Origin of the sequence: Sphingomonas sp. ID1715 (assembly GCF_013044515.1) — a bacterium.
GTDB lineage: Bacteria > Pseudomonadota > Alphaproteobacteria > Sphingomonadales > Sphingomonadaceae > Sphingomonas_B.
Genome location: NZ_JABEPR010000007.1, coordinates 54,968 through 108,053, shown reverse-complemented (window position 1 = coordinate 108,053; position 53,086 = coordinate 54,968). Strand labels below are relative to the sequence as shown.

At 67.3% G+C, this 53,086-nt stretch carries 61 protein-coding genes (2 of these 61 cut by a window edge); 33 read left to right on the top strand and 28 right to left on the bottom strand.

Going from position 1 to position 53,086, the window contains the following annotated elements:
* Positions 1–297, top strand: partial view of a triacylglycerol lipase gene (locus tag HJG53_RS15385; protein WP_171132129.1) — the final stretch only. 498 nt of this gene lie to the left of the window's left edge; 297 of the gene's 795 nt are visible here — the last part of the coding sequence; its start codon lies off the left edge, out of view; it ends in the stop codon at positions 295–297.
* A 43-nt stretch (positions 298–340) separates the two neighbouring features.
* Here the strand turns inward: HJG53_RS15385 and HJG53_RS19205 are convergent, their stop codons facing one another.
* The 4 genes from HJG53_RS19205 to recF all read right to left on the bottom strand — a co-directional run bounded on the left by HJG53_RS19205 (position 341) and on the right by recF (position 3,254).
* Positions 341–502 carry an EF-hand domain-containing protein gene (locus HJG53_RS19205; protein WP_368039593.1) on the bottom strand — a complete coding sequence of 54 codons (162 nt, stop codon included), beginning with the start codon at positions 500–502 and terminating at the stop codon, positions 341–343.
* Between the two features lie 369 nt (positions 503–871).
* The gene (locus tag HJG53_RS15375) at positions 872–1,369 is read right to left on the bottom strand and encodes a glycine zipper 2TM domain-containing protein (protein WP_171132127.1); all 498 of its coding nucleotides are present in this window, start codon (positions 1,367–1,369) and stop codon (positions 872–874) included.
* Between the two features lie 113 nt (positions 1,370–1,482).
* Complete coding sequence (locus HJG53_RS15370; protein ID WP_171132125.1) at positions 1,483–2,121, bottom strand: hypothetical protein; 639 nt, start codon at positions 2,119–2,121, stop codon at positions 1,483–1,485.
* Between the two features lie 74 nt (positions 2,122–2,195).
* Positions 2,196–3,254, bottom strand: coding sequence for a DNA replication/repair protein RecF (gene recF, locus HJG53_RS15365; protein WP_171132123.1), 1,059 nt, complete (start codon positions 3,252–3,254; stop codon positions 2,196–2,198).
* An 80-nt stretch (positions 3,255–3,334) separates the two neighbouring features.
* On the opposite strand from recF, the gene zapE reads away from it, so the two are divergent.
* From zapE to HJG53_RS15350, 3 genes are all read left to right on the top strand, one after another.
* Positions 3,335–4,447 carry a cell division protein ZapE gene (gene zapE, locus HJG53_RS15360; RefSeq protein ID WP_171132121.1) on the top strand — a complete coding sequence of 371 codons (1,113 nt, stop codon included), beginning with the start codon at positions 3,335–3,337 and terminating at the stop codon, positions 4,445–4,447.
* A gap of 123 nt (positions 4,448–4,570) precedes the next feature.
* Positions 4,571–5,971 carry a M20/M25/M40 family metallo-hydrolase gene (locus HJG53_RS15355; RefSeq protein ID WP_217352882.1) on the top strand — a complete coding sequence of 467 codons (1,401 nt, stop codon included), beginning with the start codon at positions 4,571–4,573 and terminating at the stop codon, positions 5,969–5,971.
* 83 nt (positions 5,972–6,054) lie between these two features.
* Positions 6,055–6,351, top strand: a complete 297-nt coding sequence (locus HJG53_RS15350; protein WP_171132119.1) for a hypothetical protein — start codon at positions 6,055–6,057, stop codon at positions 6,349–6,351.
* Positions 6,352–6,488: 137 nt separating this feature from the next.
* Here HJG53_RS15350 and HJG53_RS15345 read toward each other — a convergent pair whose 3' ends face one another.
* From HJG53_RS15345 to HJG53_RS15320, 6 genes are all read right to left on the bottom strand, one after another.
* Positions 6,489–7,364 (bottom strand): hypothetical protein, encoded by an 876-nt coding sequence (locus HJG53_RS15345; RefSeq protein ID WP_171132117.1) that lies wholly within the window; start codon positions 7,362–7,364, stop codon positions 6,489–6,491.
* An 11-nt stretch (positions 7,365–7,375) separates the two neighbouring features.
* Positions 7,376–7,546 (bottom strand): hypothetical protein, encoded by a 171-nt coding sequence (locus HJG53_RS15340; RefSeq protein ID WP_171132115.1) that lies wholly within the window; start codon positions 7,544–7,546, stop codon positions 7,376–7,378.
* A 12-nt stretch (positions 7,547–7,558) separates the two neighbouring features.
* Positions 7,559–8,449 (bottom strand): CDF family Co(II)/Ni(II) efflux transporter DmeF, encoded by an 891-nt coding sequence (gene dmeF / locus HJG53_RS15335; RefSeq protein ID WP_171132113.1) that lies wholly within the window; start codon positions 8,447–8,449, stop codon positions 7,559–7,561.
* Between the two features lie 95 nt (positions 8,450–8,544).
* Complete coding sequence (locus HJG53_RS15330) at positions 8,545–10,668, bottom strand: S46 family peptidase (RefSeq protein WP_171132111.1); 2,124 nt, start codon at positions 10,666–10,668, stop codon at positions 8,545–8,547.
* Positions 10,665–11,150, bottom strand: a complete 486-nt coding sequence (locus HJG53_RS15325; RefSeq protein ID WP_171132109.1) for an NUDIX domain-containing protein — start codon at positions 11,148–11,150, stop codon at positions 10,665–10,667. Before HJG53_RS15325 ends, HJG53_RS15330 begins: the two co-directional genes overlap by 4 nt.
* Before the next feature lies 1 nt (position 11,151).
* On the bottom strand, positions 11,152–11,976 hold the full coding sequence (locus HJG53_RS15320) for a tol-pal system YbgF family protein (RefSeq protein ID WP_171132107.1): 825 nt from the start codon (positions 11,974–11,976) through the stop codon (positions 11,152–11,154).
* 214 nt (positions 11,977–12,190) lie between these two features.
* Between HJG53_RS15320 and creD the strand changes: the two genes are divergently transcribed.
* Positions 12,191–13,579, top strand: a complete 1,389-nt coding sequence (gene creD, locus HJG53_RS15315) for a cell envelope integrity protein CreD (RefSeq protein ID WP_171132105.1) — start codon at positions 12,191–12,193, stop codon at positions 13,577–13,579.
* On the top strand, positions 13,576–14,451 hold the full coding sequence (locus HJG53_RS15310) for a PhzF family phenazine biosynthesis protein (RefSeq protein ID WP_171132103.1): 876 nt from the start codon (positions 13,576–13,578) through the stop codon (positions 14,449–14,451). Before creD ends, HJG53_RS15310 begins: the two co-directional genes overlap by 4 nt.
* A gap of 123 nt (positions 14,452–14,574) precedes the next feature.
* Here HJG53_RS15310 and HJG53_RS15305 read toward each other — a convergent pair whose 3' ends face one another.
* From HJG53_RS15305 to HJG53_RS15295, 3 genes are all read right to left on the bottom strand, one after another.
* Entirely contained in the window at positions 14,575–15,390 is an 816-nt protein-coding gene (locus HJG53_RS15305; protein WP_171132102.1) for an outer membrane protein, read from the bottom strand.
* Positions 15,391–15,648: 258 nt separating this feature from the next.
* Positions 15,649–16,797: an alpha-hydroxy acid oxidase gene (locus tag HJG53_RS15300; RefSeq protein WP_171132100.1), complete on the bottom strand. Its 1,149-nt coding sequence runs from the start codon at positions 16,795–16,797 to the stop codon at positions 15,649–15,651.
* Positions 16,788–18,209, bottom strand: coding sequence for a hypothetical protein (locus HJG53_RS15295; protein WP_171132098.1), 1,422 nt, complete (start codon positions 18,207–18,209; stop codon positions 16,788–16,790). Before HJG53_RS15295 ends, HJG53_RS15300 begins: the two co-directional genes overlap by 10 nt.
* Positions 18,210–18,245: 36 nt before the next feature.
* Here HJG53_RS15295 and HJG53_RS15290 point away from each other — a divergent pair, with 36 nt between their 5' ends.
* The 8 genes from HJG53_RS15290 (at position 18,246) to HJG53_RS15255 (ending at position 24,278) form a co-directional block, all read left to right on the top strand.
* Positions 18,246–18,695, top strand: coding sequence for a response regulator transcription factor (locus HJG53_RS15290; protein WP_171132096.1), 450 nt, complete (start codon positions 18,246–18,248; stop codon positions 18,693–18,695).
* Between the two features lie 108 nt (positions 18,696–18,803).
* Positions 18,804–19,337, top strand: a complete 534-nt coding sequence (locus HJG53_RS15285) for a DUF4199 domain-containing protein (RefSeq protein WP_171132094.1) — start codon at positions 18,804–18,806, stop codon at positions 19,335–19,337.
* 60 nt (positions 19,338–19,397) lie between these two features.
* A complete protein-coding gene (locus HJG53_RS15280) occupies positions 19,398–20,402 on the top strand; it encodes a phosphoribosylglycinamide synthetase (RefSeq protein ID WP_171132092.1) in 1,005 nt (334 codons plus the stop codon).
* A 2-nt stretch (positions 20,403–20,404) separates the two neighbouring features.
* A complete protein-coding gene (locus HJG53_RS15275; RefSeq protein WP_171132090.1) occupies positions 20,405–21,208 on the top strand; it encodes an NTP transferase domain-containing protein in 804 nt (267 codons plus the stop codon).
* Positions 21,209–21,211: 3 nt separating this feature from the next.
* Complete coding sequence (locus HJG53_RS15270; protein WP_171132088.1) at positions 21,212–22,525, top strand: lipopolysaccharide biosynthesis protein; 1,314 nt, start codon at positions 21,212–21,214, stop codon at positions 22,523–22,525.
* 47 nt (positions 22,526–22,572) lie between these two features.
* A complete protein-coding gene (locus HJG53_RS15265) occupies positions 22,573–23,358 on the top strand; it encodes a succinate dehydrogenase iron-sulfur subunit (RefSeq protein ID WP_171132086.1) in 786 nt (261 codons plus the stop codon).
* 77 nt (positions 23,359–23,435) lie between these two features.
* Positions 23,436–23,726 carry a GIY-YIG nuclease family protein gene (locus HJG53_RS15260; RefSeq protein WP_171132084.1) on the top strand — a complete coding sequence of 97 codons (291 nt, stop codon included), beginning with the start codon at positions 23,436–23,438 and terminating at the stop codon, positions 23,724–23,726.
* Positions 23,727–23,825: 99 nt separating this feature from the next.
* Positions 23,826–24,278, top strand: coding sequence for a PaaI family thioesterase (locus HJG53_RS15255; RefSeq protein ID WP_171132082.1), 453 nt, complete (start codon positions 23,826–23,828; stop codon positions 24,276–24,278).
* Here HJG53_RS15255 and HJG53_RS15250 read toward each other — a convergent pair whose 3' ends face one another.
* The gene (locus tag HJG53_RS15250) at positions 24,279–25,049 is read right to left on the bottom strand and encodes a Coq4 family protein (protein WP_171132080.1); all 771 of its coding nucleotides are present in this window, start codon (positions 25,047–25,049) and stop codon (positions 24,279–24,281) included.
* Between the two features lie 95 nt (positions 25,050–25,144).
* On the opposite strand from HJG53_RS15250, the gene HJG53_RS15245 reads away from it, so the two are divergent.
* Positions 25,145–25,621: a hypothetical protein gene (locus tag HJG53_RS15245; RefSeq protein ID WP_171132078.1), complete on the top strand. Its 477-nt coding sequence runs from the start codon at positions 25,145–25,147 to the stop codon at positions 25,619–25,621.
* Between the two features lie 42 nt (positions 25,622–25,663).
* Here the strand turns inward: HJG53_RS15245 and HJG53_RS15240 are convergent, their stop codons facing one another.
* Positions 25,664–26,290 carry a helix-turn-helix transcriptional regulator gene (locus HJG53_RS15240; RefSeq protein WP_171132075.1) on the bottom strand — a complete coding sequence of 209 codons (627 nt, stop codon included), beginning with the start codon at positions 26,288–26,290 and terminating at the stop codon, positions 25,664–25,666.
* 135 nt (positions 26,291–26,425) lie between these two features.
* Here HJG53_RS15240 and HJG53_RS19020 point away from each other — a divergent pair, with 135 nt between their 5' ends.
* The 4 genes from HJG53_RS19020 to HJG53_RS15225 all read left to right on the top strand — a co-directional run bounded on the left by HJG53_RS19020 (position 26,426) and on the right by HJG53_RS15225 (position 29,222).
* Positions 26,426–26,554 (top strand): hypothetical protein, encoded by a 129-nt coding sequence (locus HJG53_RS19020; protein WP_302477397.1) that lies wholly within the window; start codon positions 26,426–26,428, stop codon positions 26,552–26,554.
* Entirely contained in the window at positions 26,551–26,817 is a 267-nt protein-coding gene (locus HJG53_RS15235) for a hypothetical protein (RefSeq protein WP_171132073.1), read from the top strand. Before HJG53_RS19020 ends, HJG53_RS15235 begins: the two co-directional genes overlap by 4 nt.
* A 228-nt stretch (positions 26,818–27,045) precedes the next feature.
* Entirely contained in the window at positions 27,046–28,023 is a 978-nt protein-coding gene (locus HJG53_RS15230; protein WP_171132293.1) for a DNA topoisomerase IB, read from the top strand.
* 29 nt (positions 28,024–28,052) lie between these two features.
* Positions 28,053–29,222: a mechanosensitive ion channel family protein gene (locus HJG53_RS15225; RefSeq protein WP_171132071.1), complete on the top strand. Its 1,170-nt coding sequence runs from the start codon at positions 28,053–28,055 to the stop codon at positions 29,220–29,222.
* Between the two features lie 98 nt (positions 29,223–29,320).
* Here the strand turns inward: HJG53_RS15225 and HJG53_RS15220 are convergent, their stop codons facing one another.
* From HJG53_RS15220 to HJG53_RS15210, 3 genes are all read right to left on the bottom strand, one after another.
* A complete protein-coding gene (locus tag HJG53_RS15220) occupies positions 29,321–29,800 on the bottom strand; it encodes a hypothetical protein (protein WP_171132069.1) in 480 nt (159 codons plus the stop codon).
* Between the two features lie 196 nt (positions 29,801–29,996).
* Positions 29,997–30,542: a hypothetical protein gene (locus tag HJG53_RS15215; RefSeq protein WP_171132067.1), complete on the bottom strand. Its 546-nt coding sequence runs from the start codon at positions 30,540–30,542 to the stop codon at positions 29,997–29,999.
* Positions 30,543–30,707: 165 nt separating this feature from the next.
* Positions 30,708–30,950, bottom strand: coding sequence for a hypothetical protein (locus tag HJG53_RS15210; protein WP_171132065.1), 243 nt, complete (start codon positions 30,948–30,950; stop codon positions 30,708–30,710).
* A gap of 151 nt (positions 30,951–31,101) precedes the next feature.
* Here HJG53_RS15210 and HJG53_RS15205 point away from each other — a divergent pair, with 151 nt between their 5' ends.
* Both HJG53_RS15205 and HJG53_RS15200 read left to right on the top strand, forming a co-directional pair.
* The gene (locus tag HJG53_RS15205; protein WP_171132291.1) at positions 31,102–32,220 is read left to right on the top strand and encodes a sensor histidine kinase; all 1,119 of its coding nucleotides are present in this window, start codon (positions 31,102–31,104) and stop codon (positions 32,218–32,220) included.
* A 46-nt stretch (positions 32,221–32,266) separates the two neighbouring features.
* Positions 32,267–33,004 carry a LytTR family DNA-binding domain-containing protein gene (locus HJG53_RS15200; RefSeq protein ID WP_171132063.1) on the top strand — a complete coding sequence of 246 codons (738 nt, stop codon included), beginning with the start codon at positions 32,267–32,269 and terminating at the stop codon, positions 33,002–33,004.
* A 256-nt stretch (positions 33,005–33,260) separates the two neighbouring features.
* On the opposite strand, the gene HJG53_RS15195 is transcribed toward HJG53_RS15200, so the two are convergent.
* From HJG53_RS15195 to HJG53_RS15185, 3 genes are all read right to left on the bottom strand, one after another.
* Entirely contained in the window at positions 33,261–33,596 is a 336-nt protein-coding gene (locus tag HJG53_RS15195) for a UrcA family protein (protein WP_171132061.1), read from the bottom strand.
* Between the two features lie 306 nt (positions 33,597–33,902).
* Complete coding sequence (locus HJG53_RS15190) at positions 33,903–35,216, bottom strand: APC family permease (protein WP_171132059.1); 1,314 nt, start codon at positions 35,214–35,216, stop codon at positions 33,903–33,905.
* 71 nt (positions 35,217–35,287) lie between these two features.
* Complete coding sequence (locus HJG53_RS15185; RefSeq protein WP_217352881.1) at positions 35,288–36,571, bottom strand: dicarboxylate/amino acid:cation symporter; 1,284 nt, start codon at positions 36,569–36,571, stop codon at positions 35,288–35,290.
* Between the two features lie 44 nt (positions 36,572–36,615).
* Here HJG53_RS15185 and HJG53_RS15180 point away from each other — a divergent pair, with 44 nt between their 5' ends.
* Positions 36,616–36,909, top strand: coding sequence for a GCN5-related N-acetyltransferase (locus HJG53_RS15180; protein WP_171132057.1), 294 nt, complete (start codon positions 36,616–36,618; stop codon positions 36,907–36,909).
* Positions 36,910–36,965: 56 nt separating this feature from the next.
* Here HJG53_RS15180 and HJG53_RS15175 read toward each other — a convergent pair whose 3' ends face one another.
* Together HJG53_RS15175 and HJG53_RS15170 are read right to left on the bottom strand one after the other, a co-directional pair.
* Entirely contained in the window at positions 36,966–37,625 is a 660-nt protein-coding gene (locus HJG53_RS15175; RefSeq protein ID WP_171132055.1) for a hypothetical protein, read from the bottom strand.
* A gap of 68 nt (positions 37,626–37,693) precedes the next feature.
* Positions 37,694–39,373, bottom strand: coding sequence for an amidohydrolase family protein (locus HJG53_RS15170; protein WP_254447821.1), 1,680 nt, complete (start codon positions 39,371–39,373; stop codon positions 37,694–37,696).
* A gap of 131 nt (positions 39,374–39,504) precedes the next feature.
* Here HJG53_RS15170 and HJG53_RS15165 point away from each other — a divergent pair, with 131 nt between their 5' ends.
* Complete coding sequence (locus HJG53_RS15165; RefSeq protein WP_171132051.1) at positions 39,505–40,617, top strand: FAD-binding oxidoreductase; 1,113 nt, start codon at positions 39,505–39,507, stop codon at positions 40,615–40,617.
* 65 nt (positions 40,618–40,682) lie between these two features.
* Here HJG53_RS15165 and HJG53_RS15160 read toward each other — a convergent pair whose 3' ends face one another.
* On the bottom strand, positions 40,683–41,540 hold the full coding sequence (locus HJG53_RS15160; RefSeq protein WP_171132049.1) for an alpha/beta hydrolase: 858 nt from the start codon (positions 41,538–41,540) through the stop codon (positions 40,683–40,685).
* Positions 41,537–42,202, bottom strand: a complete 666-nt coding sequence (locus HJG53_RS15155; RefSeq protein WP_171132047.1) for a TetR/AcrR family transcriptional regulator — start codon at positions 42,200–42,202, stop codon at positions 41,537–41,539. Before HJG53_RS15155 ends, HJG53_RS15160 begins: the two co-directional genes overlap by 4 nt.
* 152 nt (positions 42,203–42,354) lie before the next feature.
* On the opposite strand from HJG53_RS15155, the gene HJG53_RS15150 reads away from it, so the two are divergent.
* From HJG53_RS15150 to HJG53_RS15115, 8 genes are all read left to right on the top strand, one after another.
* On the top strand, positions 42,355–43,077 hold the full coding sequence (locus HJG53_RS15150; protein ID WP_171132045.1) for a sterol desaturase family protein: 723 nt from the start codon (positions 42,355–42,357) through the stop codon (positions 43,075–43,077).
* Between the two features lie 151 nt (positions 43,078–43,228).
* Positions 43,229–43,768 carry a glycoside hydrolase family 108 protein gene (locus HJG53_RS15145; RefSeq protein WP_171132043.1) on the top strand — a complete coding sequence of 180 codons (540 nt, stop codon included), beginning with the start codon at positions 43,229–43,231 and terminating at the stop codon, positions 43,766–43,768.
* Positions 43,769–43,811: 43 nt separating this feature from the next.
* Positions 43,812–44,225: a holin family protein gene (locus HJG53_RS15140; RefSeq protein ID WP_171132041.1), complete on the top strand. Its 414-nt coding sequence runs from the start codon at positions 43,812–43,814 to the stop codon at positions 44,223–44,225.
* Between the two features lie 130 nt (positions 44,226–44,355).
* On the top strand, positions 44,356–45,003 hold the full coding sequence (locus HJG53_RS15135; RefSeq protein ID WP_171132039.1) for a queuosine precursor transporter: 648 nt from the start codon (positions 44,356–44,358) through the stop codon (positions 45,001–45,003).
* 71 nt (positions 45,004–45,074) lie between these two features.
* Positions 45,075–45,905, top strand: coding sequence for an acetylglutamate kinase (gene argB, locus HJG53_RS15130; protein WP_171132287.1), 831 nt, complete (start codon positions 45,075–45,077; stop codon positions 45,903–45,905).
* A 22-nt stretch (positions 45,906–45,927) separates the two neighbouring features.
* Positions 45,928–46,233, top strand: coding sequence for a YggT family protein (locus HJG53_RS15125; protein WP_171132037.1), 306 nt, complete (start codon positions 45,928–45,930; stop codon positions 46,231–46,233).
* Complete coding sequence (gene folD, locus HJG53_RS15120) at positions 46,230–47,123, top strand: bifunctional methylenetetrahydrofolate dehydrogenase/methenyltetrahydrofolate cyclohydrolase FolD (protein ID WP_171132034.1); 894 nt, start codon at positions 46,230–46,232, stop codon at positions 47,121–47,123. Before HJG53_RS15125 ends, folD begins: the two co-directional genes overlap by 4 nt.
* 99 nt (positions 47,124–47,222) lie before the next feature.
* Entirely contained in the window at positions 47,223–47,843 is a 621-nt protein-coding gene (locus HJG53_RS15115; RefSeq protein ID WP_171132032.1) for a MarC family protein, read from the top strand.
* On the opposite strand, the gene HJG53_RS15110 is transcribed toward HJG53_RS15115, so the two are convergent.
* Positions 47,836–49,608 carry an AcrB/AcrD/AcrF family protein gene (locus tag HJG53_RS15110; RefSeq protein WP_171132030.1) on the bottom strand — a complete coding sequence of 591 codons (1,773 nt, stop codon included), beginning with the start codon at positions 49,606–49,608 and terminating at the stop codon, positions 47,836–47,838. The two genes, HJG53_RS15115 and HJG53_RS15110, sit on opposite strands and share 8 nt — an antisense overlap.
* A 58-nt stretch (positions 49,609–49,666) precedes the next feature.
* Here HJG53_RS15110 and HJG53_RS15105 point away from each other — a divergent pair, with 58 nt between their 5' ends.
* Together HJG53_RS15105 and HJG53_RS15100 are read left to right on the top strand one after the other, a co-directional pair.
* Entirely contained in the window at positions 49,667–50,410 is a 744-nt protein-coding gene (locus tag HJG53_RS15105; protein ID WP_171132028.1) for a methyltransferase domain-containing protein, read from the top strand.
* A 106-nt stretch (positions 50,411–50,516) separates the two neighbouring features.
* The gene (locus tag HJG53_RS15100) at positions 50,517–50,921 is read left to right on the top strand and encodes a GtrA family protein (RefSeq protein WP_171132026.1); all 405 of its coding nucleotides are present in this window, start codon (positions 50,517–50,519) and stop codon (positions 50,919–50,921) included.
* Here the strand turns inward: HJG53_RS15100 and HJG53_RS15095 are convergent.
* Positions 50,814–51,890 carry a glycosyltransferase family 2 protein gene (locus tag HJG53_RS15095; RefSeq protein WP_171132024.1) on the bottom strand — a complete coding sequence of 359 codons (1,077 nt, stop codon included), beginning with the start codon at positions 51,888–51,890 and terminating at the stop codon, positions 50,814–50,816. The two genes, HJG53_RS15100 and HJG53_RS15095, sit on opposite strands and share 108 nt — an antisense overlap.
* Positions 51,887–53,086, bottom strand: the 3' portion of a protein-coding gene (locus HJG53_RS15090; RefSeq protein ID WP_171132022.1) for a hypothetical protein. 273 nt of this gene lie beyond the right edge of the window; 1,200 of the gene's 1,473 nt are visible here — the last part of the coding sequence; its start codon lies beyond the right edge, outside the window; the stop codon is at positions 51,887–51,889. The genes HJG53_RS15095 and HJG53_RS15090 overlap by 4 nt, the downstream gene beginning before the upstream one ends.

Here is a 53,086-nt window from a genome sequence, read left to right as displayed (position 1 = left end):
ATGGCCGACGAACACACCCAGGCGCAGCTGCGGGAAAGCCGGCAGACCCCGCCGGTGCCTTCAACAGCGATCTACACCAAGGCGGACGGCATCGTCGCCTGGCAGAATTGCTGCGAGCCGGAAGACTCCACGACCGACAATATCGAAGTCTATGGCAGCCATTGCGGCCTGGGCGTCAATGCGTCGGTCCTCTACGCCGTCGCCGATCGTCTGGCTCAGGCGGAAGGGGAATGGGCTCCCTTTGAGCGCAAGGGGCTGCGGGCGCTGATTTACCCCTCGTCGGGTCACGTGCACTGAAGACAAGGCCGGAGGGGCGACCCTCCGGCCTTTCGACACTCGCCTATTTGGCCGCGGGCGATTGCAGCAGGCCCACGAATTCGTCGCGATTGACCTTGCCGTCCTTGTCGGTGTCGGCAGTCACAAAGGCTGCCGCGGCGGCGCGGCCGGCTTCTTCAGTGGTGCGCGGTCCTTCCAGCGCGACCCTCTGGAACTTGTAAAGCATCTGGCCGAACTCGGCTTGGTCGAGACCGCCTGAGCGGTCCTTGTCGAACTTCCACCATTCGGATCCACGGCGAGCTTGATCTCGCCCTTGGTCGCGATGGTGGTCGGCACAGCCTTGTCGGCAAGCGCAGCCCGCTCCGGGCTGTTCTCGACCACAATGGCAGGATCGGTGCTGGGCGGCGGCGTCATGCCGGCCGTGTCGGAGACCGTCTGGGCGGCCGCAGGCAGCGCCGCCGCAATAAGACCGATCACCAGAATCGAGCGTAGCATGGGAAAGCTCCTTCTATCGTGCGCCGCTGGGGCGCCCTGAAGGAGCGCATGGCCCGCCGCGCCGTTCCGAAAGGCGCGGCGGGCCGTGGGCTGACGTCGGTCAGCGGCACTCCGCCGGGGTGCTGCCCTGCTCGACCGCGCGGCCAGCGAGCGCGCCCGCACCGCCGCCCAGGATCGTGCCGACGGCGCTGCGCCGCCCGCCGTCGATCGCACGGCCCAACAAGGCCCCCGCGACACCGCCGACGATGGTGCCGACCGTGCCGTCACGGCGGCGGCAATAGGTGCGTCCGTCCGAGCCGCGCCAGGTCTCGCCGCGATAGGCAAGCCGCTCACGATCCGCTTCGTAACGGGCGCGGGCGTCCTCATAGGCGCGGCGTTCGCGCTCATAGATGTCCCGCTCGCGGTCGAACCGCGCCTGCGCCGCATCGAAGCGACGCTGGGCCGCATCGATATCGGCAACCGAACGGTCGTCATAGCGGTCGTCGTAACGGCGATCGTCGTAACGATCGTCATAGCGTGGCGGCGGCGTCTGCGCCGTGGCCGTCGCCTGAACGAACAGCCCCGCGCTCAGTGCGGACGCGAGAAGAACAACACGCATAACCCCTCCATCTGAACCTGATCGCAGCAACTTAGCGCAACGCTGCTGAACCGCAGGCAACGAAAAGGCGAGGCCCGTAGGCCCCGCCTCTCCTTGCCTCATCGCTGAAGCCGTTAGCGGCAGTCGCTCTGACTGCGCTGGATCTCGCGGCCGCCCAGCGCGCCGCCGGCGCCGCCGATCAGCGCGCCCGCCGTGCCGCCGATCGCCTTGCCGATCAGCGCGCCGGCGACGCCGCCGACGATCGTGCCCACGGTGCCGTCGCTGCGACGGCAATAGGTGCGGCCATCGTCGCCGACCCAGGTGCGGCCGTCGTTGTAAGCCGTCTGCTCGGTCACGCGGTTGCCGTTGCGATCGCGCAGCACGCCGTAACGGTCGCGATAATAGCCGTTCTGGGCATAGGCGGCGTCGCCGCGCACCCAATAGCCGCTGCGGTCGCGGAACCAGCCGTTGCGCTCGGCGCGGGCGGCGGTCACGAGCCGGCCCCGACGGTCGCGCAGCGTGCCGCGATTGTCGACATAGAAGCCGCTGGCGTCGACATTGTAGTTGGCAGCGGCCGATTCACTGACGCGGTTGCCATAACGATCGCGCATCACGCCATAGCGGTCCCGATAATAGCCATTCGCGTAGTAACCACTGGTGTTGGTGCCAACTTGGCTCGAACCATAGGTGCCGCGATATTGGGCGGCGGCAGGCGCCGAGAAGCCGGTCGCGACAGTCGCCGTCAAGGCGAACGCGGTGAGCAACTTACGCATAACTGTTCCTCCTCTTGACCTGCGCTTCAACGGAGGGCCGCGCAAACGGTTTCATGAACCGAAAACAACAAGGGTTAATCGCTGACGACCTGGCCTTGGGCAACCACATAGCGGGTGGCGTGACTGGGTGCGGCAGCGAACAGCTCCGGCTCCGTTCCCGTCATCCACACCTGCCCGCCTTGAACGACCAGCCGGTCGATCAAAGCGGCGCGACGGCCGGGATCGAGATGTGCCGCCACTTCATCCAGCAGCAGCACTGGCGGCTGGCCGGCGCGCTCGGCGACCAATTCGGCATGGGCGAGGATGAGGCCGATTAGCAACGCCTTCTGCTCGCCCGTCGAACACAGCGCCGCCGCCTGCCCTTTTGCCAGGTGCATGACGATGAGGTCCTGACGGTGGGGCCCTTCGGTCGCGCGGCCAGCCGCCCCATCCCGTGAGCGGTTCGCGGCGAACGGCCAAGGACCGGCGTCCGTACCTTCGAGCGATATGCCGGCGCGTGCGAACAGGCTTTCGGGTGCGGCCTCGATCCGCGCGCGCAATGCCTGCACGGTACGTGTCCGCGCTTGTGCCAGGGCGGCGCCATGCTCCTGCATCTGCGCCTCGAGCGCGCTCAGCCAGGAAGGGTCGGCCGCCGCATCGCCGGTCAGCAGCCGCGTCCGCGCCCGCATCGCCGCTTCGTAGCGTGCGGCATGATGCGCATGAGTGGGCTCCAGCGCCAGCACCAGCCGGTCGAGGAAGCGCCGCCGCGCGCCCGCACTGTCAGTGAACAGCCGATCCATCGCGGGCGTGAGCCACAGCACCGCGATCCGTTCCGCCAGCGCATTGGCGGCCGCCGCGACGCCGTTGATCCGCACGACCCGACGTTCGGCAGCGGAGGGCAATGTGCCGCAGCCAATGTCCACACCATCGTCCAGCCGCGCGGCAACGGTGAACCCGCCGGCGCCGTCCTGCCGGGCCATGTCCGACAGCGGCGCCCCGCGCAGCCCCCGCCCCGGCGCAAGCATCGACACTGCTTCAAGAAGGTTCGTCTTCCCCGCCCCATTTTCACCCGTCAGGATGACGAGACCCGGCCCAGGCTCCACCACGGCATCGGCATAGGAACGAAAGTCGGTCAGCGAGAGACGGGAGATCACCACTTTGCCCTAGCGTCGCTCGACCTCCAGAACCACCGCAGTTCTTTTCACGAGCGGTCTGCGCCTCTATCGGCCGCCCGGTGGGACATGTCATCGATCGATATCAGGCGCTGGTCCGCGCCGGCGAGCTGCGCACCGACCCGGCCCAGGCCGACGCCGCCGCCCTGCTCGACCGCCTGGCCGGCGAACTGGAGGCCGTGCCGAAACGCGGCAGCATATTGTGGCGGCTGACGGCGAAGCCGGCGCCGCAGCCGCGCGGCGTTTACCTCTGGGGCGGCGTCGGGCGCGGCAAGTCGATGCTGATGGACCTGTTCTTCTCCGAGGTCCGGATCGAGCGGAAGCGCCGGGTCCATTTCCACGAGTTCATGCTGGAGGTGCACGACCGCCTGCGCATCGAGCGGCAGAAGGAAGCGGGCGATCCCATCCCCGCCGTGGTCGAAGCGCTGAAAGGGGAGGCGCGGCTGATCGCCTTTGACGAGATGGTCGTCAACAACTCGCCCGACGCGATGATCCTGTCGCGGCTGTTCACCCAGCTGATCAACGCCGGCACGGTGGTGGTCGCCACCTCCAACCGCCCGCCTCGCGACCTCTACAAGGACGGGCTGAACCGGGAGCATTTCCTGCCCTTCATCGACCTGATCCAGGATCGGCTCGACGTGCTGCCGCTGAACGGCCCGACCGATTACCGGATGCAGCGCCTGTCGGGCCTCAAGACCTGGCATGTGCCGAACGGCCCCGAGGCGACCAAGGCTCTGTCCGACGCATTCTTCCGCCTGACCGATTACCCGCCCGAGGATCGCGCCCATGTGCCGAGCGAGGACATTCCGGTCCCAGGCGGGCGGACGCTGCACGTCCCGAAAAGCCTGAAGGGTGTCGCCGTCTTCTCGTTCAAGCGGCTCTGCGGCGAGGCACGCGGCGCGGCGGATTACCTGGCCATTGCCCGCCGCTTTCACACCGTCATCATCGTCGGCATCCCACGGCTCGGCCCGGAGAACCGCAACGAGGCGGCGCGGTTCGTGACCCTGATCGACGCGCTTTACGAGCAGAAGGTCAAGCTGCTGGCCGCCGCCGATGCCGAGCCCGCGGAACTCTACGAGACCGGCGACGGTCGCTTCGAGTTCGAGCGCACCGTGAGCCGCCTGATGGAAATGCGCTCGGACGATTACCTCGCCGAGGGGCATGGGTTCGCCTGACTTCACGCTCGTCATTCCCGCGAAAGCGGGAACCCAGCTTTCTGCTTGTTGGGCAGGCCGATCCCGGCAAGAAAGAAGATCTGGGTTCCCGCGTCCGCGGGAATGACGAAATCGGGGATGCTGATGCGCGCACTGATCCTGGCTGGCCTGTTCCTCTCCACCTCCGCCGTCGCGACGCCCGCCGACAATCAATGGCATGCCAAGGCGCGCGCATTGCTCGACAAGGCGATCGCCTATCCCACCGTCGCCGGCCGCAACCAAGTGCCGGCCTATGCCGAGTATCTCGCCGGCGAGTATAAGGCAGCCGGCTTCAGCGATGTACGCGTGGTGCCCCATGAAGGGCAGAAGGGGGACGGCACTGCCGCGCTGATCGTGCGCTGGCCGGCGGCGGGCAAGGCCAAGGCCAAGCCCATCCTGCTGATGTCCCATATGGACGTGGTGGAGGCAAAGCCCACCGACTGGACGCTCGATCCGTTCAAGCTGATCGAGAAGGACGGCTATTATTATGGCCGCGGCACCACCGACATCAAATCCGGGAATGTCGCGGTCACTGCCGCGCTGCTGAAGCTCAAGGCCGAAGGGTTCAAGCCCAATCGCGACCTGATCGTCTTCTTCACCGGCGACGAGGAAACCGAGATGAACGGCGCCCGGCTGGGCGCGACCGACTGGCGCAAGCAGGGCTGGACCGACGCCGAGTTCGGCCTCAACTCCGACGGCGGCGGTGGCGCCTTCACGAAGGAAGGCCGGGCGCTCGGCTTCGGCCTGCAGACGGCCGAGAAAACCTATCAGAGCTATGACCTGACCGTCCGCAACCGCGGCGGCCACAGCTCCCGCCCGCGCCCGGACAATGCGATCTACGAGCTCGCCACCGCGCTCAAGAAGCTCGAAGCCTATCGCTTCACTCCCGCGCTGAACGAGACCACGCGCGCCTATTTCGTCGAGCGCGCGAAACAGGAAAGCGGCCCACTCGGCGACGCGATGCGGCGCTGGATCGCCAATCCGAACGACGGCGCGGCCGCCGATACGATCGAGGCGAACGAACTGGAAGTCGGCACCACGCGCACGCGGTGCGTCGCGACGATGCTGTCGGGCGGCCATGCCGACAATGCGCTGCCTCAGCTTGCGCAGGCGCGCGTCAATTGCCGCATCCTGCCCGGCGTCGAGCCCAAGGCGATCGAGGCGGAGCTGAAGCAGGTGGTCGGCCCGGATGTCGAGGTCACCGCCTTCGGCACCCCCAATGTGCCGACGCCGGTCTCACCGCTGCGGCCCGATGTGGTCGGCGCCTATACCCGCTCCGTGAGGGCGATGTTCCCGAACGCGCAGGTGATCCCGCAAATGTCGACTGGCGCGACGGACGGCAAGGAGTTCCGCGCCGTCGGCATTCCCGTCTACGGCGTCGATGGCAGCTGGATCGTCTCCCCCGACGACGAGCGGGCCCATGGCCGCGACGAGCGGCTGCCGGTCAAGGCGCTGGACGACGATGTCGACCACTGGGTGCGAATGATCCGCTCGCTTGCGGGGTGACCGGATTCGGCGCCGCCGGCGTTAACCATTCTTAAAAACACTCGTCCCAATCTGGTGCATGCAGCAGAAGGGGAATTGCTGACATGGGCAGCAGCTACAAGAGTGCCGCATTCCTGATCGAGTCCCGCCTGGCCGAAGCGGCGCGCGGCGATGCGGACGCCTGTTTCGATCTGGGCATCGCTTATTCGTCAGGTGCCGGGGGTTTGGACGTCGACCTGATCGAAGCGCATAAATGGTTCAACCTGTCGGCCCTGTCGGGCTCGTCCCGCGCCGCCGAGTGCCGCGCGGAAGTCGCCGAAGACATGACCGCGCGCGAGATCGCCGAAGCGCAGCGCCAGGCCCGCGCCTGGCTCAACGCCACCCAGCGCCGGGCGGCGTAGTTCCTCTCTTCGTCATTCCCGCGGAAGCGGGAACCCAGAAGAGAAGTGAAGAAGGCTGGGCCCCCGCCTGCGCGGGGATGACGATCATGAGTGGCGCATTGCTAGAAAGACCCCCCCCACAGGGAGGGCAGGCATTCTTAATTCGCCGTATCGGCCTCCCCCGCCTCGAGCGCCGCGAGCGCTTCGCGCAGCGCCCTCGCGGCTTCCCGCACCGCCTGGACCCGGTCCGGCTTGCTCACGTCCAACGCCGCGACCTTGACCGGCTCGGCTGCCGGTTCCGCCGGCGGCGGCGCCGCTTCGGCCAACCGCACCTGATCGGGATCCACCGCCCGTGCCGGCCCTTCCGGCTCGACGGGCGCGAGGTCCGGCCATTCGTTCTGCGCGGTCTGCACCGGCTCGGCCGCCTTTTCCGCCATCGGAGCAGGCGGTGGCGGCGCAGCGACCGCGAGTTCCGGTGCCGGGGCGGCCGCCGGTTCGGCGTAGATGGGCGGCTGCGGCGGCGCCCATTCGCGGCGGGCGACATAGCGCGGCTCGGCGGCACAGACGGCAAGCCGGTCCTCGTCCGGCACCGACTGGATCAGGTCCATCAGTTCGCCTTCGGAGACATAACCCGCAAAGCGCGCGTCCTGCGCCATGCCGGCGCAGCGCTGTTCGTCGAAGTCCGCATCCGAATAGCGGTTGCCCAGCGACGTCTCGAACGCGGAATAGGCGTTCAGGCCAGCCGACGGCCCCATGGTGCGGATGAAATGCTCCCGCACCACCGACTGTTTGCGCGCGATCAGGTCGCGATTGGCGCGGACGAAGCGGTTGTAATCGGCCGCCATCGCCGGCTCCAGATCGCGGCAGTTGAGCATCGCGACCAGCAGCATCGTCTTGAACCGCTGAACCTTCAGCGCGTCGAGTTCGACACCGTTCCAGCAATCGCGCCCATAGCCCTGATCGACACTGGCCTGGAGCGGCGCGGACGCGCACGACAAGAGGAGCGCCAAAGCGCTCAAACGGCGACCAATCATGTGACTTCCCCTTACAGACCGACGCGGGCTGCCCGCTTGATGCTCTTCTTGGGAGTCGCGTCGTTGAAGAAGCTATCACGACCATGGTTACCGGCAACGGCAAGCCGTTCAGAAAAGACGCTATTCGGGGGCCGTTTCTGTTCAGGAACGATCAGCCGAAGCTCCAACGCGATATTGCGCACGCGTAACGATGCTCAGTGCTGATGTGTCTGCACGGTAAGATGGACGACATTCTTGAGCGGCCTGAGCTTCGCGCGGGCGCCGTCGAGGTCGGCGGGCGCGGCAAGGTCGACGATCACCGCCAGCGCTCCGGGGCCGAGCCGCCACACATGCAGGTCGATGATGCGCTCTCCGGCGAGCAGCGTGCGCACCTGTTCGGCCGTGCGCATATCGGTGCGGTCGAGCAATATGCCCGCCGTCTCCTTCATCAGCCCCCAGGACCAGCGCGCGATCACCAGCGCGCCGACGATGCCGATCACGGGATCGAGCCAGACCAGCCCCAGATAGCGACCGGCGAGCAATGCGCCGATCGCCAGCACCGAAGTCAGCGCGTCGGCCAGCACATGGATATAGGCGGCGCGTAGATTATTGTCGTGATGATGATGGTGGTGCCCTTGTTCGTCGGGTCCGTGATGATGGTGCCGGTCGAACAGCAGCACTGCGCTCACCAGGTTCACGATCAACCCGATCACCGCGACCAAGGTCGCGTCGGCGAAGTCGACGCGCATCGGCTCGAACAGCCGCGCGATCGACTCGCCGGCAATGCCGATCGCGAACACGGCCAGGATCAGCGCGGACGCGAATCCCGCCAGGTCGCCCACCTTGCCGGTCCCGAAACTGTAGCGCGGATCATGAGCATGGCGCCGCGCATAGCGATAGGCGAAGGCCGCGACCGTCAGCGCACCGGCATGCGTCGCCATGTGGAAGCCGTCGGCGAGCAGCGCCATCGACCCGGTCAGGTATCCGGCCACGATCTCGCCGACCATCATCACCGCCGTCAGCGCCACCACCCATTGGGTACGCCGCGCATTGCGGTCGTGATGCTCGTGCAGATAGTCGTGGGAGACGGTTTCCCGGTTCATCATCTAAATCCGTTCGCTTCGAGCTTAGTCGAGAAGCGCAGGCACAGAGGCAAGCCGTTTCTCGACTACGCTCGAAACGAACGGATAATGGGTGTTCCTCAGCGCCCCACCCCCATCTCGTCGAGCAGCCGCTGCGCGCCGTCGACCTTGTCCATCGTCCACAACATGAAGCGGCTGTCGACATGGATGGTGCGATTGACCTCCGGGTTGAACATCCAGTCACTGACCACGCCTTCCAGCGTCCCGTCGAACGCCAGGCCGACGAACTCGCCGTGCGCGTTAAGCGTCGAGGATCCGGAGTTGCCGTTCGTGATGTCGACCGTGGACAGGAAATCGATCGGCAGCGTGCCGAGGCTCGGCGACGCATAGCGGCCATAATCCTTGGCCTGGATCAGCTGGATCGCCTTGTCGGGCGCGTCGAACTCGCCCTTGCCAGTCTGCTTGGCGGCGAGGCCCTCGGCAGTCGTGAACGGCGTCCAGACCTGCCCGTCCTTGGCCTTGCCGGTCACCTTGCCATAGGTGAAGCGCAGCGAGCCGTTCGCGTCCGGGTAGAGCGGTTTGCCTTGGCTCTGGCCATAGGCGAGCCGCCCCGCCATATAGGCCGAACGCGCGCGCTGGATGTCGCCGGCGCGTGCCTTGGCCTCGCTCTCCCGGCGCATATCCTCGTCATAGCTGGCCACCGCCAGCTTCACGAACGGATCGGCCGAGGCCTGAAAGGCCGACACGGGCTGGTCGAGCAGCGCCAGCCGCCCCTTGGTGTCGCCGAGCCGCGTGCCCGCATAGAGGCTGTCCAGCGACGCCGGCAGCGCCGCGTCGAAGCTCGCCACCCGCTCTGCCGTCGGCAGCTTGCGATATTCGGCGAGCGAATGTTCGAGCAGCAGCCGATCGATCGCGGGATCATAGCGGCGCTCGATCGCTGTCAGCCTTTGCTCCAGGAAAGCGCGGTCGCGATCTTGATAGCCGGGCTCCCGCTGCGCATCGGGCTTGCCCCGCTCCTGCGCCCAGCGATAGGCGAGGCGCGCCGCGGAGAAGAGCTGCGCGCGGTTGAGCAGGCCGCGCCGTGCCTCGGCCAGCTCATAGGCATTCTGCGCCTCGATCAACCGGTCGAGCTCAGCGATCGCCGCGCCAAATTGCGCCTGCCGCTTCGGATCGGCGGCGACCCAGGCGCGGTACGCGGCTTCCTCCGCTTCCTTCTTCTCGACCAGGCCGAGCGCCTCTCCCCCGGCCAGCTCACCGATATATTTCTTCTTGTAATTGTCGGCGCCCTTCAGGATCGACGCATAGGTGATCGACGCGGCCTCGTTGCCCGCGACGGCGCTTACGATCCGGTCCGAATATTCGTTGAGCAGGCGCTGCTGCAGCGGCGTCAGCGTCTCGAAGGCGAACTTGGCCTCCGCCGCCGTCTTGTGACGGAAGGTGATGCCCGGAAAGCCCGCGACCATCACGAAGTCGCCTTCCTCGACGCCCTTGTCGGCGATCTTCAGCCAGGCCTTGGGCTTGAACGGCACATTCTCCTTCGCGAACGCCGCCGACGAGCGGTCAGGCGCGACATAGGCACGGTAGAAGCCGAAATCGCCGGTGTGGCGCGGCCACATCCAATTGTCGGTCTCGCCGCCGAAATTGCCGATGCCCGCCGCCGGCGCATAGACCAGCCGCACATCTTTGATCTCCAGCTGCTGCTGCAGATAATAGGTCTCGCCGCCGAAATAGGGCCGCACGTCGCAGCGGCGCGACGGCAGCTTCTCGCACGCGGCGATCAGCGCCTTGCGGTTCGCTTCCAGCCGGTCATAGCGCGCGCGACCGCTGAGCTTCGCGGCGCCTTTCAGCATCGCCGGCGTGACGTTGCGCAGGTCCTCGATCACATAGATGCGGCTGCCGGGCGCGGCGGGCAGCTCATCCGCCAGGGCGGCGGCGAGAAAGCCGTTGGTGATGTAATCCTGCCCCGGCTTGGAGTTGTACTGGATCGAGCCATAGACGCAGTGATGATTGGTCGCGATCAGCCCCTGCGGGCTAAGGAACGCCGCCGAACAGCCGCCGAGCGAAGCGATCGCGGTCAGCGGCGGCTGCTTCAGATTGCCGAGTGCGACCGGATCGAGCTGCAGGCCGGCGGCGCGCAGCTGCTCGGCAATGGCGCCAGTCTGACTCGGCAGCCACATGCCTTCCTCGGCCAGCGCCGTGCCCGAAGCGGTGGCGAGCAGCATGGCGGCAAATGTCTTTATCATCCTGATTTCTCTCCCTGATCCGCGACGCGTTCGCACAGCCGGTCGAGAAACGGAAGCTGGCTTGGCAGCATCATCTGCCTTGCTTCGGCGACACTGAACCAGCGCGCCTCGTCCACCTCCGGAAACCGCTCGCGCCGCCCGCTGCGGGGCGGCCATTCAAGCTCGAACTCGATGCTGACGAGCGCGGCCGGGTCGAACGCCGCCGCGATCGCAAAGGCTTCGACCAGCTTGCCGCCCGCCTGGCGCAGCTGGCCGAGCGGCATGGCTTCCCCGTCCGGCCGAAAGCCCAATTCCTCCTGCACTTCGCGCAGCGCGGCGGCGAGCGGCGTCTCTCCCGCCTCGATCGCTCCTTTCGGGATCTGCCAGGCGCCCGCATCCTTGTTGCGCCAATAAGGGCCGCCCGGATGGACGAGCAGGATTTCGATTCCGTTGTCGGCACCGCGGAAGAGCAGCACGCCGGCGCTGCTGCCGCCTTTGCTCACCTCAGGCGCACTTGGCCTGTTTGCGGCCGGCGGCGACCTGCGCCTTCAGGCTGGCAGCGGCGGTCGCCTCGTAATCGTCGCCGAACTGCGCATAGACCTTGCACGCGTCTGCCGGCTTCTCCAGTCGGGTGAGCGCCTGACCGAGCCAGTACAGGCTCTCGCCCGCACGCTCGCCTTGGGGCCATTTCTTGTAGCTGTCGTAGAGCGCCACCGCCGCCAGCGCCGGCTTGCCCTCGTCGAGGTAGGCGCGACCGAGCAGGTTCTGCGCAAAGGATGCGCGCCGATGGTTCGGATATTTGTCGGCAACCCGCTTCAGCTCGGTTTCTGCCTCGGCATATTGCTTCGCCTGCCAGAGCCGGAAGCCATAGACATAGCCGTCTTCGGCGGCATCGCCGGTGGACGGACGCTCGATGCCACCCGAAGCCGCAGGCTCGGCTGCAACCGGCGTCGGCTCCGCGGCGGAGGCCGGCGCGGGCGCGGCGGCGCGCGCGGCAGCTTCGTCGGTCAACCGCTTCACCTGCTCTTCGAGCTGTCGCAGCTTGAAGCCATTCTGTTCGGTCTGCCCGGTGAGCGCGCGGATCTGCCCCTCCAGCGCGTCGACCCGCGCCGTCAGGTCCGCGATCGGCGATGTGGTCGGCGCGATCGGCGTCGGCGCCGGGGCCGGCGCGACGATTTCCGGCTCGAGCGGCTGGCCGTTCGGGAAGACCTTCCGCTGCACGGCCCGCAACTCCTTCTCGATGCGGTTCACGCGCGTGTTCAGGTCGGGCGCAGTCTGCGCCGTCGCGGCGGTCGTCAGCAGCAGAGAGACGATAAGCGATCGGTACATAATGGTGATAACCCCGGTGAAGCAGCTTCCATGGTCGGTTGCCCCTGTCTCTAACCTGAAGTTGCGAAGGGCAATAGTTCCCCAGCGAAGGCCGGGGCCCAGAGTGCCGTAGCTGGACCCCGGCCTTCGCCGGGGAACATACAGTTTGCGACACTTCGTGACTGGCCAGCATCAGCTCGTCGCTGATATGCAACGGCTGAACGGAGGAAACCCTATGGACGATGCCGCTCCTGCCCGCCGCGACCGCACGCCCGGCGCCAAATTCCTGTTCGCCGGGTTGATCGGCCTGCTGCTCGCGATCCCGCTCTTCTCGGTCTATCTGCTCGTCTATGATAAGCAATCGCAGTCGGAGACGGCGCGCGCTTCCATCGCGGAAGGCTGGGGCGGGCCGCAGACGATGGCAGGTCCCTTCCTCGTCATTCCCTATCTCGACCAGGCGAACGAGACGGTAACCGAGGCCGGACGCCAGGTGACGCGCAGCCGCGACGTCTGGCGCGAACTGGTCCTGTCGCCGCAGGTGGCGGAGATCGGCACGCAGCTGAAGCCGGAACGGCGGCAGCGCTCGATCTACGAAGCTGTCGTCTACGAGGCCGATGTGAACGGCCGCGCGCGTTTCGCGCTGCCCGCCGATCTCGCCCGTTACGGCGTGTCCGCCGACCGGCTTGCCTTCGACCGCGCCGAGCTGCGCTTTGGCCTCTCCGACGCGCGCGGCCTGTTCGGCGCACCGCCGCGGGTGAGCGTCGGCGGTGCGGCCCTGTTGCTGCAGCCGGGCAAGGGCCCCGTCGAGACCGGCGGTTCGGGCTTCTACGCCCCGCTCGACGCCTCGCCGATCCGCGCGGCGCCGCTCGTCAGCGACTTTGCCTATGCCATGCGCGGCAATGCGCATCTGACGCTCGCGCCCCAGGCCGGCGACACACGCTGGACGCTCACCTCCGCCTGGCCCCACCCGAGCTTTCAGGGCGGTTTCCTGCCGGCGACGCGCAAAGTGGACGACAAGGGTTTCACCGCCACCTACCGCCTCGGCAATCTCGCGCTCGGCAAGTCTCTGGTCGAGGTACGCGATCCTGCCGCAGGCGGTGCCGTCGAGGTGCGTCCGCGCGGACTGATCCTGGAGCCGGCGGGCGAGCAGCAGGCGCGCGTCACGCTCGTGCAGCCGGTCGATCTCTACAGCCAGGTCAATCGCGCGGTGAAATACGGCTTCCTGTTCATCGGCTTCACCTTCCTGACCTTCCTGATGTTCGACGTGATCGGCGGCGTGACGGTCGCGAGCGTCGAATATCTGCTGGTCGGCGTCGGCCTGGTGCTGTTCTTCGTGCTGCTGCTCGCCTTTGCCGAAGTGATCGGCTTCACCGCCGCCTATCTGCTCGCCAGCGCGGCGATCATCGGCCAGATCGCGGCCTATTCGGCAGCGGTGCTGAAGAGCTGGCGGCGTGCGGCCTGGGTCGGCGGGCTGCTCGCGGCGCTCTATGCCGTGCTCTACATCCTGCTCAGCCTCGAAGCCTATTCGCTGCTGATCGGATCGGTGATGCTGTTCGTGGCCTTGGGCGTGGTCATGTACGTGACGCGCCGGGTGGACTGGACCGGAAAGAGGGGCTTGGCATGACACGGCGCTATGCGTTCAGGACCGTGGACGTGTTCACCGACACGCGCTTCGGTGGCAACCAGCTCGCGGTGTTCACGGATGCGGCGGGGCTCTCGGACGGAGAGATGCAGGCCCTCGCCGCCGAGATGAACCTGAGCGAGACCAGCTTCGTCCTGCCGCCGGACGATCCGGCGAACGACGCCAGGGTCCGCATCTTCAACCGCACGGCCGAGATGCCCTTTGCCGGTCACCCCAATGTCGGCACGGCCTATGTGCTCGCGCAGCTGCGGCCCGGGAAGGACCGGTTCCGGTTCGAGGAACTGGCCGGCCTCGTCGAGGTACGGCTGGACGCGGCCGGCGGTGCCGAGATCGACGCGCCGCAGCCATTGTCGTTGCTCGGCGAAGTGTCTCCAGCGGCGATCGCCCGGGCGCTCAGCCTCGACGAGAGTGACGTGCTGACTTCCGCCCACAAGCCTGTCCGCGCCAGTGTCGGGGTCGAGTTCGTGCTGGCGGAGGTGAGCGAAGACGCGCTCGCCGGCGCGGCGCCCGATCTGGCCGGCTTCCGCCACGGCATGGCCCAGGTAGCCTCCGATGCCGACCGCTTCTCGATCTTCTTCTATTGCCGACCTGCCGCCGGGCCGCTCCGGGCGCGGATGTTCGCGCCGCTGTCCGGCACCTGGGAAGACCCGGCGACCGGCAGCGCCAATGCGACGCTCGCGGCCTTGCTGCTGTCGCTGAGCGGAGATCGCGAGCTCAGCTACGAAGCTATCCAGGGCGTGGAGATGGGGCGACCCAGCCGCTTGCGGCTGAAGGCCTGGCGCGACGAATCGGACATTCGCGCCTCGGTCGGCGGACGCTGCGTGCCGGTGCTGGAAGGTTTCGCGACGCTCTGAAGAGCTGTTCCCCGGCGCAGGCCGGGGCCCAGTCTTCGGCATCGCTGGACCCCGGCTTTCGCCGGGGAACAGTGGCGGGGAGCCCCGGTTGCGGACCGGAAATGAGGCTCCCCGCCCCGCTCGTCAGAAGCGGTAGCTCGCCGTCAGCGCGATGCCATGCATTCCGAACGACTTGTCCGAACGGCGGAAATCGGTGCCGTTGGCGTTGGTCAGGATGAACGGATTGGTCGCCGGGGCCGGGCCGGCCGCGCGGACGCGGTAGCTGTTATCGTCGAGGCTTTGATAGGTGTAGAGCAGGCCGACCGTCATGTTCGGCGTCAGCTTGTGCTCGATGCCGGCACCCAGGCGATAGCCCCACGCATCGTCATTGCCATTGGTCGTGAAGCTGTTCACCGAGTTGGTCGTCGTGAAGCGGTTCTTGACCTTGCCCCAGGCGAGGCCGCCGGTGCCGTAGACCAGCGTGTTGCCGAACGCATAGCCGGCACGCAGGCGCAGGCTCGCCGTGTCCTTCAGGCGGCGGGTCAGCGTGTATGACGCCGGCGTGGTGCTGAACGCCGTCACGCTGTCGCGGACATTGGTGCGGTTATAGTCGGCGACCACGCCCAGCACGACATTGCCGAACTGCTTGTCATAGCCGGCGTGGATGCCGCCGAAGACCTGGTCCTTGTCGCCGCGGCAGCCGCCCGCCGCCGAGTTGCCAAGCGCGGCGCCGCCGCAGAAGCCGGGCGAGAAGGCGTTGGCGCCGGCCGCCGTGGTCACCGTGTCGCCGAAACTGCCGTCCAGGTTCTTGTCGAACAGCACGGACTCGTTCTTGTTGTTCTGGGTGAAGTTGTAGCCGAGCTGGATGCCGACATAGGGGCCGGTCCAGGTCTCGTCCTGCGCCAGGGCCGGAGCCGCGGCGGTGGTGGCGAGAAGCGCGAAAGCAACAAAGGTCTTCATAGTCTTATTTCCCCGAAGGTATCTTGATTTGGCGCCGCGAAGTGCGGCCGCGGGGCGAGCTACGAGCCGATCCCAGGCTTGGATGCACCGCAGCATCGACGGGAACGAAACGTTCCGCGACGAGCATTTTCGTCGCGCGGAATGTCGCGATCGTCCTTTCTGAGGCCGTCTGTTCCCCGGCGGAGGCCGGGGTCCATTGCTCGCGCTACTCCGCGGCGGCGATGCTGGGCCCTGGCCTCCGCCGGGGAACAGGACCTGTCACCGCCAGCGCAGATTCTCCGGGCCCAAATCCGCGAGGCTGCGCGCCCCCATCAGCTTCATGCCGCGCTCCATCTCGTCGCGGAGCTTTCCCATCGCCCGCTCGACGCCCGGCTGCCCGGCAGCGGCGAGCGCATAGAGGTACATGCGCCCGCCCGAACACGCCTTCGCGCCGACCGAGAGCGCCTTCAGCACATGGCTCCCGCGCCGGATGCCGCCGTCGCAGATCACTTCAATCCGGTCGCCGACCGCATCGACGATCTCGGCGAGTTGGTCGAACGGCGCGCGGGCACCGTCGAGCTGGCGGCCGCCATGGTTGGAGACCATGATCGCGGTTGCGCCGATATCGACTGCCCGTCGCGCATCCTCCGCCGACATGACGCCCTTCAGGCAAAAGGCGCCGCCCCATTCCGCACGGATACGCTCCGCCGCCTTCCAGTCCATCGACTGGTCCAGCATCGTGTTGAAATAGTCGGCGACGGACAGCGCCACCGTCGTGCCCTGCGACACATGCGTCTGCAGATTGGGCAAGGCGAAGCGCTCGCGGAACAGATAGTCGAGCGTCCAGCGCGGGTGCGCGGCGAAGCTGACCGCGGAGCGGGGCGTCAGCCGCGGCGGCGAGGTGAAGCCGGTGCGCAGGCACCGCTCGCGATTGCCGCCGACGATCGTGTCCACCGTCAGCGCGATCGCGTCGAAGTTCGCGGCCTTGCAGCGGTCGATCATCGACCGGTTCAGCCCTTCATCCTTGTGGACATAGAGCTGGAACAGCTTGGGCGCGCGCACGGTCGCGCCGACTTCCTCGATGCTGACCGTGGCGAGGCTCGAAATGCCGAACCAGGTGCCGAACTTCTCGGCCGCCGCGCCGACCGCGCGCTCGCCCTGCCAGTGGAACAGCCGCTGCAAGGCGGTGGGCGAGAAGAAGAGCGGCAGCGCGACCTCCCTGCCCATCACGGTCGTCCGCATGTCCACCTGCGCCACACCCGCGAGCACGCGCGGCACCAGGTCGCAGTCGTCGAACGCGGCGGTGTTGCGCGCCTTGGTCAACTCGTCGTCGGCGGCGCCGTCGATATAGTGGAAGACGGGGGAAGGCAGGCGCCGGCGCGCCAGCTCACGGAAATCCTCGACATTGTGGCAGTCGGTCAGGCGCATGCGATGGCGTCGGCGATGCGGTCCATGTCGGCTGCCAGGCGGGCATGCAACTCGGCATCGTCGAGCGCGTCGAAACCGACCAGCTGCGGCATGGAGAGGCCGAGGCGGAGGGTCGCGCCCCAGCGGCCATCCTCCAGCTTCACGCACTTGACCGGCTGGCCGAGCCGGATGCCGCGGTCCACCAGCGCCTTGTGCAACCGCACCGCTTCATCGAAGTCGGGCCGGCCCGGCCGTCCGGAAAAGTCGATCGTGGACAGCGTACGCATTTCGATCGGGTGGGCGTCGCCTTCGGTGCGGTGGCCGGGCGGATAGGGCGCCATCCGGCGTCCGCCGAGCCGCTCCACCATCGCCGTCCGCACTGCGGCGTGGAAGGCGAGGATCACGCGCGTGACCCGGTCCAGCGACAGGCGCTGGAACCGCTCCAGCTCGAATACCGAAGCGGACAGCCGCAGCAGCAGACCCGGATTGGCCCCATCCTCGAGCGCGTCGGCACCCGGCCAACCAGCCGGCCACTCGGCACGGCGAAAGATCGACGCGAACCCCTCCGGCAGCGCCGGCGCCTTGTGCGCCAAGGAAGGCGGCACCAGTGCGAAGCCGCTGAACGGCGGACCGCCCATGAACTTCGAACCGGTGATGAAGACGATCGCGTCGCGCGCGAGATAGTCGCCGATGGCCGGGCTGGTGATCCGCGCCTGGCAGGCATCCACGACCAAGGTCGCCTGCCCCTGATGCCGGGCGAGGAGATCGTCGATATCCTCGAGCAGCGGCAGGATCAGCCCGGTCTTCGAGCCATGGACGACATGGACCAGCGCATGCGCATCGGCATGGCCGTCGAGCGCCTGCTCGATCCGGTCGCGGATAGACGCGCTGGTGAAGGCGTGGCCCAGCGCATCCCGGACGGCGATGTCCTCGATCGTCACGCGCTCGCCCAGGCCGGGCACCGGCTCCCCGGGCGTCACTGCCTGCCCGAGCGCGGTTTCCTTGGCGAAATAGCGGCCATGGGCGGAATGGATGCAGCCGCTGCCGACCTCGTCGGCGCCGAGCAGGATATTGTGCAGCCGCTCGGCACGGTCGGCGACGCAGGCGAGCGCGACATATTCCAGGTCCGTGCCCGACGGCGCGAACACGACCGCGACATCATCGGCCACGCCATAGGCGGCACGAATGCGGCGGCGCAGGCTCTCCAGCCCGGCCGCATAGTCCTGCTCCCCCAGCGACACGATATGGGCGAAGGCGTCGCCCGATATGTCGTTCGCGGTCGAGGACGCATAAGCGAGCACGTCCTGCGGATAGGGTGCGGAGTAATAGCGATTCTGCCAGCGATCTGGCGTCAGCACGATCCGGGCATCGCCGCCCTGGGTCATCAGTTCGGCGGCCCGGCGCTGATCCGGCGTCAAATCCTCAAAACGCATTGACGCGCTTTAGGAGCCCGGCGCACCACTGCCAACATGGGGATTGGGGGCAAGCGAAGGCGGCGGCCGCCGCCATGGACGCCGGTTCTGATCTACGGCGCCGCGCTCGCCGCCGGCGCGGTGCTGCTGCAATGGCTGGATTACCGTCACCTGGTGCGCGCGCAGACGAGCGGCTGGCATCTGGCCCTGGTGGCGGCAGGCTTTCTTGCGCTGGGCGTGTTCGTCGGCGTCCGCGTCGTCGGTGCGCGACGACCTCACGAGGCGACCGGAAACACAGCCGCTCAAGCTTCCCTCGGCATCAGCGATCGCGAGCTGGCGGTGCTTCGGGAACTCGCCGCCGGTCGCTCCAACAAGGAAGTGGCGCTGCGACTCGGCGTATCGCCGAACACCATCAAGACGCACGTCGCTCGCCTCCACGAAAAGCTCGGCGCCCGCCGGCGCACCGATGCGATCGCCCGGGCGCGCGAACTTGGCCTGATCCGATGATTCGGAGCGAGGAAGAGGGGTGATTTCGTCACAATCACCCTTTCGGGCGATTGCGTGGCCGCGGCCCGGCTGGCCCCATGAGGCGGTCTGTTTGAAGGGAGCCCGACTATGACTGCCCGCATCTTCTCCTATGGCGCGATCGCCGGTCTGATCGTCGGCGTGCCGATGTTCGTCATGATGGTCGCCCTGGATGGTCCGCCGCTCGCATACGGCATGCTCATCGGCTATACGACGATGCTGCTGGCGCTCAGCACCATCTTCGTGGCGGTGAAGCGCTATCGCGATGTCGAGCTGGGCGGCGTGATCCGCTTCTGGACGGCGTTCGGCATCGGCCTCGGCATCAGCGCGGTGGCGGGCCTCATCTACTGTCTCGCCTGGGAAGCGGCGCTCGCGGTCAGCGGCGTCGACTTCGCCGGCGACTATGCCCGGCTGATGATCGAGCAGCAGCGCGCCGCGGGAATGAGCGGTGAGAAGCTCGCCCGCTACGTCGCCGAGATGGACCGGTTCCGCGCGCAATATGCCAATCCGCTCTTCCGCGTGCCGATGACCTTTTCGGAGATTTTTCCGGTCGGCCTGATCGTCTCGCTGGTCGCCGCCGCGCTCCTCCGCAACAGCCGCTTCCTGCCCGCTCGTGCGGGTTGAGGAGGCGCCAACGCCGTCCGGCCTTTCGTTCGGGCCGGGCGGCGACTATTTGCACGCCTGATGACCCAGCCGCTCACCATTCCACAGGAGGCAAAGGACCGCCTCCGCATCATGTTCATTGCCAAGCATGCCAAATGGGGCGGCGGGCTGCATCCGGAAGACGGCAACCACGCCCTCTACCATGTCGAGGTGCGCACCATTCTCCAGGAGCTCGGTCTGAAGCTGGAACTCGCCGACCGCTACGAGGCGTTGTTCGACAATCCCGGCGTCGACTTCGTGTTTCCGCTGCTCAACCGCGGCGGCTTCCTCAACTCCGAAATGATGCTGCCCTTGCTCTGCACGCGGCTGGGCATTCCCTATCTCGGCGCCTCGCCGATCCTGCGCGGCCTGTCCGACGACAAGCATCTGACCAAGCTCTGCGCCGCCGCGCGCGGCGTGCCGACCGCGCCGTGGAAGATCTTCCGCCGCGGCGCGCCCGTCACCGAAGCCGGCGCGCCCATGGCCGAGCGCATGGTGATCAAGCCCAATGCCTCCTCGGCTTCCTGGGGCGTGATGGATGCATCGGACTGGGCCGGCGTCGCCCATGCCGTCGCCGAGATCCACGACATGGGTCATGACGCGATCATGGAGCCGTTCCTGAGAGGTTCGGATGTCGAGGTGCCGGTCGTAACCGTGCGCGGCGACCCGTTCGTCATGCCGATGATGCTGTTCGAACAGGCCGATCCGAGCCATCTGCGCACCTATTACGAAAAGCGCGACCTGGTCGAACGGGCCCAGAAATATCAGCTCGTCGATTATGACGACGCTCACTTCCAGCCCATCATCGACGATCTCACCCGCAAGATGCTGGGTGAGTTCTTCCCCTTCGATTACGGCCGCTATGAATTCCGACTCGATCTCGATCGCGGCGAAGTGAACTTCCTCGAGGTCAATCTGAACTGCAATCTCTGGTCGGAAAAGGTGTTCGGCCGCTCGGCCCGGCGTGCCGGCTGGACGCAAGCCCAGCTGATCGAGACGATCCTTGCCGAGAGCCTGTACCGGCACGGCCTGATCGCGCAGGACTGATCATGGGCTTCACCGCAGTCGTCCTGAGCGCCCAGCGCGACGGCAAGCTCGATCCGCTCGCCGCAGCGCATGGCGTTTCGCACAAGGGGCTGATCCCGATTTGTGGCCGGCCGCTGATCGACTGGGTGATGGACGCGCTCACCGCCACCCCCGGGCTCGATCGCGTGCGCATCTCGCTCGAAGAAGGCGCAGCCGAGCTGTTCCGCGCGCATCTGGGCACACGCTGGGCGGTGCCGATCGACTTCGTGACATCGGCTTCAAACCTGGCCGACAGCGTCTATCGCGCGGCCGAAGGCGTCGACGGCCCGATCGTCTTCACGACCGCCGACAATATCAACCTCACCTCGGGCGCGGTGACCGCGATGCTGGCGCCGTTCGCCGCCGGCGCAGATGTGACGGTGGCGGTCGCGACCAAGGCCGCCGTGCTCGCGGCTCATCCGGAAGGGCAGCGGCGGTTCTACGAGTTTTCGGACGACGCCTATTCCAACTGCAACCTCTATGCGACCGGCTCGGCCAAGGCGCTGAAGGCGGCGGAGACCTTCCGCGAAGGCGGGCAGTTCGCCAAGAACCCGCGTCGGCTGATCACCGCCTTCGGCCTGATCAACGTGCTGATGCTGCGCTACCGGCTGGTCTCGCTTGCCTCCGCATTCCGCCGCATCTCGCGCCGGCTGAAGATCCGCATCGAGCCGGTGGTGCTCGCCGATGGCGGCCATGCGATCGACGTGGACAACGAACGGACCTATCGCTGCGCAGAAGTGGTGCTGCGCCGCCGGCTCGGCGACACCGCGCCTGCCGCAGCCGAATAGCAGGTGACCGCCCCGCAGCTACCCGGCGGACGCGCAGCGAGCGGGCGCGCGGTGTTCGTCAACCTGGCGTGGCTGCTCAGCGGACGCGGCGTCGCGGCAGTGCTCAGCCTCGTCTATCTCGGTATCGTCACCCGCATGCTCGGGCCGGCGGGGTTCGGCACCTTCGCGCTGATCCTGGGGGTCGCCCAGACGATCGCCGCCTTCGTCAGCTTTCAGGTCTGGCAGGTGGTGGTGCGCTACGGCATGGGCCATTTGCGTGAGGGACGGCATGCTGCTTTGGCAAGGCTGCTCAAGGCCTGTTTCGCGCTCGATTACGGCGCGGCCGCGTTCGGGTGCCTGATCGCCGCCATCGGCATGCCTTTCGCCGCCGACGCGTTCGGCTGGGCACCGGAGCTGCACTGGCAGGCGCTCGGCGTCGCCTGCGGCATCCTGCTCTCCGCGCGCTCCGCCTTGCTCGGCCTGTTCCGCTTGCACGACCGGTTCGCGCAGGCGACGGCGATCGATCTCGTCGTGCCGGTCGTACGGCTGGTCGGCACCGGCGTCGCAGCCCTCGTCGCGCCGACCTTGACGGTCTTTCTCTATGTCTGGGTCGCGTCCGAGCTGCTCGCCTCCGTCACTTACTGGGTGAAGGCGCGGCCGCTGCTGCACGGGCTCGGCTGGCGCGACGCACCGCTCCGCTCCGGGCTGCTGCGCGAAGAGAATCCCGGCTTCTGGCGAATGGCGCTGGTCACCAATGCCAGCCAGACCTTCGCGCTCGCGAGCCGGCAGGGCGCCGTGCTGCTGGTCGGTCTGGTCGCGGGGACGCTGGCGGCCGGCCGCTTCCGGGTCGCGCACCAGCTCGGGCAGGCGCTCGCCAAGGTCGGACAGATGCTGTCGCGCGCCCTGTTCCCGGAACTGGTTCGCGCCCATGCCACGATCGAGCCGCACGCCTTTCGTCGCCTGGTGCTGCGCACCGCGGGCGCGTCGGCGCTGGCGGGCGTCGTGATCGTCCTGCTGCTGCTCGTCATCGGCCGGCCGGCGCTGGCGCTGATCGCGGGTCCCGGCTTTGCCGCCGCCTATCCTTTGCTGGTGATTCTCGGCGCCGCCGCAGTGGTCGACCTGGTCGCGGTCGCGTTCGAGCCCGCGCTCTATGCGGTGGGGCGCGAGAATGTCGCCCTGACCATCCAGGCCAGCGTCGCTGTTACGATGGTTTGCCTGATGCTGCTGCTGCTCCACCTCTACGGCACGATCGGCGGCGCCGTGGCGATGCTGTGCGGTTCGCTCCTCAATGTCTGCGTGATGGGCCTCGCCGTCAGCCGCACGCTCCGCCGCCATTGAGATCGGCGTCCGGCCACGCTATCGCCCTTCCGCAAACGGAGACTTTCATGGCCGAATTCGCGCTGCCCAAGAACAGTGTCGTCAGGAAGAACGGCAAGCAATTCCCGGCCGCGCCCGGTGCGACCCGCGTTAAGAAGTTCAAGATCTACCGCTACGATCCCGATAGCGGCGAGAATCCGCGCTACGACCTGTTCGAAGTCGATCTCGACAGCTGCGGGCCGATGATCCTGGACGCGCTGATCAAGATCAAGTCGGAGCAGGACCCGTCGCTCACCTTCCGCCGCTCCTGCCGCGAGGGCATCTGCGGCAGCTGCTCGATGAACATCGATGGCCGCAACACGCTCGCCTGCACCAAGGCGATTTCCGACGTGAAGGGCGACGTGCAGATCACGCCGCTGCCGCACATGGACGTGATCAAGGACCTCGTCCCCGATTTCAGCCGCTTCTATGCGCAATATGCGACGATCCAGCCCTGGCTGAAGACAGTGACGCCGCCGCCCTCGGGCAAGGAGCGGCTGCAGACGCCGGAGGACAGCGCCAAGCTCGACGGCCTCTACGAGTGCATCCTCTGCGCCTGCTGCTCGACCAGCTGCCCCAGCTATTGGTGGAACTCCGACAAGTTTCTCGGCCCTGCCATCCTCCTCCAGGCCTATCGCTGGCTCGCCGACAGCCGCGACGAAGAGACGGGCGAGCGGCTGGACGAGCTGGAAGATCCGTTCCGCCTCTATCGCTGCCACACCATCATGAACTGCGCGAACGTCTGCCCCAAGGGTCTCAACCCCGCCAAGGCGATCGCCGAGATCAAGAAGATGGAAGTCGAACGCGCGATTTGATTTGCAACTGTTCCCCGGCGAAGGCCGGGGTCCATTAGCACCAAATCACGGGCCCCGGTCTGCGCGGGGGAACTGATATGACGAGGCCTGGCTTCGTCTACATCATGACGAACAAGCGAAACGGCACGCTTTACATCGGCGTGACGAGTGACCTCTGCCAACGCGTTTGGCAGCATCGTGAAGGGTTGATCGACGGTTTCACGAAGAAATACGGCTTGAAACGCCTGGTGTGGTTCGAGGCTTATGACGACATTCAGGACGCCCGCGCCCGCGAGTTGCAGATGAAGGAGTGGCAGCGGGCCTGGAAGATCAAGCGCATCGAGGAGATGAATCCGACTTGGGACGATCTCTACGAAACCTTGACCTAGCTGCTCCACCGCGAAGGCCCAAACCCAGTTGAACGACGGATGGACCCCGGCCTTCGCCGGGGAACTGGACGGCGTAGCTCCACCCGCTACAGGGTCAGCATGACCGATCTCTCACCCGGCTTTCTCCACGAACCCGATCCGGCGAATCCCGGCTGGATGCGCTGGGGGTTCAAGGATCCGACGCGCTTCAACGCCCTGCTCGGCGACATGATCGTGCGGACGGAGCCGGACGGGCGCGTGCGCATGCGGGCGTTTCCGCAGCGGCAGCATTCGAACCTCGGCGACAATATCCATGGCGGCGCGCTGCTCGGCTGGATCGACGTGGCGCTGTTCGCCACCTGCCGCAGCCACGGCATCATCGAAGCCGGGACGGCGGTCACGCTCGACCTTGCGACGCAGTTCATCGGCGCCGGCCGCTTGGATCAGCCGCTCGATTGCGTCAGCGAGGTGCTGCGCACCACCCGGCGGCTGGTCTTCATCCGCGGCCTGGTCGAGCAGGGCGACGCGATCGTCGCCTCCTATTCGGGAACGGTGCGCAAGCCGTCGAGTTGATCAGAGCCCCGTAAAGCCCCGCGCCGCGAGCCAGGCCTGCGCCTCGCGGTAGCGCACCGGATCGCCGATCTTCAGGCGCCGGCGCACCTGAGCGATCGGCTCGTGCATCAGCTGCTCATAATCCTGGCCGGACAGCCATTCGGCGCGCTTGCCGTGGCGATAGCCTTCGATCACCGCCTTCGCGAAGATCCAGCTGCCGGTGATCTTTCTGGCCTTGAGCGATGCGCCGAGCGCAATCGCGGCCCAGCCCAGGCCCTTGGTCTGGGCGAAGGAGAAGGCGACCAGGCAGGCTTCGCCGAGCGGCTCGTCGGCCTGATAGCCGGTCAGCACGTGCCAGATATCGTGGATGTCGCGCTCGCGCCGCCCGAACCAGGCATAGGGATGTTCGGCCTCGTGCGGGATGTTGTCGGAGTTGGCGACTTCGGCCAGGCCCATCGCCGAATAGCCGGTGCGGTTCAGGAAATCGCGATAGGCGGCGCCGACCGTGCCCGGCTTGAAACTGGCGATAAAGGCGGGATCGCTGAACAGCTCGGCCAGTTCCGTCCGCCTATAGGCGATGCGGCCGCCACCCGGCGCTTCGAGCAGCTTGTGGTAGTTGCGTGCCCCGTTGCCGGCATTGAGCGCACGCATGATGCGGAACACCTGTACCGTGTCGTTGCCGTCCGCGAGCAGCTTGCGCAGCGCGACCAGCGCCGCCTTCCAGTCGCGGCGCGTGTTCATGAACGGTACCGGCAGTTCGGCAGGTTTGGGCGGGGCGAACTCTGCTGACATGCATGTCAGTATAGCGATTCGCTACCGGCTGTGCAACCTGGGCCTATGCTTGTTCGTTTCGGAGGCATAAGGATTGGTAAACAGGGAACATCGACATGCGCCTTCTTCTCTGCACGGCGTTGCTGGCATGGGCCGCTCCGGCGCTTGCCCAATCAGCCGACAAGGTGGCGCAGGACGCGGCAATGACGCCCGCCGAGGATGTGAACCTGAAGAAGCGTGACATTCCCCCGGTGCTGCTCTCCGCCGCGGACGATCCCTATTCGCGGGAGGCGACGCGCAATTGCGGCCAGCTGAACACGGCGCTGGCCGAACTCGACGCGGTGCTCGGTCCCGACTTCGACTCCGGGACAGAACGGAAGAACGGCCTCACCACGACGTCGGTCGCGAAGAGCATCGTCGGCAGCTTCATCCCTTTCCGCGGCGTCATCCGCGAGGTCAGTGGCGCAGCCGGGGCCCAGCGCCGCTATGACGCGGCCGTGGACGCGGGCATTGCCCGCCGCGGCTATCTGCGCGGTGTCGCCCGGATGCGCGGCTGCAAGCCGGCTCCGGTCAAGGTCGCGGCGAACGACTGAGCGTTCCCGCTGCTCCCCGGCGAAGGCCGGGGAACAAGCACCTTAGACCAGCCGCCGCCCGGCCCAGACCACCCGCCCGATCACGTCCAGCGCGCTCCGCTCAAGTGACGGCCAGCTCGGATAGGCAGGGTTGTCGCTGCGGACCGTGACCCTTCGGCCGGGCTCCAGCAGCAGCCGCTTGACGTTCAACGCGCCGTCCATCCGCAGGACATAGATGCCGTCGCGCAGGCGCCGATCGCCGCGGTCGACCAGAATATCGTCCCCGTCATTCAGCGTCGGATGCATTGAATCGCCGGTGACCTGGATGACCGAGAGCTGGCGCGGGTCGAGCGTCAGCCCGCGCAGCCAACTGGGGTCGAAGCGCATCCGCGCCTTGGCCCGCTCCGATTCCGCGAAGGCGCCCGCGCCCGCCGAGGCCTGCACGTCCAGCACCGGTACCGCGATCAGATCGTCGGCGGCAGCGTCGCGCCCGCCCAACAGGGTCTCGCTGACGCCGAAATAGCGGGCGAGCTTGCTGCGATCCTCTTCGTCCAGCTTCTTCGGCACGCCGCGCTTGATGAACTGCTGGATATAGGCCGGATTGCGCCCGAGCATCCGCGACAGCGACGCATAATCCTCCCGCCGCTCCTGGATCAGCGCGTCGAGCGCGGCACGAGCGTCCCGGTCCATTTCGGAGTCATAGCATAGGAAATTGCATAGACAAATAGGAAAACGCCTATGAAATAGGAAAACTCCTATCGGGCGAGTCGCGGGAGTGAGGACATGATCTTGAGGCAAGTGGAACGCTATCTACGGAGCAGCGGCATGTCCGCGACTCGCTTCGGCAGGACCGTGGCGCGCGACCCCCGGCTGGTCCACGATCTGCGCCGCGGCCGAGAGCCCGGTGCCCGGCTGCGTGCCCGCATCACTGCGTTCATCGGCGACCAGCAATGAGGCGCGCCGACCCGCACCGCGGCCTGATCCGCGCACTGATCGCACGCTATCCGGGCTTGCTCGTACTCACCTCCTCGTCCGAGCCTTGGGCCAGCGTCACGTTCAGCGGCATGCGCCACCGCCTGCTCTGCGGGGCGGGCATCGACCTGACCGGCGCGGAGGAAGCCGACCTGCCGCTCGCCGGCCACATCGTCGCCGATCTCAGCTGGCGCGAGGACGCAGGCGGACTGGTGATCGAAGCGCTGACGATCGAAACGGATTAGCAAGCACAATCGTCATCCCGAACTTGTTTCGGGACAAGGTGTCCGCCAGGCATGATGTTCGGCGGCGATAAAGCAGCATTTCCGCCTCGAGCCTCGATGCAGCTCAAGCCTTGTCCCGAAACAAGTTCGGGATGACGCAGGTACGATAAGGAACGCCCCTTCCCCTTCGCGCATTCCGCGCATGTGACCGATCTCAGCGACTCGCATCTCAACTTCGTCGATGATGAAATGCCGGGCATCACCCGCCGCCGCTTCGGCCGCGCCTGGGGCTATTTCTCGCCGGACGGCAAACGCATCACCGATCGCGACGAGATCGACCGGCTCAACCGGATCGGCCTGCCGCCCGCCTATGGCAATGCCTGGTTCTGTCCCGACCCCAACGGTCATATCCAGGCGATCGGCTGGGACGAGCGCGGGCGGAAACAATATCGCTACCACGCCGATTTCCGCGCCGCGCAGGAGGCGGCGAAATATGACCGCTGCTCCGCCTTCGGCCAGATGCTGCCGGCGCTGCGCGCCCGGGTGGAAGCGGATCTGGCAAAGCGCGGCCTCGGCCGGGACAAGGCGTGCGCCGCCGTGGTCCGTCTGCTCGACCTGTCCAAGGTGCGCATCGGCAACGAAGCCTATGCGCAGGAGAATAAGAGCTTCGGCGCCACCACCCTGCGCAAACGCCATGCCGAGGTGCGCGCGGGCACGCTGAAGCTCGAATTCCGCGCCAAGTCCGGCAAGATGCGCAAGCTGACGATCAGCGATCGCTCGCTGCTCCGGTTCGTCAAGACGATGCAGGACCTGCGCGGCCAGCACCTGTTCCGCTGGCTGGACGACGACGGCCAGACCCATCCGGTCACCTCGACCGACGTCAACCAGTATATCAAGGAAGCCATGCAGGCGGATTTCACCGCCAAGCATTTCCGCACCTGGGGCGCCAGCGTCATCGCCTATCGCGTGCTGTTCGACACCAAGGGCAAGGTGACGCTCAAGCAGATGCTCGAGGTCGTGTCGGACGAGCTCGGCAACACGCCGTCCATCGCCCGGAAATCCTACGTTCATCCCGCGCTGATAGACCTCGCCAAGAGCGGGGCGACATGGGACGAGTCTATGCGCCTGCCGCGCTCCATGCGCTATCTGGATCGTTACGAACGCGGTCTGATTGCATTTCTCGACCAGTTGGCAGAGGCACGCGAGAAACTTCGCGCCGCCGCCTGATCGATGGAGGAAGAACGATCGCCACCAATATGACCCCTGGGGAACGGCCGTCCGTTCGCCAGCAGATGACCGACATGTGGGACGGCACGTCCCTCTGGTTCCAGCAGCATTTCCTCGAGATACTGGTCGGCGTCGCCGCTGGCGCGGTGATCGTCATCGTGATGCACGCCCTGCGGCGGCTCGGTAGCAGGCTGTGCGAGCGCGATCGCAGCGGCACCGGCTGGGCGACGGTCTTCGGCCGCGCGATCGACAAGACCAGCAACCTGTTCATCCTCGCCGCCGCCGCCAAGCTGGTCGATGGCTATGCCCAGCCGCCCGAGATGGTGCAGCAGACGATCGATTTCGTCTTCACCGTCGCTGCCGTCATCCAGGTGGCGATCTGGGCCCGCGAGATCGTCATCGGCTTCGTCGAGCACCGCACGACCATGGGCGAGCACGAAGCGCTCGGCTCGGCGATGAACATCATTCGCCTGCTCGTCTCGATCGTCCTCTTCGTTCTCGCCGGGGTAGTCATCCTCGACAATCTCGGCGTGAACGTCACCGGGCTGGTGGCCGGACTCGGCATCGGCGGCATCGCGATCGGCCTCGCCGCGCAGGGTATTTTCGCGGACCTGTTCGCGGCGCTGTCGATCCTGTTCGACCGGCCGTTCCGGCGCGGCGATTCGATCGCCTATGACCAGACCAGCGGCACGGTCGAGGCGATCGGGCTTAAATCGACGCGTTTGCGCTCGATCAGCGGCGAACAGCGGGTGATCTCCAACAAGAACCTGCTCGACAAGGAGATCCGCAACAATACGCGCCTCGATCACCGCCGCGGCAAGTTCGCGCTCGGGCTGGTCAGCCAGCTCTCGCCGGACCAGGCGGCGCGGGTGCCGGCCTTGCTCAAGGAGATCGTCGAAGGTCAGGGCCTGCATTTCGTCCGCGCCGGCTTTGTCGGGTTCGGGGCGAGTTCGCTCGACTATGAGCTGGAATATGACGTGCCCAGCGCCGACTATCAGGTCTTCTACGACGCGCGCACCGCACTCGGCATGGCGATCATGGCGCGCTTCGCCGCGGAGCGGCTGGACTTCGCCTTCCCGACGCAGGTGAGCCTGACCGGCGCACCCGACGGGCGGCTGATCATGCCTTATCCCGATGTGCAGCGAGTGTCGGAGATCCACTCCGAAGGCGACACGGCCCCGTCATCGCCCCGCACCTGAATCCGGGGTAAGATCAGGCTGCGGGGCCCACCTCCTTTTGGGGTCGGGGAGAGGGGAGGTGGATGCCCGAGGGGAGTCAGGCATGATGTTCGGTCAGGTCAGGCGGCGAGCTTCTGCGCCTCCAGCGCATCGATCATCCGCGTCCAATTGGCGATGGTGACATTGTCCAGATATTCGCGCTGCATCTCGGGCGTCAGCACCTCGATCATCTGACAGCCGTCGATCCAGACCTCGATCACGCCAAAGGCGCCGCCGCGGCTGAAATATTGCGCATGCCAGCCTTCGCGTTCGGCGATCGCATAAATCTCTTCGATGCTCTTGTCGGTCGACATGGCGAAGTGGGTCGCGCTGGCGCGGCGATCGCTGCTGGCCAGCCCGAGCGCACCCTTGTCGCCGATCGCGAGGTCGGTGCCGCGCGGATAGACTTCGATCATCGTGCCGTTGTCGGCCGGGTGGAAGGCCATCCACGACCCTTCGGCCACGGCCGCGAACGGCATGGCGACGCCGTTCCAGATCTCGGCGAGCACCTCGGCGGTGCGCTTGGGATCATCGGCTTCGATCGACAGGTGAAACAGCATTCTTCGTCTCCATTGCGTCTGACAACGGTGTCTAGACGGTCGCTGGAGGCGTGCTGTGACGACCTTCACTGGTCCTGTAATTATGTGTTCGACGGAGACGCGGGTGGGTGCGTCGAGTGCTGCCGGAGGCGCCGAAAGAGCGTCGTGACGCGATGAAAACGCTAAGTGCTCCGGCGAAGGCCGGAGCACTAGCAACTCAGTTCGCCGCGACTTCCACCTTGTCCACCCATTGCGGATAGAACGCAGGCGCACGGCTCGACCAGCCCGGGGCGGTCGCCGCCGCTTCGCTGATCGACTGGAGCAGTTTGCGGCGCTTGTCCGGGTGCAGGTGCGGCAGCGCGGCAGCGGCGCAGAAGGCGCTCGGCAGCCAGGGCCGCACGCTCGGCCCGACCAGCCGCTCGTAAAGGAAGCGATACGCCGAGAAGCTCTCCAGCCGCCCCTGGCCCAGGTCGAATGCCGACAGCGTGACCAGCGGCATCATGAACGGCTCGACCGCGTCGAGGCCGCTGTCGTCAGGAACGAGAACACGAATCTCTTCCAACCGCTCATACATCTTGGCCTGCGCCTTGATGCTGGCGGCTTCGACCACGTCGCGCGACCAGAGCTTGACGGCATCGTGGCGCTCGAGGCCGATGTCGAGGGCGCGGCGGATGTAGCGCTGCGTTCCCGCGGGGAAGCTCGCAAACTCCTTCATTTCGACCAGCGACATTGCGCCCGCAGCGGGGCCGACCTTGCTCGCCATGCTCTCTACTCCGACCTTTTGCCCTGCCGTTATGCAGCCCCGGTGCTTTACGCGCCGTTAACTGCATCACAGCCCCGGAAGGAATCGAACCAGAAAGCTTGCTGCAACGCAACACAGGTTGCGACGAGCGGCCTGTGCGCGCAATAAAATCAGTGGATAAGCAAATTACTGTTGCGCGTTTGCACGCTCTTTCGCCTCGTCATAGCCGGACGAGGGCGCCGGTTCCTGGCTGCCGGGCGCGGCGGCTGCCGGCGGGTCGGATGCGTCCATAGACTCGTCGGAGCCGGCGTCCACCTTGGCATCCGCATCGAACGGGTCCCGCTCCAGCCGCCGCTGGATCGACTTGTCCTGATGCGCATCCTGGCGCGGATCGCGCAGGGCGGCGTCTTGAGTTCCGGCCTCGGCCATGGGATCACTCCGTTCGATGTCTGTTGACACCTCCGTAACGAACCAGGCCGACGCAGGTTTCCTGCTGCCCTTCGATGAACCCAATCTGCGGTTCGACCGAGGACGCGAGGGCAAGTCGCGCGCGAGCCCGTGGAGCGTTAGACTGGGCGCAATGACGGAAGAATCGAGCGACCGCCGGCGCAATGCGCGCGTCGGCCTGGAAGTCGCGATCTACTCCATTCTCGGCTTCTGGCTGTTCTACGTCCTGATCGCGACTGCCCAGTCGTTCATCACGGGCTGGGGCAACCAGGGCGAGCTGGCCCAGCGGCGGCTGGCGGTGACGGTCGCCGGCATCGGCATCACCTTCCTGCTCTACGTCATCCTGCGCCGGGCGGACGACCGCTCGTTCGGCACCCGCATCGCCGTCGCCTTCGTCGCCGCGGTGCCCGCGGCCATCGCGATCGCGATGATCAACTACTATTTCTTCAACGTCTACAAGCCGGAAGAGATCTACGCCGACCAGGCGATGATCCGCGAAATGGCGACGCATCCGAAAATCTGGAAGAGCGTCGCCGAGATCGCCGTCTCACGCTATTTCTTCCTCGCTGCCTGGGCCGCGCTCTACCTCGCCATTTCCTACGCGACCGAGACGCGCGAGGCGGAACGGCGCATCGCCGGCTTCGCGCAGGCGGCGAAGGAAGCGGAGATCCGCGCGCTCCGCTACCAGGTCAATCCGCATTTCCTGTTCAACACGCTGAACTCGCTGTCGTCTTTGGTCATGACCGATCGCAACGTCGAAGCCGAATCGATGATCATGAACCTGTCGACCTTCTATCGGACCAGCCTGTCGGGCGACCCGATGGACGACGTACCCCTGTCCGAAGAGGTGCGGCTCCAGCGCCTGTATCTCGACATCGAAGCGGTGCGCTTTCCCGAGCGGCTGAAGACGCGCATCGACGTCCCGGAAGAGCTGATGAACCTCTGCGTGCCTGGACTCATCCTGCAGCCGCTGGTCGAGAACGCGATCAAATATGGCGTCTCGGGCGTCAATCGGCCCGTCACCATCGCGATCACCGCCCGCAGCGAGCGAGGCAAATTGGTGCTGACCGTCGCCGATGACGGCAAGGGCCCGGCCAATGCCGACGAGCATGGCACCGGGGTCGGCCTCGCCAATGTCCGCGACCGGCTCCAGGCTCGCTTCGGCAGCCGCGCCGGCGTCGTGTCCCACGCGCCCAAGGAAGGCGGCTTCGTCGTCACCCTCGCCATGCCGGAAGTGCGCGGCAGCTGCTAGCGGCGGGGCTTGCGGACCGCGTACCATCGCCTAAACCTCTGCGCCGATGACCGATACCAAGCCCGTGCGCACCCTGATCGTCGATGATGAGCCACTGGCGATCGAGCGGCTGCAGGTGCTGTGCGCCCGCGAACCGCTGATCGATCTGGTCGGCACCGCCTCCGACGGCCTCGCCGCACTGCGCATGACGGAAGCGCTGGAGCCCGAGGCGCTGCTGCTCGACATTTCGATGCCGGAACTGGACGGCATGGGCGTGGCGCGGGCGCTGGGCTCGGCCAAGCACCGCCCGGCCATCATCTTCGTCACCGCCTTCGACAGCTTCGCGGTCGAGGCGTTCAATGTCGCCGCGGTCGATTATCTGCTGAAGCCGGTCGCGCCCGATCGGCTCAAGCGCGGCATCGAACGCGTGCTCGAACGGCGCGGCACCGGCGAGCCCGGCCAGCATGCCAACACCTATGTCCAGGAATTCTGGGTCCCGCACCGCTCGGAGCTGATCCGCATCGCCGCGCAGGACATCGAGCGGATCGATGCCGAGCGCGATTACATGCGCCTTCATGTCGGCCAGCGCAGCTACCTGCTCCACCAGACGATCAGTGCGCTCGAGGAACGGCTCGATCCAGAGAAGTTCATCCGCCTGCACCGCTCCACCATCGTCCGCCGCGATCGCATCAAGGGGCTGAAGCATGATGGCGGCGGCGTCTGGTCCGCCGACCTCGGCGACGGCGAGGAGGTCCGCATCGGCCGCACCTATCTCGACCACGCCAAGGCCATGGCCGGGCGGTAGGTCTGGGCTCCTCCCCCAGCCTTGCTGGGGGAGGGGGACCATGCGCAGCATGGTGGAGGGGCCCGGAGCGAAGCGGAGGGTCAGTATCCTCCCTCGGCAAAGCCGGGGTGCGGCCCCTCCACCGCCTTCGGCGGTCCCCCTCCCCTCGCCTCGCGAGGGGAGGAATGAAAAAGCCCCGGCCTGGTGGCAGGCCGGGGCTCCCTGTGGTGGGTCCGGGGATGAGGGGAAGCGACCGGACCCGAGTGACCGTTAAAGATCAGTTGGCGGCGACGCGGATCGTGCTCTCGGCATTGGCGAACACTTCGACCATGCCGCGGCTGGCGTTGCTGATCGCCCGATCCTGGCAGCCGGCGACCGACTTCTTCGAAAAATAGGAGAAGTTATCGGCCGGGCCGCAGACGATCTCGGCGGCGAACGCGATGCGCTTCTTCAGCTGCGCCTTGCCGCCGTCGCTCTTCAGGTCGAGATCGGCATAGGACACGGCGACCGAGCGCGGCGCGCCGAGTTCGGCATGGGCGGGGGCGAAGGCGAACGTCGCGACGCCGGCGGCGAGAGAGGCTAACAGGGCCTTGGGAACGAAACGGGTGAACATGGCGTGATCCTTCCTTCGAATGCTTGTCCGGGCGGCTCCGAAGGGGGCGGAGCCTGTTTGGCGGCGGTCCGAAGGGGGCCGGGGAGCGTCTCCGTCCCGCCGCGCATCCTCTGGTTACGAAAGGCTGTGCGGCGATGCATGCGCGCTTCGACCGGCCGGAGCGGCGCATCTGCAAACCGCGTGCGCGGCCGATGAACGGCTGACCCCGCTCGACCAACGACAAGTGTAATCGAACTGTCACCACCCCCGCTCGTCCCGAGCGAAGTCGAGGGGCGCGATCGCCTGAGTCGGAGAGACGCCCCTCGACTACGCTCGGGACGAGCGATCCTTGCGCACCAGGTAGATCATGCCGCTGACCAGAATCGCGGCAACCAGCCCGCCAATCTCGATCCATTGGCCGCCCGCGAGCAGCGCGATCATGCTGACGATGCCGATCGCCGCCGCCACTATGAGGCCAGGCACCCGATAGGGCTCGCCGATCAGCCGCACGTCGAGCCGGCGAAGCTTCACCGCCGACAGGCACGCGCCAAGATAGATGGGCACGGTGAAGAGCCCGGAGAGCAGCACCAGCGAGCCGAAGCTGCCGATCAGCGCCAGCGTCAGCGCGATCGAGACATGGGTGAGGATCGCGACATGGGGCACATGCGCGCCGTTCAGGCGGCCGAGCGGCGCCGGCAGCAGCCCGTCGCGGGCAAAGGCGAAGAGGATGCGCGGGGCGCCGATCACATCGCTGAACAGCCAGCCGCCGCGCGACAGCGCCGCACCGATCGCGATCACCGCCACCAGGCCGGGCGACGCGATCCCGATCGCCTCCGCCAGCGGCTCGGCCGATCCCGCCAGTTCCGCGCCCAGCAGTCCCTGCGCGACGATCTGGATGGCGAGGTAGAGCAGCAGCACAATGCCCATCGCCAGCACCAGCGCGCGCGGCACGGTGCGTTCAGGCCGCGCCACTTCGCCGCTCGCGCCCAGCACCGTCTCCATGCCCGAAAAGGCGAAGAGCGCGAGGATCATCGCTCGCCCGAACGAGCCGGAGTCCACTCCCGCTGCCGGCCGCAGATTGGCGGGCTCCACGAAAAAGGCGCCGACCCCGATGAACAGCAGCAACGGCACCAGCTTCACTACGGTGGACAGGCTGGCCAGGCGCGCGCCCAACGCGACACCGCGCAGATTGACCGCAGTGATCAGCCCGAACGCCCCGACCAGCAGCAATACGCGCTGCACGGCCGGCGCCTCCGTCGGCCATAGCGCGACGATCGCGTCGGCAAACGCGGCCGCCACGCCGGCCGCCGCGAGCACGCAGCTCAGCCACAGCACGATGCCGGTGACGAAACCCCAGCCACGTCCGAACGCCGCTTCGACATAGGCATAGATACCGCCGCTCGACGGCACGCGGCTGCCGGCTTCGGCGCAGCACAAGACGATCGCGCCCATCGCGATCCCGCAGGCGAGCAGCGCGAACGGCGCCCAGGCGCCGACCGATCCGGCGAGCGCCGCCGGTGCTGCAAAGATGCCGCCGCCGATCACCCCGTTGACGATTGTCGCGGCAAAGGCGGTGACGCCAATCTCCCGCTTCAATCCGGCGTCGCGGTGAACGGCCTCTTCAAGCACCTGCGTCGCCATGCTGCGCCCCCCTACCGTTCCTTATCCCGTTCGTTTCGAGCGAAGTCGAGAAACGTCTGCGGAAAGCCCGATCACTCGCCCACAAACCGCTCCAGCGCCGCATCCGCCTCCGTGCCGTCCAGCCCGCGCGTGACGGTGGCGGTGACGGCCAGGTCCATGCTGACATTGCCGAGCGTGCGGAAGATGTCGGGAATCGTCTCGACCGCGATCAGTATGCCGAGCAGTTCGATGGGCACGCCCATCGCCGCGCAGATCGGGGCGATCGAGGTAACGAAGCTCACCTGCCCCGGCAGGCTGACCGCGCCGAGCGTGGTGATCGACGCGGTGGCGATGCCGGCGGCATATTGCGTCGCGGTCAGCTCCATCCCGGCCCAATGCGCCACATAGAGGGCGACGGCGAGGTTCATCGCCGGCCCGGTCGCGCGGAAGATCGCGACCGCCAGCGGCAGCACGACGCCGGCGGCGCTGACCGGCACGCCCATCCGCTCCGCGCCGCGCAGCATCGACGGCAGGCTGGCGAGCGAAGATTGCGTCGAGAGAGCGACCGCCGTGGCCGGCGCGGCGGCACGCGCGAAGGTGCCGAACGGCCGCCGCCCGAGCAGCGGCCCGATCACGAAGCCGGCGATCCAGATCACCACGCCGACGCTCGACACGATCAGGATATAGTGGACCAGCGCGCCGAACGCGCCGACGCCCGCGCGCCCGCCGACGACGAAGGCCAGCGCGAACACGCCGATCGGCGCCAGCCAAAGCACCCAGTTGATGATGATCAGCATCGTCTCGACGACCGCCGCGAAGAAGCCGGTGAGCAGCCGTCGCGGCTCTTCCGGCAGGCGGGTCGCGGCAAAGCCGAACACGGCGGTGAACAGGATCAGCGGCAGGATCGCGTCGCTCGCCGCCGCCGCCACCGGGTTGGTCGGGACCACCGAGCGGAGGAACTGCGCGATGCCCGGCGTGTCGGTCGGCGTCGGCGCGGCCTGGCCCAACGCCGTGCGCAGCGCCGCCGCGCTTTCCGGCGCGAGCGGAAAGACGGAGAGCAGCGACGGGATCATGATCGCCGCCAGTGTCGCCGAGCTCAACAGGCAGATAGCGAACATCAGCACGGCGCGAGCGGTGATCCCGCCGGCGCGCGCGGCGTCCGCATTGGCCGAGATGCCGGTGACGAGCAGGGACACCAGCAACGGCACGATCGTCATCCGCAGCGCGTCGAGCCACAATCCACCGACCGTCTCGCCCACGGTGAGCGCGATATCCACGCCGCTGCCGCCGGAGCGCGCCGCAAGGATGCCGAGCAGGAGCCCGGCAAAGAGCCCGATCAGGATGCGGCCGGGCGGCGAGATCAACGCTTTCAACATGGCGCCGGCTTCCGCGACTTTAGGGCAAATGGCAAGGAAGCAGGATGGACCGCGCCGCCCTCGAGAGTCGCTGGCTGGAGCTGACCCGGACGATCCTGCCCGGCCTGGCCAGGGCGCGGCGCTGGCCGGTCGATCAGGATCATTGCTTCCAGCGCATTCTGCTCGACAATGCGTGCGACGACATCTGGTACCATGCCGTGCGGGGCCGTCCCGCCTATCGCAAAGCCGATGCCGCGCTGCTCGCGCGCGCCGTCGCGCTCGGCGAAGCCTGCGCTTTCGGCACGGTCGACCTGGCCGAACTCAACCGCCGCTCGCTCGACTGGCGCCGCCGCAAATAGCGAAGCAGCCCGGCGCACTGCGCCGGGCTGCTCCTGAAGCCGGACGGACAAGCCGCTTATTTCGGCTCGGTCGTTACCGTCGTGGTGGTCTTCACCTTGGGCGTCGCGGCAGTGGTGGTCCGCTTGGTGGTGGTCGTGCGGCGGACCGGCTTGGCCTTGGTCACCGTGCCCGATCCCGAGGTCACCGTCGTGCCCTGCGTCTCGGTCGAGGTGGTGACGGTGGTCTGCGCCGGCTGGGCGGCAGCAGCAGCCTGCGCGCGGGCCGCGGCGGCATCGGCAGCCGCCTGTTGGGCCGCGGCCTGGGCGGCATCGGCGCGGGCATTAGCGTCCGCCGCCTGCGCCTGCGCCGCGCCGACTGCTGCCTGGGTCTGGGCCTGGGTCGCAGCCTGCGCCTCGGCCGCCTGGGTCTCGGCCGTGCGGGCCGAAGCAAGCGCCCGGTCGGCGAGCGACGACGCCCGCTGCGCCGCTTCGATCGCGCGCAGCTCATTGTCGCGGCCCATCTGTTCGCGCGCCTGGCGCAGCGCCGCCTGCGCCTCGGCGGTCAGCGCGGCGCTGTCGGCGCCACCCTTGGCCGACAGCGCGGCTTCGATCTTGGCGTTCGCTTCCGCGATCGCGGCACGGGCACGTTCGTCCTGAGTCGCGGCGGCGGAAGGCGTCACTGCGAGCAGCGCACCCGAAAGCGCCGCGCCCCACAGCACATGCTTGAACTTACGCATCACCTACTCCTGGTCAGTTGAACCGCGCGCCACAACGACCCGAAGCGCGGCGCGGTTCCTGATCCAGGTCAGGCTCGGCAGCGGCCCGCGCCCGGTCCCTTGACGAAGCGGCCGGGCTTGGCGCCGGTATGTTCCCCGTTTCTAAGCACTTGCACGCCGTTCACGAAGACGTGGCGCATGCCGGTCGCATATTGCTGCGGCCGGTCGAAGGTCGCGCGGTCACCGATCGTCTTCGGGTCGAAGATAGCGAGATCGGCATGATAGCCGGCCCTGAGCAGGCCGCGATCCTTCAGGCCGAGATTGCCCGCCGGAAAGCCGGTCAGGCGGCGGATCGCATCGGCAAGGCTCGTCGTCTGCTCCTCGCGCACATAGCGCCCGAGCAGCCGCGCGAAATTGCCATAGGCGCGCGGATGGGTGCTAGATTGCAGGAACACGCCTTCCGGCGCCATGCTGCCCGCGTCCGATCCGAACGCCATCCAGGGCAGCGCCGTCTGGCGCCGGACATTGGCCTCGTCCATCAGGAAATAGGCCGTGCCGACCCGCGTGCCGTCCTCGACCACCAGGTCGATCGCGGTCTCCTCCGGCGACTTGCCCCGCATGCGCGCAACTTCGGCGAGCGTCTTGCCCGTCAGCGGCTTGAGCTTGGGATTGGCGAAGTCGAGCAGCAGCACCTTGTCGTCGCCGCCCGCCTGCAGCCGCAGATTCTCCCAGCCGACGCCCGGCCGCTTCATCTCCGCGATCACACGCGCGCGGACCACCGGATCCTGCAGCCGCTTGATCCACGCCTCGCGCCCGCCATCCTGCACCCAGAGCGGCATCGCCGCGTCGAGCCCGGTCGCGCCGGCAGTATAGGTGTACATGTCGGCGGTGATCCGCACGCCGGCGGCACGCGCCTGCTCGACCCGCGCGATCACGGCGGGAAGCTTGTCCCAGTTGGCGGCGCCCGCCTGTTTGAGATGGTAGATCTCGGCCGGCCCGCCGGACTTGCGCGCAATCTCGATCAGCTCGTCGACCGCGCCCAGCAGATCATCGCTTTCGTTGCGGATATGGCTGATATACATGCCGCCGCACTTGGCGCTCTCGGTCGCGAGCGCGATCAGTTCGGGCGTCTCGGCGAAGTTGGCCGGCGCGTAGATGAGCGAGGAGCCCAGCCCCATCGCCCCTTCGTTCATCGCCTGCCGCACCAGCGCGCGCATCCGCTTCAGCTGGTCGGGCGTCGGATCGACATCGCGTTCGCCGAGTTCATGGATGCGCACCGTCGTCGCGCCCACGAAGCTCGCGACATTGGGCGAGATGCCGCGCTTTTCCAGATGCGTGAGATACTGGCCGAGGGTCGTCCAGGCGATCGGGAACTTGATGTCGGACTGGCGCGCCACCGCGAGCTTCTTCATGCCCGGATTAAGCGGCCCCATCGACCAGCCCTCGCCCATCACCTCGAGCGTCACGCCCTGCCGGATGTCACCCTGGCTCCGCCCGTCGGCGATCAGCGTCTCGGTCGCCCAGCTCAGCATGTTGATGAAGCCCGGCGCGACGGCAAGGCCGCTGGCGTTCACCTCCCGCGCGCCGCGCCCGCGCACCTTACCCAGCGCGGCGATGCGGTCGCCCTTCAGCGCCACGTCGCCGACATAGGGTTTGCCGCCGCTGCCGTCATAGACGGTGCCGCCGCGGATCACGACATCATAGGCCGGCCGCGGCGCGGCGCTGGCGAGGAAGACTGCGGCGATCGCCGACATCATAGCCTTGCGCATGATCATCTCCCTTCGTCATCCCGGCCTTGAGCCGGGATCCAGCTTTCCTTTGTCCTCCGATTGCAGAAGAAGCTGGACCCCGGGTCAAGTGCTCTCCTGAGCGTGTCGAAGGACCGGGGTGACGATAGAGAATGAATAAAACCGCGGATTTCCTGATCATCGGCGGCGGCGTCGCCGGGCTGTCGGCGGGCGCGGCGCTGGCGCGCCACGGCAGGGTCGTGCTGCTCGAGGCCGAAGACGCATTGGGCTTCCACAGTTCCGGCCGCTCCGCCACCTTCTCGCATTTCGGGATCGGCGGCGAGACGGTGCGGGCCTTGACCGCGCACAGCCGCGCCTTCTTCCTCGACCCGCCCGACGGGTTCGACGCGCTCGCGCGGATCACGCCGGCCCTGTTCATCGCCAGTGAAGCGATGCTGCCCGCGCTCGCCGAGCTGGAGCGGATCACGCGCAGCCTCAGCAACGCCGTCGAGCGCCTCGACGAAGCCAGCGCCGCGCGCTTCTGTCCGGTCCTCAAATGGGCGCCCGATGCGGTGGTCGGCGCTTTCGTGCACCTAGAGGGGCTGCGGCTCGACCCGAACGCACTGCTGCAAGGCTATGCGCGCGCGATCAGGGCGGCGGGCGGCGAGATCGTGACCGGAGCGCGCGTGGCGGAGATCGCGCCGCGCTGGTCGGTTCGCACGGAGAGCGGCGACCGCTTCGAGGCGCCCGTGCTGATCAACGCCGCCGGCGCCTGGGCCGACCGCGTCGCGGCGCTTGCCGGCGTCCAGCCGCTCGGCCTCACCCCCTTGCGCCGCACCATCATCGGCTTCGATGCGCCTCGGCACGTGGACGTGCGCGACTGGCCGTTCGTCAAGACGGCGGTCGATTACCTCTATTTCATGCCGGACGCCGGCCGGCTGATCGCCTCGCCCGTCGACGAGAACCCCGACGATCCCTGCGATGCCCAGCCCGACGAGTATAACATGGCGGTCGCCGCGCATCGCCTGACCGAGTTCACCACCTTGGAGGTCGGTCGCTTCACCCACAAATGGGCGGGGCTGCGCACCTTCGCCGCCGATCGCGTGCCCGTCGCCGGCTTCGCGCCCGACGCGCCCGGCTTTTTCTGGCTCGCGGGGCAAGGCGGCTACGGCCTCCAGACCGCCCCGGCGATGGCCGAGATCGTCGCGGCGCTGGTGACGGCAAGCGCCTGGCCGAATGCCGGTGCGACCCTGGAGCAGATCGGACCGGAGCGGCTGCTCGCCTGAGTTCCCCGGCGAAGGCCGGGCCCAGTTGCTCCGTGCTCATGGGCCCCGGCCTGCGCCGGGGAGCATCACCGCGTCACCCGCTCGGCAAAGTCCGCCACATCCCTCACCACCGGCGCCTTGCCGCGAAACGGCCGCGCGATCGCCGTCAGAATGCCGATATGCGCGACGCCCGGATACAGCTTAACCTCCGCCGCCCCGCCGACGGCGCGCAGCTTGGCCGCCAGCGCCTCGCTGTTGCGGGGCTTGACGGTGGTGTCGTCCGTGCCGCTCAAGAGCAGCGCGGGCGGGGCACTCGCATCGGCATGCGTCACCGGCTGGGTCTCGGCCGCGTTCGGCCAGCGCCCGAACGCCGCTTGCGATGCGGCGACGGTGAAGGGCGCGAAGTCGTACGGCCCGGCCAGTCCCGCCAGCCCGCGCACCGCCTTGCGATCGTCGCCGAGCCAGCGCCCGTCCACCGCCAGCATCGCCGCGATATAGGCACCTGCCGAATGCCCCGCGAGCACGATCCGATCGCCGTCGCCGCCATAATCCTTCGCATGCGCCCGCACCCAGCGCACCGCCGCCGCGCCGTCCTCGACGAAGCCGGGATAGGTGACTTCCGGCACCAGCCGGTAATCGGGAATGACGGTCACGAAGCCGCGCGCGGCAAGCGCCCGCCCGACAAAGCCATAGCCGCTCCGCGCGCCCGAGTTCCACGAGCCGCCGTAGAAGAAGACGATCACCGGCCGCGGCCCCTCGCCCCCGCCGCGCGGCACATAGATGTCGAGCCGCCTCCTTGGTCCCTCGCCATAGGCGATGTCGGCAGCGGCCAGCCGCCCGCCCTCATCCTTCGGCACGACCGAGTTGAAGGCGGACAGCGGCGAACAGGCGCTCGCGACCAGTCCCAGCAGCGGCGCGGCCCGCTGCAGCAGCGCGACCCTCATGCGCCGAAGATCAGCTTCACATGGTCGCGGAACAGCCGCATCTGCCGCCCCATCAGCCGCTGGTCGGCCAGTGCCTTGGACAGCACGATCGATCCTTCGACCACGGTCGTCAGCTGGTCGGCCAGCGCATCGAAATCGGTGGCGATGCGCGGCGCGTGCGTGCGCTCGATCTCAGCCAGCCATTCGCGGAACCGCGCGCGCAGGCCCAGGATCGACTCGCGGTTCATCGCGCGTACCTCACGGTCGAACATCTGCTCCTGATAGGTGATCGCCGCGACGAGGCAGCCGGGGTGCAGCTCCGGCATGTCATCCATCGTCTCGGCATAGAGGTTGAGGAAGATCAGCAGGCTCTGCAGCGGGTCTTCGGACAGGGTGCGCGCACGGGCGGTCAGCGTGTCGAGGATCGCATTGTCCTCGTCCATGAAGCGCTCGAACAGCTGCCGGGCGAGATCGTTCTTGTCGCGGAAATGGTAGAAGAAACCGCTCTTGGTGATCCCCGCCGCCTCGACCAGTTCCTCGATCGAGGTCGCGGCAAAGCCTTTGTGGATGATCGCGTCCTGGGCGATGTCGAGGATACGGTCGCGCGTGCGCTCGCCCTTGCTGCGCGCATCGGCCGGCAACTGCACCGCCGGTCTGGTTTTCTCGACCAATCGCTGGACCATCGTCGTTCGTCTGCCCCCAAAGCTTCCCCTAAGCTATCACGCTGTCGCGATTTTCTCCACGGCGCTGAAAAACGACCGCGTTCCTGCTAGAGTGAAAATCAGCCGCTCCGTAGATTTCCGTCCCTGATCAAGAGACAAGGCGGGAAAACAGGTTGTTCGGAACCTATCACTGGATTGCCCTCGCATTGTTCCTGGGCTTCGTGCTCGTGGAGCTGGGCGGCCGCGCCCAGGCCTGGCCCGGCGTGACGGGATGGCGGCTGCAGGGCATCGCCTCCACCCTGCTCTATTTCGCGGTGGGCACCTTTGCGCCGCTCGCCTGGGACGCGTGGCTCGGCCAATATCAGCTGGTCGACGGGTCCCGACTGCCCTTCTGGGCACAGGTGGTCGGCGGCTTTCTGGTGCTGGAGGCCTTCATCTATGCCTGGCACCGGACGATGCACAATGTCCGGCCGCTGTGGCGCTGGTTCCACCAGATGCATCACAGTGCCGAACGGCTCGACATCTGGGGCGCCTTCTATTTCCATCCGCTCGACATGATCGGCTGGGCGCTGCTCACCAGCCTGGCGCTGGTGCTCGGCTTCGGCCTGAGCGGCGAGGCGGCGTTGCTGGTCAATGTGCTCGCGACCTTCTGCTCGATGTTCCAGCACATGAATGTGCGCACGCCGCGCTGGGTGGGCTATGTCGTACAGCGCCCGGAAAGCCATTCGCTGCACCACAAACGCGGCCACCACGCGAACAATTATGGCGACCTGCCGCTCTACGACATGATCTTCGGCACCTTCGCCAATCCGAAGGATTTCGAGGCCGAAGTCGGCTTCCACGCGGGCTCGTCGCGCCGGATCGGACCCATGCTGATCGGGCGGGAGATCGCATAAATTTACTATCGTCATCCCCGCGAAAGCGGGGACCCAGCTTCTTCTTGTGCTGCTGGGTTCCCGCTTGTGCGGGAATGACGAAAATGAAAGAACGCTGTCCTACACCTAACCTATTTGGTTAGCCTCTCGACTCGCAACCGGGAGACTGACCATGGCCATCGACACGCTTATCGACGAACTGCTGGACCGCGAAGGCGGCTATGTGAACCATCCCGCCGACCGCGGCGGTCCCACCAGTTTCGGCATTACCCAGGCGGTGGCGCGCGCCAATGGCTGGACGGGCGACATGCGCCGCCTCCCCCGCGCCACCGCCGCCGCCATTTACCGCCGGCTCTACTGGCTGAAGCCCCGCTATGACGATGTCGCGGAGCTTGCGCCGCGCATCGCCGCCGAGCTGTTCGACACCGGCGTCAATATGGGGCCGAAGGTCGCCACCGCCTTTCTCCAGCGTGCGCTGAATGCGCTCAATCGCGGCGCAAGAGACTATGCCGACATCGCAGTGGACGGGCTTATCGGCCCCGCAACGCTTGCGGCGCTTGCCGGCTTCATGCGCACGCGCGGTGCGGCCGGCGAGACCGTGCTGCTGAAGGCGATCGAGGCGCTGCAGGGCGAACGCTACCTGCGTCTCGCCGAGAGCCGCCCGGCCAATGAAGCCTTTCTCTACGGCTGGCTCGCCAACCGGATCGGCTGATCGCCTTGGCCACTGCGAACATTCGAGAACATTGGAGATCATCATGGCATTTTTGGAAACGCTGGTCGGCCCGATCGCCAGCCTGATCGACAAGCTCATTCCCGACCCCAAAGCGCGCGACGCCGCCAAGCTGGAGCTGCTCCGCCTGCAGGGCAGTCAGGAGCTGGAGGCGGTCAAGACGCAGCTCTCGGCGATCGTCGCCGAGGCGCAATCGCCCGATCCCTGGACCAGCCGCGCGCGGCCGAGCTTCCTTTACGTCATGTACGCGCTGCTGCTCTGGTCCATTCCGATGGGCCTGCTCTCGGCGCTGTCGCCCGCGACCGCCGAGGCGCTTGCCCACGGCATGACCGCCTATCTGAACGGCCTCCCCGAGCCGCTCTACGCGCTCTTCGGCACGGGCTATCTCGGCTACACCGCGGCCAGGCAATGGGGGAAGATGAAGGGGGTGGAGAAGTAGAGGAAATGTTCGCTCGTCCCGAGCGAAGTCGAGGGGCGCGGTGCCGGCGCCCTTCGACTGCGTGCTGCGCACTCCGCTCAGGACGAGCGACTCTCTTTCACAACTAACACAAACCCTCTACCAGCCCCAAATGCTCGAACCCGCCGCGCAGTCGCGCGCCATTCCGCCCTCGCTTTTCGCTTTCTCGATCTTCTATGGCGGCATGGTCTGCATCGCGGGCGTGCTGGGCAACAAGCAGGTCGCGCTGGGGCCGCTGGCAGTAGAGGCCGGCATCTTCGCCTTCCTGCTGCTCGTCGTCACCTCCAGCGCGGTTGCCGAGCTGCACGGTCGGGCCATCGCCAACCGACTGGTGCAGATCGGCTTCGTGCCGCTCATCGTGTCGCTGCTGCTGTCGATCGTCGTGCTGGCCGTGCCCGCCTCGCCCGAGATGGACCCGGCCCGCCGCGACGCCTTCCAGATGATCATGGGCGGCACGCCGCGCATCTGGCTCGGCGGCATCGTCGCCTATGGCATTTCGCAGACGCTTAACGTCACCATCTTCTCGGCGCTGAAAGGCAAGGAAGGAGGCAGACTCCTCTGGTTCCGCGCCGGCCTCGCCTCGGTGCTCAGCCAGGTCGTCGACACCCTGTTGTTCGTCAGTATCGCCTTTCTCGGCGTGTTTCCGATCGGCCAGCTGCTGCTCGGCCAGATGCTCGCCAAGGTGGTGCTGTCCGCGCTGCTCGTGCCGCCGGTCATCTATCTCTTCGTCGCGCTCGGGCGGCGGCTCGACGGCAAGTGAGGATCAGGCCCGTGACCGACTCTGCCAGCCTCATCTCCCGCGCGGAGATCCTGATCGAGGCGCTGCCCTATATGCAGCGCTATGCCGGCCAGACTTTCGTCGTGAAATATGGCGGCCACGCGATGGGCGACCCCAGCGTCGCGATGAGCTTTGCCGAAGACATCGTGCTGCTGAAGGCGGTCGGCATCAATCCGGTCGTCGTGCATGGCGGCGGCCCGCAGATCGGCTCGATGCTGAAAAAGCTGGGCGTGAAGTCGGAGTTCGTCGATGGCCTTCGCGTCACCGACGAGCAGACCGCGGACGTCGCCGAAATGGTCCTGTCCGGCGCAATCAACAAGGAACTGGTCGCGTTGATCGGCCAGGCAGGCGGCAGCGCGGTCGGCATTTCTGGCAAGGACGGCAAATTCGTTCGGGCGGTGAAGCTGGAGCATTCGGTCTACGACCCGGAAACCGACGAAGAATTGCCGGTGGATCTCGGCTTTGTCGGGACGCCGACCGCCGTTGACGCCAAGCTCATCCAGCATATCGAGGCGGCCGGCATGATCCCGGTGGTCGCTCCGATCGGCCTGGGCGAAAAGGGCGAGACCTATAATATCAACGCCGACACCATGGCGGGCTCGATTGCCGCCGCGCTGGGCGCCGCACGCCTCTTCCTGCTGACCGACGTCGCCGGCGTGCTCGACAAACAGGGGCAGCTGCTGACCGACCTCAATCCCGCCGACATCCAGCGGCTGCGCGAGGACGGGACGATCAGCGGCGGCATGATCCCGAAGCTCGAAACCTGCCTGCATGCCGTCGGCCAGGGCGTCGACGCCGCCGTCATCCTCGACGGACGGGTCCCGCATGCGGTGCTGCTCGAAATCTTCACCAAGGCCGGCGTCGGCACGCTGGTGCGGGTGTGACCGTCTAGGCTAGGGAGCTGCCATGGCCCTCGTCATCTATCAAATCCTCGACCTGCTGCTGACGGTCGCCCGCTGGATCATCATCATCCAGGCGGTGCTGTCCTGGCTGGTCGCGTTCAACGTCATCAACATGCACAGCGACTTCGTGCGCACGGTGCTGATCGCCCTCGATCGCATGACCGCGCCGCTCTACCGGCCGATCCGGCGGATCATGCCGGATCTGGGCGCGCTCGACCTGTCGCCGCTCGTCGTGCTGCTCCTCATCATCATCCTGCAGAGCATCGTGCTGCCGGCGATCTTCACGCCGATGATCGCCGCATCGATGTGAGCCAGGCCGCGGTCATCGACGGTGCCGGTTTCGCCGCCGGCCTGCGCGGACGGGTCGCGGACGGCGTCGCAACCTTCCGCAATCAGGCGGGCCGCGCGCCGGGCCTTGCCGTGGTGCTGGTCGGCGAAGACCCCGCCAGCCAGGTCTATGTCCGCTCCAAGGGCAAGGCCACGGTCGAAGCCGGCATGCTCAGCTTCGAACACAGACTGCCGGCCGACACCGCGCAGGACGATCTGCTCGCGCTGGTCCGCCGGCTGAACGCCGATCCCGCGGTCGACGGCATCCTCGTCCAGCTGCCACTTCCCAAACAGATCGACGAGCAGGCGGTGATCGAGACGATCGATCCGACCAAGGACGTCGACGGCTTCCACCCCGTCAACGCCGGCCGGCTCGCCAGCGGGCTCGACGGCTTCGTCCCCTGCACGCCGCTCGGCTGCCTGATGCTGCTCAAGGATCGGCTGGGCGACCTGTCAGGCCTCGACGCCGTGGTGATCGGCCGTTCGAACATTGTCGGCAAGCCGATGGCGGCGCTGCTGCTGCGCGAAAGCTGCACCGTCACAATCGCGCACAGCCGCACCCGCGACCTGCCGGAAGTCGTCCGCCGCGCCGACATCGTCGTCGCCGCCGTCGGCCGCCCGCAGATGGTGAAGGGCGACTGGCTGAAGCCCGGCGCGACCGTGATCGACGTCGGCATCAACCGCGTCCCCGCCGCCGAGCCGGGCAAGACCCGCCTGGTGGGCGACGTCGATTTCGACAGCGCCTTGCCCGTCGCCGGCGCGATCACGCCGGTGCCCAAGGGCGTCGGCCCGATGACGATCGCCGTGCTGCTGCGGAATACGCTGGTGAGCGCGTGCCGGCGGGAGGGCGTGGATGTTTCTCCCGACCTGTGACCAACTCGCTCGTCCCGAGCGTAGTCGAGGGGCGCTGGCACGGACTCGTCACATCCGCCCCTCGACTTCGCTCGGGACGAGCGGAGTAGGTAAGCACGCGTGCTAGAACTCTTCATCTCCGCCTTCGCCACCTTGTTCGTGGTGATCGATCCACCCGGCTGCGCGCCGATCTTCGCCAGCCTGACGAGCGGTGCGACCGGGCAGCATCGCCGCGCGATGGCGCTGCGCTCGGTCGGCGTCGCGGGCGCGATCCTGGTCGTGTTCGCGCTGGTCGGCGAAGCCTTTTTGCGCGCGCTCGGCATCAGCCTCGACGCGTTCCGCATCGCCGGCGGCATCATGCTGTTCCTGATCGCGCTCGAAATGGTCTTCGAACGGCGTCAGCAGCGCCGCGAGACGCGCGCCGAAGACGTGAAGGCGCAGCCAGCGCACGAGGACATTTCCATCTTCCCGATGGGCATTCCGATGATCGCGGGTCCCGGATCCATCGCCTCGGCCATGCTGCTCACCTCGCGCGCGGAAGGGCTCGAGCAGGACCTGACCGTGCTCGCCGCGCTCGCCCTGGTGCTCGTGCTGACCCTGCTTGCCCTGCTGCTCGCCGGCCCCTTGATGCGCCTGCTCGGGTACCGGCTGGAAGCGATGATCACGCGTATCCTCGGCGTGGTGCTGGCCGCGCTTGCCGTTCAGTTCGTGATCGACGGCGTGCGCGCGGCACTCACCTGATCCGCCACAGCCAGTAAGGCGAGTTCTTCGGCAGCTTCACCGGCTCCAGCCAGGGGAAGCGCTCGCCGCGCTCCAGCCGGGCATAGAAGCCGTTCGGGCTGCGCGCCCGATAGACGGTCGATTCGGCGAAGAAGGGGCAGACCAGCAGCAAGGTCGCGCCATGCCGCCTGGCGATCGCCCGCGCCTGGTCCGGCGCGCCGTCGAACGCGTGATGCACGTCCAGGATCGCCTGGCCGTTGCGGTGATAGGGTCCGGCGACCGCCTTGTGATGCGTCACCGCGATGATCCGCGGCCCGAGATCGGCGAAGGTGAAGATCGTCGTCGCCGGCATCAGCGCGATCGGGTGCAGCGCCGGCAGGGTCGGGCAGCGGCGATTGGCGGCGGTGACCTTCTTCCAATAGGCCTCGTTCTTCTTCTCCTTCGGCAGGAAGGGGAAGGCGAGATAGCTTGCGATACCGGAAACGAGCAGGAACGCGCCGACCACGCCGAACACGCGCACCAGCATCCGCTGCGAGGAGCCGAACCAGCGCACCAGATGCCAGCCGAGGAACGCCGCGCCGACTGCGCCGATCAGCTGCGCCGCAGGCCCGGCGCGCACCTGCCAGAACAGCATGCCGACCGAAAAGAGCGACAGCACCACGATCGACAGCCAGCAGAACACGACCTCCTGCCCCCGGGCGCGCCAGATTCCCCAGGCGGCGCCGACCAAGCCGATCGCCGGCAACATCAAGGTCGCGACGATCGTCTGCGCGTTCTGGGCATAGATCGGCCGCGCCTCACGCACGTTCGACAGCCATAATTTGTAGAGCTCCGGCGACACGCCCTCGAGCCGCCCGCGGCAGTGCGGCCATGACAGCCAGTAGAAGGCCGCGACGGCGCTGGCGGCGAGCACCGCCGTGGCGAGCCTCAGCTCCCAACGCGCCGGGTTGAGCAGGGTCAGCGCCAGCAGGCTCGCGCAGCCGACCAGCACGGTCGAGAGCCAGACCGGTGACAAGGCGTCGCAGACCGGCGCGCGGTTCGCATAGCTGGCGAACAGGCCGAAGCCGATCGCGGAGGCGAGGCCGAAAGTCGCGGCATAGGAAAATAGCCGCGGGCTCGCCTCGCGGTGCACGATCCAGCGCAGGCCGATCGAGGCGCCGGCCACCGCGATATAGGGCAGCAGCTCGAGCCCGATCACCAGCGACAGCGCGCTCGCGACGCCGACCGTGATGCCGCCGCGGATGCGTTGCGGGTCGGCCAGGCCGGCGATGGTCACCAGCAGGAAGGCGAGCTGCCAGCCATGATGATCGATGCGCAGCGGCCGGAACATGTCGAGCGCGATCTGGCAGCACAGCACCAGCGCCGCCGCGAGCAGCGCCGCGCGCGGATCGATCAGCCGGCGCGCGGCCAGGCCGGCACTGAACAGCGCCACCAGCAGCGGCAGCAGCGGCGCCACCGTCACCGCGATCTGCTCGGCGAGCCGACCGCCAACCAGCGGGCGGAAGACCAGGATCAGGCCGGCGATCGGCAGGTCGACAAGCCGCGACCAGTGAATGTCGAACCCGACGGGCGGGTTCAGCTTGTACTGGCGCAGATCATACCAACCCTGGCCGTTCAGCCAGGCGCGCACCTGCGCGATCCGCATATTGTCGTCGGTGTCGCCCAGCGCGAACCAGTGGATGCTGCCCCAGCGCGACCAGATCAGCCAGACGCACGCCGCCAGCCACAGCGTGACGACGAGCAGCCGCCACCGGCGGTCGAACAGGGAGGACGGGTCGGCCGACATTGTTCTTTCAGTAAGCTGGCGGGATCATTAGGGGATCGCACGCGAAGGGCAAAGAGCAATGGCTGACCACGTCTATTCGGGCGGATTCTACGACTATATCGACGCCGGCTCGCGGGCGTCGGCGCGCACCGTCGCGCGGCTGCTGCTCGGCGAAATGACGATCGCCAGCCTGCTCGATATCGGCTCCGGCCACGGCGCCTGGGCGGCGGAGTGGATGGCGGCGGGCGTCCCCGACGTGCTGGCGGTCGACGGGGACTATGTGACGCGCGACCGGCTCGCTATTCCCGCGGAGCGCTTCCGGCCGCACGACCTGCTGCAGCCGCTCGATCTCGGCCGTCGCTTCGATCTCGTCCAGTCGCTGGAAGTCGCCGAGCATCTGCCCGCCAGCCGTGCCGAGGCCTTCGTCGACTCGCTGTCGCGCCACGGCGACGTCATCCTCTTCTCCGCCGCCGTGCCGCATCAGGGCGGCGAGCATCATGTCAACGAGCAGCCGCTCGGCTATTGGCGCGCCAAGTTCGCCGCGCGCGGCTACCAGGCTTACGACTGGCTGCGCCCGCGCATCGCTGCGGACGCCGAGATTATGCCCTGGTACCGCTTCAACACGCTGATCTACGCGAACCAGGCGGGGGCGCAGCGCCTGTCCGACGGCATCCGCGCCGCGAAGGTGCCAGAGGGGGCGTCGGTCGAAGTCTCCGGCGACCTGCGCTGGCGCGCCCGCCGCGCAATGGTGCGCCTGATCCCGCCGGCGCTGGTCAAGCCGATCGCGATGGCCAAGGCTGCGGTGGAAGCGCGGTTGCGGTGATACCTACGGAGCGGTTTGGGCTGAGCTTGTCGAAGCCCTCCCTTCCCCTTTCGGCACCAAGAACAAGGGAGGCCTTCGACAAGCTCAGGCCAAACCGGGTTTTGATATGCTGCTGCAGAAACTGAACTCCCCCGCCACGGTCCAGCTGATCCGCTACGCCATCATCGGCGCGCTGATCACCGCGCTCGGCCAGGCCATCTATTATTTCGGCGTCGAATGGGCGGGGCTCGACCCGAACGTCTCGATCGGCGTCGCCTTCCTGATCGGCGTCGCGATCGGCTATTTCGCGCATGGCTGGATCAGCTTTGCCGGCCATGGCGCGCGCGACGATCATGCCGGCATGAGCCTGCGCTTCATCGCCGTGAACCTGTTCGGCTTTGCGCTGAACAGCTTCTTCGTGTGGTTACTCGTAAAGGCGCTCGGCGGCCCGACCTGGTGGCCGATCGTCCCCAACGTCCTGGTCACGCCCTTCGCGACCTTCCTGATGCACCGCCATTGGACGTTCGGCTGAGGCGTCGATGCCGAGCCGCGCCTGACGGTCGGCGCGCGCGCCCCTGATGTCCGCCACCACATAGAGCGGCCGCTGCTTGGCCTGGCTGTAGAGCCGGCCGAGATATTCGCCCATCACGCCGAGCACGAACATCTGCACCGCGCCCAGCGCCACCACGACCAGCATCAGCGAGGTCCAGCCCTCGACCGCGCGGCCCGACAGCCAGCCGGCGAAGATATAGACGATCAGCAGCAGCGATCCGAAGGACAGCAACAGCCCGGCATGGCTGGCGAGCTTCAAGGGCGTCGATGAGAAGCTGGTCAGCGCGTCGAGCGCAAAGCGCAGCATCTTGTGCAGCGGATAATTGGTCGTGCCCGCAAAGCGTTCGTCGCGATCGTACGGCAGCGGCACCTGGCGGAAGCCGAGCCAGGCGACCATGCCGCGAATGAAGCGCGCCTGTTCCGGCATCGCCAGGAACACGTCCAGCGCGCGGCGGCTGATCAGGCGGAAGTCGCCAGTGTCCACGGGAATCTCGGTGTCGGTCGCATGCGAGAGCAGACGGTAGAAGAGCTTGGCCGTGCCGCGCTTGAACGCCGTCTCGCCCTCACGCGAGCGGCGCACGCCATAGACCACGTCGGCGCCCGCCAGGTCCATCTCGCGCATCATCGCCGGCAGCAGCTCGGGCGGGTCCTGCAAGTCGGCGTCGATGATCAGGATGCGCTCGCCCACCGCCAGGTCGAGCCCGGCGGTCAGCGCCAGCTGATGGCCGTGGTTGCGCGACAGGTTGATGGCAACGAGATGCGGATCGCTGGCAGCAAGCGCCTGCATCACCTGCCAGGTCGAATCCCGCGAGCCGTCATTGACCAGCACGATTTCGTGCGACGCGCCGACCGTCTCCCGCGCCGCCTCGGACAGGCGCCGGTGCAGCTCTGGCAGGCACGCTTCCTCGTTGAAGCAGGGCACGACGATCGAGAGGGCGAGCCGGGTCATCGGACCACACGATAGAGCGTGGAATGCCCGTTCGACCAGATGGGGCGTAGATCGGGTGCTGCCGCGCCTCCGCCGAGCACCCAGAGGTGATCGAAGGCGGCCCGGTTGAACTCGGCGACCGCCTTGTCGAGGTCCGATCCCTCGCCCCGGCATTGCTTCGGATAGACGAGCTGCGACGGGTCGTTGCCGTAGCGACCGACGCCGGGCTTGATCACCTCGAGCCCCTGCGCGCTGTCGACGGTCCACTGATCATTGGTGAAGGCGTCGCGCCGGACGATGGCGAGCGCCGGCAGATGGTCGAGCCGCGGCGTCGTCCAGGCATTGCCGCAGGGCCGCACCACCAGCGACAGCACCGAGGCGCCGCGGGGCAGATGGTCGATCGCCTGCAGCTCGCTCCGATAGCTGCGGTCGAACTGCAGGAAGCTCGTGGTTGTCGCTGCCAGTCGCGCGCTCACGAACAGCAAGCCGGCGGCAGCCATCCAGTTTGCCTCCGAACGGATCGCGAGCAGCGCCAGACCCATGGTGAAGGGCAACAGCCGCATGTCGGCGTAGGCGGAGCCGACCGCGACCCGCGGCATCAGCACGAAGGCCGCTACGCACAGTAACACCGGCACTGCCAGCAGCGGATCAAAACGCCGCTTCACGGCCGCCACCGCGACGATCACAAACAGCGTCCAGGCGCTGAGCACGTCGAACAGCTCCCACCGGTCGCGCAGCAGTGAGGTGATCCAGAACAGCTTCGCGTTCCAGTTGAACCAGTCGAAGCTCACTGCCTCAGGCGAGTCGGTGCGGAGCAGCACCATCGGTACGAGCGGCAGGGCGAGGCCCAGGCAGGTGAGCCCCGCTGCGACTGCAGCGCCTGGCAAAGGCGCACCGGTGCGCTGCTTCCGCACCAGCTCGCTGCCGAACGCACTGAGTCCGAACAGCCCCCAGCCGACCATGTGCGTCAGCCACAACAGACAGGCGAGCGGCACAAAGAGGGCGGTGCGCAGTCGCACCTGCCCGAGCCGGCCCAGCCTGATCCACAGGGCAAGCGCGTTCCACGCCAGCGCGACCGACAGCGAGAAATTGATGAAGCCGAACTGGAAGGGATAGGCATAGGCGAGGGGCAGCGCGAACAGCGCGGTCGGCGGCACGCGGCCATGCGCTTCGCGGGCGGTCCACAGCATGCCGAGGGCAGTCAGCGGCGGAATGGC

Excerpts from the sequence above, each read along its gene's own strand:
- HJG53_RS19205 (WP_368039593.1), bottom strand. The coding sequence starts at position 502 with ATGCTTTACAAGTTCCAGAGGGTCGCGCTGGAAGGACCGCGCACCACT.
- HJG53_RS15375 (WP_171132127.1), bottom strand. The coding sequence starts at position 1,369 with ATGCGTGTTGTTCTTCTCGCGTCCGCACTGAGCGCGGGGCTGTTCGTT.
- HJG53_RS15370 (WP_171132125.1), bottom strand. The coding sequence starts at position 2,121 with ATGCGTAAGTTGCTCACCGCGTTCGCCTTGACGGCGACTGTCGCGACC.
- HJG53_RS15355 (WP_217352882.1), top strand. The coding sequence starts at position 4,571 with ATGCGCGCACTGATCCTGGCTGGCCTGTTCCTCTCCACCTCCGCCGTC.
- HJG53_RS15350 (WP_171132119.1), top strand. The coding sequence starts at position 6,055 with ATGGGCAGCAGCTACAAGAGTGCCGCATTCCTGATCGAGTCCCGCCTG.
- HJG53_RS15345 (WP_171132117.1), bottom strand. The coding sequence starts at position 7,364 with ATGATTGGTCGCCGTTTGAGCGCTTTGGCGCTCCTCTTGTCGTGCGCG.
- dmeF (WP_171132113.1), bottom strand. The coding sequence starts at position 8,449 with ATGATGAACCGGGAAACCGTCTCCCACGACTATCTGCACGAGCATCAC.
- HJG53_RS15330 (WP_171132111.1), bottom strand. The coding sequence starts at position 10,668 with ATGATAAAGACATTTGCCGCCATGCTGCTCGCCACCGCTTCGGGCACG.
- HJG53_RS15320 (WP_171132107.1), bottom strand. The coding sequence starts at position 11,976 with ATGTACCGATCGCTTATCGTCTCTCTGCTGCTGACGACCGCCGCGACG.
- creD (WP_171132105.1), top strand. The coding sequence starts at position 12,191 with ATGGACGATGCCGCTCCTGCCCGCCGCGACCGCACGCCCGGCGCCAAA.
- HJG53_RS15310 (WP_171132103.1), top strand. The coding sequence starts at position 13,576 with ATGACACGGCGCTATGCGTTCAGGACCGTGGACGTGTTCACCGACACG.
- HJG53_RS15305 (WP_171132102.1), bottom strand. The coding sequence starts at position 15,390 with ATGAAGACCTTTGTTGCTTTCGCGCTTCTCGCCACCACCGCCGCGGCT.
- HJG53_RS15300 (WP_171132100.1), bottom strand. The coding sequence starts at position 16,797 with ATGCGCCTGACCGACTGCCACAATGTCGAGGATTTCCGTGAGCTGGCG.
- HJG53_RS15295 (WP_171132098.1), bottom strand. The coding sequence starts at position 18,209 with ATGCGTTTTGAGGATTTGACGCCGGATCAGCGCCGGGCCGCCGAACTG.
- HJG53_RS15290 (WP_171132096.1), top strand. The coding sequence starts at position 18,246 with ATGGGGATTGGGGGCAAGCGAAGGCGGCGGCCGCCGCCATGGACGCCG.
- HJG53_RS15285 (WP_171132094.1), top strand. The coding sequence starts at position 18,804 with ATGACTGCCCGCATCTTCTCCTATGGCGCGATCGCCGGTCTGATCGTC.
- HJG53_RS15280 (WP_171132092.1), top strand. The coding sequence starts at position 19,398 with ATGACCCAGCCGCTCACCATTCCACAGGAGGCAAAGGACCGCCTCCGC.
- HJG53_RS15275 (WP_171132090.1), top strand. The coding sequence starts at position 20,405 with ATGGGCTTCACCGCAGTCGTCCTGAGCGCCCAGCGCGACGGCAAGCTC.
- HJG53_RS15265 (WP_171132086.1), top strand. The coding sequence starts at position 22,573 with ATGGCCGAATTCGCGCTGCCCAAGAACAGTGTCGTCAGGAAGAACGGC.
- HJG53_RS15260 (WP_171132084.1), top strand. The coding sequence starts at position 23,436 with ATGACGAGGCCTGGCTTCGTCTACATCATGACGAACAAGCGAAACGGC.
- HJG53_RS15255 (WP_171132082.1), top strand. The coding sequence starts at position 23,826 with ATGACCGATCTCTCACCCGGCTTTCTCCACGAACCCGATCCGGCGAAT.
- HJG53_RS15250 (WP_171132080.1), bottom strand. The coding sequence starts at position 25,049 with ATGTCAGCAGAGTTCGCCCCGCCCAAACCTGCCGAACTGCCGGTACCG.
- HJG53_RS15245 (WP_171132078.1), top strand. The coding sequence starts at position 25,145 with ATGCGCCTTCTTCTCTGCACGGCGTTGCTGGCATGGGCCGCTCCGGCG.
- HJG53_RS15240 (WP_171132075.1), bottom strand. The coding sequence starts at position 26,290 with ATGGACCGGGACGCTCGTGCCGCGCTCGACGCGCTGATCCAGGAGCGG.
- HJG53_RS19020 (WP_302477397.1), top strand. The coding sequence starts at position 26,426 with ATGTCCGCGACTCGCTTCGGCAGGACCGTGGCGCGCGACCCCCGGCTG.
- HJG53_RS15235 (WP_171132073.1), top strand. The coding sequence starts at position 26,551 with ATGAGGCGCGCCGACCCGCACCGCGGCCTGATCCGCGCACTGATCGCA.
- HJG53_RS15230 (WP_171132293.1), top strand. The coding sequence starts at position 27,046 with ATGCCGGGCATCACCCGCCGCCGCTTCGGCCGCGCCTGGGGCTATTTC.
- HJG53_RS15225 (WP_171132071.1), top strand. The coding sequence starts at position 28,053 with ATGACCCCTGGGGAACGGCCGTCCGTTCGCCAGCAGATGACCGACATG.
- HJG53_RS15220 (WP_171132069.1), bottom strand. The coding sequence starts at position 29,800 with ATGCTGTTTCACCTGTCGATCGAAGCCGATGATCCCAAGCGCACCGCC.
- HJG53_RS15215 (WP_171132067.1), bottom strand. The coding sequence starts at position 30,542 with ATGGCGAGCAAGGTCGGCCCCGCTGCGGGCGCAATGTCGCTGGTCGAA.
- HJG53_RS15210 (WP_171132065.1), bottom strand. The coding sequence starts at position 30,950 with ATGGCCGAGGCCGGAACTCAAGACGCCGCCCTGCGCGATCCGCGCCAG.
- HJG53_RS15205 (WP_171132291.1), top strand. The coding sequence starts at position 31,102 with ATGACGGAAGAATCGAGCGACCGCCGGCGCAATGCGCGCGTCGGCCTG.
- HJG53_RS15200 (WP_171132063.1), top strand. The coding sequence starts at position 32,267 with ATGACCGATACCAAGCCCGTGCGCACCCTGATCGTCGATGATGAGCCA.
- HJG53_RS15195 (WP_171132061.1), bottom strand. The coding sequence starts at position 33,596 with ATGTTCACCCGTTTCGTTCCCAAGGCCCTGTTAGCCTCTCTCGCCGCC.
- HJG53_RS15190 (WP_171132059.1), bottom strand. The coding sequence starts at position 35,216 with ATGGCGACGCAGGTGCTTGAAGAGGCCGTTCACCGCGACGCCGGATTG.
- HJG53_RS15185 (WP_217352881.1), bottom strand. The coding sequence starts at position 36,571 with ATGTTGAAAGCGTTGATCTCGCCGCCCGGCCGCATCCTGATCGGGCTC.
- HJG53_RS15180 (WP_171132057.1), top strand. The coding sequence starts at position 36,616 with ATGGACCGCGCCGCCCTCGAGAGTCGCTGGCTGGAGCTGACCCGGACG.
- HJG53_RS15175 (WP_171132055.1), bottom strand. The coding sequence starts at position 37,625 with ATGCGTAAGTTCAAGCATGTGCTGTGGGGCGCGGCGCTTTCGGGTGCG.
- HJG53_RS15170 (WP_254447821.1), bottom strand. The coding sequence starts at position 39,373 with ATGCGCAAGGCTATGATGTCGGCGATCGCCGCAGTCTTCCTCGCCAGC.
- HJG53_RS15165 (WP_171132051.1), top strand. The coding sequence starts at position 39,505 with ATGAATAAAACCGCGGATTTCCTGATCATCGGCGGCGGCGTCGCCGGG.
- HJG53_RS15160 (WP_171132049.1), bottom strand. The coding sequence starts at position 41,540 with ATGAGGGTCGCGCTGCTGCAGCGGGCCGCGCCGCTGCTGGGACTGGTC.
- HJG53_RS15155 (WP_171132047.1), bottom strand. The coding sequence starts at position 42,202 with ATGGTCCAGCGATTGGTCGAGAAAACCAGACCGGCGGTGCAGTTGCCG.
- HJG53_RS15145 (WP_171132043.1), top strand. The coding sequence starts at position 43,229 with ATGGCCATCGACACGCTTATCGACGAACTGCTGGACCGCGAAGGCGGC.
- HJG53_RS15140 (WP_171132041.1), top strand. The coding sequence starts at position 43,812 with ATGGCATTTTTGGAAACGCTGGTCGGCCCGATCGCCAGCCTGATCGAC.
- HJG53_RS15135 (WP_171132039.1), top strand. The coding sequence starts at position 44,356 with ATGCTCGAACCCGCCGCGCAGTCGCGCGCCATTCCGCCCTCGCTTTTC.
- argB (WP_171132287.1), top strand. The coding sequence starts at position 45,075 with ATGCAGCGCTATGCCGGCCAGACTTTCGTCGTGAAATATGGCGGCCAC.
- HJG53_RS15125 (WP_171132037.1), top strand. The coding sequence starts at position 45,928 with ATGGCCCTCGTCATCTATCAAATCCTCGACCTGCTGCTGACGGTCGCC.
- HJG53_RS15110 (WP_171132030.1), bottom strand. The coding sequence starts at position 49,608 with ATGTCGGCCGACCCGTCCTCCCTGTTCGACCGCCGGTGGCGGCTGCTC.
- HJG53_RS15105 (WP_171132028.1), top strand. The coding sequence starts at position 49,667 with ATGGCTGACCACGTCTATTCGGGCGGATTCTACGACTATATCGACGCC.
- HJG53_RS15100 (WP_171132026.1), top strand. The coding sequence starts at position 50,517 with ATGCTGCTGCAGAAACTGAACTCCCCCGCCACGGTCCAGCTGATCCGC.
- HJG53_RS15095 (WP_171132024.1), bottom strand. The coding sequence starts at position 51,890 with ATGACCCGGCTCGCCCTCTCGATCGTCGTGCCCTGCTTCAACGAGGAA.